The sequence below is a fragment of the Streptomyces sp. NPDC048002 genome (assembly GCF_040653275.1).
In the GTDB taxonomy this organism is placed as follows: domain Bacteria; phylum Actinomycetota; class Actinomycetes; order Streptomycetales; family Streptomycetaceae; genus Streptomyces.
Map to the genome: position 1 here is coordinate 1 of NZ_JBEZNL010000038.1, position 53,475 is coordinate 53,475.

General features: G+C 70.5%; 64 protein-coding genes (1 of these 64 only partly in view). 53 read left to right on the forward strand and 11 right to left on the reverse strand.

Annotated elements, in window-relative coordinates:
* Positions 1-3,750, forward strand: a 3,750-nt coding sequence (locus tag AB0E07_RS31960) for a DUF6531 domain-containing protein (protein WP_362259991.1), incomplete at its 5' end; no start/stop codon positions are given.
* Positions 3,750-4,262, forward strand: coding sequence for a hypothetical protein (locus tag AB0E07_RS31965; protein ID WP_362259993.1), 513 nt, complete (start codon positions 3,750-3,752; stop codon positions 4,260-4,262). The genes AB0E07_RS31960 and AB0E07_RS31965, both read left to right, overlap by 1 nt.
* A gap of 60 nt (positions 4,263-4,322) precedes the next feature.
* Here AB0E07_RS31965 and AB0E07_RS31970 read toward each other — a convergent pair whose 3' ends face one another.
* The 3 genes from AB0E07_RS31970 to AB0E07_RS31980 form a co-directional block, all read right to left on the reverse strand.
* Entirely contained in the window at positions 4,323-5,675 is a 1,353-nt protein-coding gene (locus AB0E07_RS31970; protein ID WP_362259995.1) for a carbohydrate-binding protein, read from the reverse strand.
* Positions 5,676-5,859: 184 nt separating this feature from the next.
* A complete protein-coding gene (locus AB0E07_RS31975) occupies positions 5,860-6,810 on the reverse strand; it encodes a LysR family transcriptional regulator (protein ID WP_362259997.1) in 951 nt (316 codons plus the stop codon).
* 53 nt (positions 6,811-6,863) lie between these two features.
* Positions 6,864-7,946 carry a helix-turn-helix domain-containing protein gene (locus tag AB0E07_RS31980; protein ID WP_362259999.1) on the reverse strand — a complete coding sequence of 361 codons (1,083 nt, stop codon included), beginning with the start codon at positions 7,944-7,946 and terminating at the stop codon, positions 6,864-6,866.
* 427 nt (positions 7,947-8,373) lie between these two features.
* Between AB0E07_RS31980 and AB0E07_RS31985 the strand changes: the two genes are divergently transcribed.
* The 33 genes from AB0E07_RS31985 to truA all read left to right on the forward strand — a co-directional run bounded on the left by AB0E07_RS31985 (position 8,374) and on the right by truA (position 27,483).
* Positions 8,374-9,246: a helix-turn-helix transcriptional regulator gene (locus AB0E07_RS31985; protein WP_362260001.1), complete on the forward strand. Its 873-nt coding sequence runs from the start codon at positions 8,374-8,376 to the stop codon at positions 9,244-9,246.
* Complete coding sequence (locus tag AB0E07_RS31990) at positions 9,243-9,443, forward strand: DUF397 domain-containing protein (protein WP_362260003.1); 201 nt, start codon at positions 9,243-9,245, stop codon at positions 9,441-9,443. Before AB0E07_RS31985 ends, AB0E07_RS31990 begins: the two co-directional genes overlap by 4 nt.
* A 624-nt stretch (positions 9,444-10,067) precedes the next feature.
* Complete coding sequence (gene rpsJ / locus AB0E07_RS31995) at positions 10,068-10,376, forward strand: 30S ribosomal protein S10 (protein ID WP_003948644.1); 309 nt, start codon at positions 10,068-10,070, stop codon at positions 10,374-10,376.
* A gap of 17 nt (positions 10,377-10,393) precedes the next feature.
* Entirely contained in the window at positions 10,394-11,038 is a 645-nt protein-coding gene (gene rplC, locus AB0E07_RS32000) for a 50S ribosomal protein L3 (protein WP_062706771.1), read from the forward strand.
* Positions 11,039-11,046: 8 nt separating this feature from the next.
* Positions 11,047-11,703, forward strand: coding sequence for a 50S ribosomal protein L4 (gene rplD / locus AB0E07_RS32005; protein ID WP_362260005.1), 657 nt, complete (start codon positions 11,047-11,049; stop codon positions 11,701-11,703).
* Positions 11,703-12,122 carry a 50S ribosomal protein L23 gene (gene rplW / locus AB0E07_RS32010; RefSeq protein WP_351931000.1) on the forward strand — a complete coding sequence of 140 codons (420 nt, stop codon included), beginning with the start codon at positions 11,703-11,705 and terminating at the stop codon, positions 12,120-12,122. Before rplD ends, rplW begins: the two co-directional genes overlap by 1 nt.
* Positions 12,123-12,160: 38 nt before the next feature.
* Positions 12,161-12,997 (forward strand): 50S ribosomal protein L2, encoded by an 837-nt coding sequence (gene rplB, locus AB0E07_RS32015; protein WP_028805741.1) that lies wholly within the window; start codon positions 12,161-12,163, stop codon positions 12,995-12,997.
* 12 nt (positions 12,998-13,009) lie between these two features.
* Positions 13,010-13,291 (forward strand): 30S ribosomal protein S19, encoded by a 282-nt coding sequence (rpsS, locus tag AB0E07_RS32020; RefSeq protein ID WP_003992359.1) that lies wholly within the window; start codon positions 13,010-13,012, stop codon positions 13,289-13,291.
* Between the two features lie 44 nt (positions 13,292-13,335).
* Positions 13,336-13,683 (forward strand): 50S ribosomal protein L22, encoded by a 348-nt coding sequence (gene rplV / locus AB0E07_RS32025; RefSeq protein ID WP_003974262.1) that lies wholly within the window; start codon positions 13,336-13,338, stop codon positions 13,681-13,683.
* Positions 13,683-14,504, forward strand: coding sequence for a 30S ribosomal protein S3 (rpsC, locus tag AB0E07_RS32030; RefSeq protein ID WP_015658463.1), 822 nt, complete (start codon positions 13,683-13,685; stop codon positions 14,502-14,504). The genes rplV and rpsC overlap by 1 nt, the downstream gene beginning before the upstream one ends.
* 5 nt (positions 14,505-14,509) lie before the next feature.
* A complete protein-coding gene (gene rplP, locus AB0E07_RS32035; protein WP_009327094.1) occupies positions 14,510-14,929 on the forward strand; it encodes a 50S ribosomal protein L16 in 420 nt (139 codons plus the stop codon).
* Positions 14,929-15,153, forward strand: coding sequence for a 50S ribosomal protein L29 (rpmC, locus tag AB0E07_RS32040; protein WP_007494763.1), 225 nt, complete (start codon positions 14,929-14,931; stop codon positions 15,151-15,153). The genes rplP and rpmC overlap by 1 nt, the downstream gene beginning before the upstream one ends.
* Positions 15,153-15,461 (forward strand): 30S ribosomal protein S17, encoded by a 309-nt coding sequence (gene rpsQ / locus AB0E07_RS32045; RefSeq protein ID WP_362260009.1) that lies wholly within the window; start codon positions 15,153-15,155, stop codon positions 15,459-15,461. The genes rpmC and rpsQ overlap by 1 nt, the downstream gene beginning before the upstream one ends.
* Positions 15,462-15,567: 106 nt before the next feature.
* On the forward strand, positions 15,568-15,936 hold the full coding sequence (gene rplN, locus AB0E07_RS32050; RefSeq protein WP_003998823.1) for a 50S ribosomal protein L14: 369 nt from the start codon (positions 15,568-15,570) through the stop codon (positions 15,934-15,936).
* Positions 15,937-15,938: 2 nt separating this feature from the next.
* Positions 15,939-16,262: a 50S ribosomal protein L24 gene (gene rplX / locus AB0E07_RS32055; RefSeq protein WP_053674523.1), complete on the forward strand. Its 324-nt coding sequence runs from the start codon at positions 15,939-15,941 to the stop codon at positions 16,260-16,262.
* On the forward strand, positions 16,262-16,819 hold the full coding sequence (gene rplE, locus AB0E07_RS32060) for a 50S ribosomal protein L5 (protein WP_189958138.1): 558 nt from the start codon (positions 16,262-16,264) through the stop codon (positions 16,817-16,819). The genes rplX and rplE overlap by 1 nt, the downstream gene beginning before the upstream one ends.
* 5 nt (positions 16,820-16,824) lie before the next feature.
* A complete protein-coding gene (locus AB0E07_RS32065; RefSeq protein ID WP_003948630.1) occupies positions 16,825-17,010 on the forward strand; it encodes a type Z 30S ribosomal protein S14 in 186 nt (61 codons plus the stop codon).
* A gap of 215 nt (positions 17,011-17,225) precedes the next feature.
* Complete coding sequence (gene rpsH / locus AB0E07_RS32070) at positions 17,226-17,624, forward strand: 30S ribosomal protein S8 (RefSeq protein WP_053759511.1); 399 nt, start codon at positions 17,226-17,228, stop codon at positions 17,622-17,624.
* A 24-nt stretch (positions 17,625-17,648) separates the two neighbouring features.
* Positions 17,649-18,188: a 50S ribosomal protein L6 gene (rplF, locus tag AB0E07_RS32075; protein ID WP_362260013.1), complete on the forward strand. Its 540-nt coding sequence runs from the start codon at positions 17,649-17,651 to the stop codon at positions 18,186-18,188.
* Between the two features lie 3 nt (positions 18,189-18,191).
* The gene (gene rplR, locus AB0E07_RS32080; protein ID WP_351930998.1) at positions 18,192-18,575 is read left to right on the forward strand and encodes a 50S ribosomal protein L18; all 384 of its coding nucleotides are present in this window, start codon (positions 18,192-18,194) and stop codon (positions 18,573-18,575) included.
* 38 nt (positions 18,576-18,613) lie between these two features.
* Entirely contained in the window at positions 18,614-19,219 is a 606-nt protein-coding gene (gene rpsE, locus AB0E07_RS32085; protein ID WP_009190144.1) for a 30S ribosomal protein S5, read from the forward strand.
* A 2-nt stretch (positions 19,220-19,221) separates the two neighbouring features.
* Entirely contained in the window at positions 19,222-19,404 is a 183-nt protein-coding gene (rpmD, locus tag AB0E07_RS32090; protein ID WP_003974250.1) for a 50S ribosomal protein L30, read from the forward strand.
* A gap of 2 nt (positions 19,405-19,406) precedes the next feature.
* A complete protein-coding gene (gene rplO / locus AB0E07_RS32095) occupies positions 19,407-19,862 on the forward strand; it encodes a 50S ribosomal protein L15 (RefSeq protein ID WP_351930997.1) in 456 nt (151 codons plus the stop codon).
* A gap of 234 nt (positions 19,863-20,096) precedes the next feature.
* Positions 20,097-21,410, forward strand: a complete 1,314-nt coding sequence (gene secY, locus AB0E07_RS32100; RefSeq protein WP_362260017.1) for a preprotein translocase subunit SecY — start codon at positions 20,097-20,099, stop codon at positions 21,408-21,410.
* Positions 21,410-22,072 carry an adenylate kinase gene (locus AB0E07_RS32105; protein ID WP_362260019.1) on the forward strand — a complete coding sequence of 221 codons (663 nt, stop codon included), beginning with the start codon at positions 21,410-21,412 and terminating at the stop codon, positions 22,070-22,072. Before secY ends, AB0E07_RS32105 begins: the two co-directional genes overlap by 1 nt.
* Before the next feature lie 153 nt (positions 22,073-22,225).
* Positions 22,226-23,062, forward strand: coding sequence for a type I methionyl aminopeptidase (map, locus tag AB0E07_RS32110; protein WP_362260021.1), 837 nt, complete (start codon positions 22,226-22,228; stop codon positions 23,060-23,062).
* Positions 23,063-23,203: 141 nt separating this feature from the next.
* Positions 23,204-23,425, forward strand: a complete 222-nt coding sequence (gene infA, locus AB0E07_RS32115; protein WP_003948620.1) for a translation initiation factor IF-1 — start codon at positions 23,204-23,206, stop codon at positions 23,423-23,425.
* A gap of 59 nt (positions 23,426-23,484) precedes the next feature.
* A complete protein-coding gene (rpmJ, locus tag AB0E07_RS32120; protein ID WP_003998809.1) occupies positions 23,485-23,598 on the forward strand; it encodes a 50S ribosomal protein L36 in 114 nt (37 codons plus the stop codon).
* 192 nt (positions 23,599-23,790) lie between these two features.
* Complete coding sequence (gene rpsM / locus AB0E07_RS32125; RefSeq protein ID WP_189712333.1) at positions 23,791-24,171, forward strand: 30S ribosomal protein S13; 381 nt, start codon at positions 23,791-23,793, stop codon at positions 24,169-24,171.
* A 66-nt stretch (positions 24,172-24,237) separates the two neighbouring features.
* Positions 24,238-24,642, forward strand: a complete 405-nt coding sequence (gene rpsK / locus AB0E07_RS32130; protein ID WP_003956432.1) for a 30S ribosomal protein S11 — start codon at positions 24,238-24,240, stop codon at positions 24,640-24,642.
* A gap of 115 nt (positions 24,643-24,757) precedes the next feature.
* Positions 24,758-25,780 (forward strand): DNA-directed RNA polymerase subunit alpha, encoded by a 1,023-nt coding sequence (locus tag AB0E07_RS32135; protein WP_003966937.1) that lies wholly within the window; start codon positions 24,758-24,760, stop codon positions 25,778-25,780.
* A 180-nt stretch (positions 25,781-25,960) separates the two neighbouring features.
* Complete coding sequence (rplQ, locus tag AB0E07_RS32140; protein ID WP_362260024.1) at positions 25,961-26,470, forward strand: 50S ribosomal protein L17; 510 nt, start codon at positions 25,961-25,963, stop codon at positions 26,468-26,470.
* 167 nt (positions 26,471-26,637) lie between these two features.
* Complete coding sequence (gene truA, locus AB0E07_RS32145; protein ID WP_362260026.1) at positions 26,638-27,483, forward strand: tRNA pseudouridine(38-40) synthase TruA; 846 nt, start codon at positions 26,638-26,640, stop codon at positions 27,481-27,483.
* Between the two features lie 70 nt (positions 27,484-27,553).
* Here the strand turns inward: truA and AB0E07_RS32150 are convergent, their stop codons facing one another.
* A complete protein-coding gene (locus AB0E07_RS32150) occupies positions 27,554-28,444 on the reverse strand; it encodes a hypothetical protein (RefSeq protein WP_362260028.1) in 891 nt (296 codons plus the stop codon).
* A gap of 391 nt (positions 28,445-28,835) precedes the next feature.
* On the opposite strand from AB0E07_RS32150, the gene rplM reads away from it, so the two are divergent.
* The 3 genes from rplM (at position 28,836) to glmM (ending at position 31,408) form a co-directional block, all read left to right on the forward strand.
* Positions 28,836-29,279: a 50S ribosomal protein L13 gene (rplM, locus tag AB0E07_RS32155; protein ID WP_362260030.1), complete on the forward strand. Its 444-nt coding sequence runs from the start codon at positions 28,836-28,838 to the stop codon at positions 29,277-29,279.
* A 42-nt stretch (positions 29,280-29,321) separates the two neighbouring features.
* Entirely contained in the window at positions 29,322-29,834 is a 513-nt protein-coding gene (gene rpsI / locus AB0E07_RS32160) for a 30S ribosomal protein S9 (protein WP_250071000.1), read from the forward strand.
* Positions 29,835-30,049: 215 nt separating this feature from the next.
* The gene (gene glmM, locus AB0E07_RS32165) at positions 30,050-31,408 is read left to right on the forward strand and encodes a phosphoglucosamine mutase (RefSeq protein WP_362260033.1); all 1,359 of its coding nucleotides are present in this window, start codon (positions 30,050-30,052) and stop codon (positions 31,406-31,408) included.
* 47 nt (positions 31,409-31,455) lie between these two features.
* Here glmM and AB0E07_RS32170 read toward each other — a convergent pair whose 3' ends face one another.
* Positions 31,456-32,391 (reverse strand): DUF389 domain-containing protein, encoded by a 936-nt coding sequence (locus AB0E07_RS32170; RefSeq protein WP_362260035.1) that lies wholly within the window; start codon positions 32,389-32,391, stop codon positions 31,456-31,458.
* A gap of 16 nt (positions 32,392-32,407) precedes the next feature.
* Complete coding sequence (gene coaA, locus AB0E07_RS32175) at positions 32,408-33,376, reverse strand: type I pantothenate kinase (protein ID WP_362260037.1); 969 nt, start codon at positions 33,374-33,376, stop codon at positions 32,408-32,410.
* Between the two features lie 183 nt (positions 33,377-33,559).
* On the opposite strand from coaA, the gene AB0E07_RS32180 reads away from it, so the two are divergent.
* The 3 genes from AB0E07_RS32180 to glmS all read left to right on the forward strand — a co-directional run bounded on the left by AB0E07_RS32180 (position 33,560) and on the right by glmS (position 37,324).
* A complete protein-coding gene (locus AB0E07_RS32180) occupies positions 33,560-34,573 on the forward strand; it encodes an ATP-binding cassette domain-containing protein (protein ID WP_362260039.1) in 1,014 nt (337 codons plus the stop codon).
* A complete protein-coding gene (locus AB0E07_RS32185; protein ID WP_362260041.1) occupies positions 34,570-35,388 on the forward strand; it encodes an ABC transporter permease in 819 nt (272 codons plus the stop codon). The genes AB0E07_RS32180 and AB0E07_RS32185 overlap by 4 nt, the downstream gene beginning before the upstream one ends.
* An 88-nt stretch (positions 35,389-35,476) precedes the next feature.
* Positions 35,477-37,324, forward strand: a complete 1,848-nt coding sequence (gene glmS, locus AB0E07_RS32190) for a glutamine--fructose-6-phosphate transaminase (isomerizing) (RefSeq protein ID WP_362260043.1) — start codon at positions 35,477-35,479, stop codon at positions 37,322-37,324.
* Between the two features lie 10 nt (positions 37,325-37,334).
* Here glmS and AB0E07_RS32195 read toward each other — a convergent pair whose 3' ends face one another.
* The 3 genes from AB0E07_RS32195 to AB0E07_RS32205 are packed head-to-tail and all read right to left on the reverse strand — an operon-like array spanning position 37,335 to position 39,695.
* The gene (locus AB0E07_RS32195; RefSeq protein WP_362260045.1) at positions 37,335-37,823 is read right to left on the reverse strand and encodes a hypothetical protein; all 489 of its coding nucleotides are present in this window, start codon (positions 37,821-37,823) and stop codon (positions 37,335-37,337) included.
* Between the two features lie 44 nt (positions 37,824-37,867).
* On the reverse strand, positions 37,868-39,301 hold the full coding sequence (locus AB0E07_RS32200) for an NAD(P)H-hydrate dehydratase (RefSeq protein ID WP_362260047.1): 1,434 nt from the start codon (positions 39,299-39,301) through the stop codon (positions 37,868-37,870).
* Positions 39,302-39,323: 22 nt separating this feature from the next.
* Positions 39,324-39,695 (reverse strand): holo-ACP synthase, encoded by a 372-nt coding sequence (locus AB0E07_RS32205; RefSeq protein WP_362260049.1) that lies wholly within the window; start codon positions 39,693-39,695, stop codon positions 39,324-39,326.
* Between the two features lie 104 nt (positions 39,696-39,799).
* On the opposite strand from AB0E07_RS32205, the gene AB0E07_RS32210 reads away from it, so the two are divergent.
* From AB0E07_RS32210 to AB0E07_RS32230, 5 genes are all read left to right on the forward strand, one after another.
* Positions 39,800-40,732: a L,D-transpeptidase family protein gene (locus AB0E07_RS32210; protein WP_362260051.1), complete on the forward strand. Its 933-nt coding sequence runs from the start codon at positions 39,800-39,802 to the stop codon at positions 40,730-40,732.
* Between the two features lie 304 nt (positions 40,733-41,036).
* Positions 41,037-42,215 (forward strand): alanine racemase, encoded by a 1,179-nt coding sequence (alr, locus tag AB0E07_RS32215; protein ID WP_362260053.1) that lies wholly within the window; start codon positions 41,037-41,039, stop codon positions 42,213-42,215.
* A 43-nt stretch (positions 42,216-42,258) separates the two neighbouring features.
* Positions 42,259-43,476, forward strand: coding sequence for an alpha/beta hydrolase (locus AB0E07_RS32220; protein ID WP_362260055.1), 1,218 nt, complete (start codon positions 42,259-42,261; stop codon positions 43,474-43,476).
* Positions 43,448-43,954, forward strand: coding sequence for a tRNA (adenosine(37)-N6)-threonylcarbamoyltransferase complex ATPase subunit type 1 TsaE (gene tsaE, locus AB0E07_RS32225; protein WP_362260057.1), 507 nt, complete (start codon positions 43,448-43,450; stop codon positions 43,952-43,954). Before AB0E07_RS32220 ends, tsaE begins: the two co-directional genes overlap by 29 nt.
* Positions 43,955-44,129: 175 nt before the next feature.
* Positions 44,130-44,291 (forward strand): hypothetical protein, encoded by a 162-nt coding sequence (locus tag AB0E07_RS32230; RefSeq protein ID WP_362260059.1) that lies wholly within the window; start codon positions 44,130-44,132, stop codon positions 44,289-44,291.
* A gap of 56 nt (positions 44,292-44,347) precedes the next feature.
* Here AB0E07_RS32230 and AB0E07_RS32235 read toward each other — a convergent pair whose 3' ends face one another.
* Positions 44,348-44,896, reverse strand: a complete 549-nt coding sequence (locus AB0E07_RS32235; protein WP_362260061.1) for a hypothetical protein — start codon at positions 44,894-44,896, stop codon at positions 44,348-44,350.
* 108 nt (positions 44,897-45,004) lie between these two features.
* Here AB0E07_RS32235 and tsaB point away from each other — a divergent pair, with 108 nt between their 5' ends.
* The 4 genes from tsaB to AB0E07_RS32255 are packed head-to-tail and all read left to right on the forward strand — an operon-like array spanning position 45,005 to position 47,508.
* Positions 45,005-45,661, forward strand: a complete 657-nt coding sequence (gene tsaB / locus AB0E07_RS32240) for a tRNA (adenosine(37)-N6)-threonylcarbamoyltransferase complex dimerization subunit type 1 TsaB (RefSeq protein ID WP_362260063.1) — start codon at positions 45,005-45,007, stop codon at positions 45,659-45,661.
* A 17-nt stretch (positions 45,662-45,678) separates the two neighbouring features.
* Entirely contained in the window at positions 45,679-46,176 is a 498-nt protein-coding gene (gene rimI / locus AB0E07_RS32245; protein ID WP_362260122.1) for a ribosomal protein S18-alanine N-acetyltransferase, read from the forward strand.
* The gene (gene tsaD / locus AB0E07_RS32250; RefSeq protein ID WP_362260065.1) at positions 46,169-47,254 is read left to right on the forward strand and encodes a tRNA (adenosine(37)-N6)-threonylcarbamoyltransferase complex transferase subunit TsaD; all 1,086 of its coding nucleotides are present in this window, start codon (positions 46,169-46,171) and stop codon (positions 47,252-47,254) included. The genes rimI and tsaD overlap by 8 nt, the downstream gene beginning before the upstream one ends.
* Positions 47,251-47,508: a hypothetical protein gene (locus tag AB0E07_RS32255; RefSeq protein WP_362260067.1), complete on the forward strand. Its 258-nt coding sequence runs from the start codon at positions 47,251-47,253 to the stop codon at positions 47,506-47,508. The genes tsaD and AB0E07_RS32255 overlap by 4 nt, the downstream gene beginning before the upstream one ends.
* Positions 47,509-47,557: 49 nt before the next feature.
* On the opposite strand, the gene AB0E07_RS32260 is transcribed toward AB0E07_RS32255, so the two are convergent.
* Positions 47,558-49,894, reverse strand: a complete 2,337-nt coding sequence (locus tag AB0E07_RS32260; RefSeq protein ID WP_362260069.1) for a glycoside hydrolase family 3 N-terminal domain-containing protein — start codon at positions 49,892-49,894, stop codon at positions 47,558-47,560.
* A gap of 121 nt (positions 49,895-50,015) precedes the next feature.
* Here AB0E07_RS32260 and AB0E07_RS32265 point away from each other — a divergent pair, with 121 nt between their 5' ends.
* The 3 genes from AB0E07_RS32265 to AB0E07_RS32275 form a co-directional block, all read left to right on the forward strand.
* Complete coding sequence (locus AB0E07_RS32265; protein WP_362260071.1) at positions 50,016-51,080, forward strand: LacI family DNA-binding transcriptional regulator; 1,065 nt, start codon at positions 50,016-50,018, stop codon at positions 51,078-51,080.
* Between the two features lie 90 nt (positions 51,081-51,170).
* A complete protein-coding gene (locus tag AB0E07_RS32270) occupies positions 51,171-52,511 on the forward strand; it encodes an endo-1,4-beta-xylanase (RefSeq protein ID WP_362260074.1) in 1,341 nt (446 codons plus the stop codon).
* A gap of 73 nt (positions 52,512-52,584) precedes the next feature.
* Positions 52,585-53,475, forward strand: partial view of an LCP family protein gene (locus tag AB0E07_RS32275; protein ID WP_362260076.1) — the 5' portion only. Its footprint extends 177 nt past the window's final position; 891 of the gene's 1,068 nt are visible here — the first part of the coding sequence; it begins with the start codon at positions 52,585-52,587; its stop codon lies off the right edge, out of view.

Consider the following 53,475-nt stretch of genomic DNA (forward strand, 5'->3'; position numbering starts at 1 on the left):
ATCGGTGGTCCGATTCTCGCGGCGATCGTGCTGGTGGCGGCGTTGGTGCTGCTCGCGGACACGCTCTATAAGTACTCGCAGGGCCGGGCATCGCTGTGGGACGTCGCGTTCGCCGCACTGGAGTGCATACCCGGTATGAAGGGTCTGACCACCCTCGGCGGGCTGGCCAGGGGGCTCAAGGGCCTCAAGGGTCTCAAGGGCATGGCGGCGGGTCTGCGCGGGCTGGGCAAGAGCGCCCGCGGCATGATCACCGACGGAGCGAAGGGCGCGTACAACCGGCTGAGCAAGGTCGTTCGTTCCAAGGGCAGCGACCCCGTCGACATGGCCACGGGTGCGATGTTCCTGCCGCAGCGGGACGTGGAACTGCCCGGACTGCTCCCCCTCCTCTTCACCCGCCGGGTCGCCTCCGACTACCGGTGCGGATGGTGGTTCGGGCCCACCTGGGCCTCCACCGTCGACCAGCGCCTCGAAATCGACGAGACCGGCGTCGTCTTCGTCACCGAGGACGGCCTGCTGCTCGCCTATCCCCACCCCGCGGCCCCGCACGTACCCGTGCTGCCCGTGGCCGGCCCGCGGCTGGAACTGACCCGGTTGGAGGACGGCGGCTACCGCGTCGACGACCCCGTGACCGGCTGGGTCCGCCACTTCCACCGACCCGAGGACGGCACAGCCCAGGTCGTCCGTATCACCGACCGCAACCAGCACGCGATCACCTTCGAGTACGACGACCAGGGCGCCCCGCTGGCCCTGCGCCATTCGGGCGGCTACCACCTCAAGCTCACCGTCGAGGACGGTCTCATCACCACCCTGAGCCTGGCCGGTGCCGGAGAGGACGGCACGGACACCCTCCTCCGGCGCTACGGGTACCTCGACGGCAACCTCACCGAGGTGGCCAACTTCGCCGGGCTGCCGCTGCGTCTCACCTATGACGACCGCCTGCGCGTCACTTCCTGGACCGACAGCAACGACAGCAGCTACGCCTACGCCTACGACGACCGGGACCGCTGTGTCGCGGAGGCTGGCGAGGCCGGCCACATCGCCATCACGCTCGCCTACGACGGCACAGCACCGGACTGGCCCGGCTGTCGTCTGACCACCCTGACCACCGCGGAAGGTGCGGTCAGCCGGTTTGTCGTCAACGACCTGAGCCAGGTCGTCGCGGAGATCGACCCGCTCGGTCACACCACGCGAACCGGCTATGACGAGCACCATCACGTCACCTCGCAGACCGACGCACTTGGCGCGGTCACCGCGTACGACAACGACGCACTCGGCCGTCCGCTCCGGGTCCACCAGCCCGACGGGGGCCGGATCACGGTCGCCTACGACACGACAGGCATGCCGACGGAGACGGTGATGCCCGACGGAGGTGTCTGGGCCCGGACGTACGACGAACGCGGCAACGGGCTGACGCTCACCGACCCCGCGGGCGCCACCAGCCACTTCCGCTACGACGACCGGGGACGACTCGTCGCGTTCACCGACGCGCTCGGCCGTACCACGGACATGGTCTGCGACGAGGCGGGACTCGTCACCGAAGTGGTCGACCCGCTCGACGGCCGTACCCTCATCGAACGTGACCGCTTCGGCCGCAGGGTCTCCGAGACCGATCCGCTGGGCGCGACGACCAGCTGGAGCTGGGACCCGGAAGGCCGTCTGATCCGCTTCGCCCGCCCCGACGGAGCGGTCCAGTCGTGGACGTACGACGTCGAGGGCAACTGCCTCAGCCACACCAACCCGGCAGGGGGCGCGGCGCACTACGAGTACACCCACTTCGACCTCCTCAGCGCCCGCACGGACCCGGACGGGTCCCGCACCGAGTTCACCTACGACCCCTCGCTCAGGCTGACCCGGGTGACCAACGCGCTCGGGAACACCTGGGACTACGCCTACGACCCCGCCGGGCGCCTCGCCGCGGAGTCGGACTTCGGTGGCCGCACGGTTCGCTACGCCTACGACTCGGCCGGCCGGGTGACGGAGCGCGAGACCGCCACCGGTGATGCCATCCGGTACGTCCGCGATGTCATGGGCCGGCTGATCACGAAGGAAGCCGACGGGGAGCGCCACGAGTTCACCTACGACCCGGAAGGCCGCCTGATCCGCGCGGTCTGGGCCGACGGGGAACTCACCCGCACCCACGATCCGGTCGGACGCCTGCTCTCCGAGACCGTCGACGGCCGCACCCTGCGGCTGACCTACGACGCGGTGGGCCAATGCCTCGGGCGGCGGACCCCGGCCGGCGCCCGGACCACGTACGTGTTCGACGAGCTGGGCCGACGGACCGAGGTCAGAGCGGGTGAGCGCCGGATCGCCTCGACGTACGACGGAGCGGGCCGGGAGACCGCCCGTGAGTGGGGCGCGGCCCTGCGCCTGGCGCAGCGCTGGGACGTGGCGGACAGGCCGCTGATCCGTGAGTGGAGTGGCGCGGGCCGGGCCGCGCCGGCACGGCAGAGCTACGACTGGCGGCCGGACGGAGCGCTGCTCGCGGCGGGGGACGCGCGGTACACCGTGGACCGCGCGGGTCGGGTCACCGAGGCGCACGGCCCCGACTGGTCCGAGTCCTACACGTACGACGCGCTCGGCAACCAGACGGACGCGGCCTGGTCGCCCGGTCACGCGGGCGCGGAGGCCATGGGGCCGCGCGTGTACGAGGGAGCAGACCTCGTCACCGCCGGGCAGGTCTGCTACGAGCGCGACGCGGCCGGGCGCCCCACCGTACGGCGTCGACCGCGGCTGTCCCGCAAGCCCGACGTGTGGCGGTACACCTGGAACGCCCAGGACCAGTTGACCGGGGTCACGGTCCCCGACGGCACGCACTGGACCTACCGCTACGACCCCCTCGGCCGCCGTATCGCCAAGCGACACGTCGGCCCCGACGGGACCGTGCTGGAGGAGACCGCGTTCACCTGGCACGAGGGCACGCTCGTCGAGCAGGCGGCGGTGGACCGCAAGTGGCCGGTCGCCCAGATCCAGACCTGGGAGTTCGATGAGGACGGCCTGGTGCCCCTGGCGCAGACTGACCGTTTCAAGGACCTGACCGGGGACTCGCAGCAGCGGTACGACAGCCGCTTCTACGCCATCGTCACGGACCTCGTCGGCACCCCGACGGAACTCGTCGACGAGAGCGGAGCGGTCGCCTGGCGGCGCACGGCGACGGTGTGGGGCGGCACCTCGTGGAACCAGGACGCCACCGCGTACACGCCCCTGCGTTTCCCGGGGCAGTACCACGACCTGGAGACCGGTCACCACTACAACCTGCACCGGCACTACGACCCCGAGACGGGCCGCTACCTCAGCACCGACCCCCTCGGACTGTTCCCCGCGCCCAACCCGGTCACCTACGTCGACAACCCGTTGACCGGGGCGGACCCGTTCGGTCTCTCGCCCTACGACCCGATCCGGATCAAGCCGGGCCAGCAGCTGCCCGGGGCGTACCATCTGAGCCCGGCCGAGGCGGACTTCGTGAAGCAGCTCGCGGCCAAGCGCCCCAATCTCCAGATCTACCGGACGCACGGCGAGAAGTTCCAGGGGGACTTCATGGTGGTGGATCGCTCCGATCCCAAGAACCTCGTGGCGTTCGTCGTCGACCACAAGATGGGCGGCGGCAACGCGGGGCAGCAGTTGAAGAACGCCGCGACCGCGGCCCGGCACGTCGGCATCACGGACCCGAAGCGGCTGATCACCGGGTCGGGCGACACCCCGAAGCTGCTGGATCTGATGAGTCGTGGCCGAGGAGCATGGAACAACTGATGATCATTTTGCCGAGGTTGCTCGTCCAGTTGCTCGAGAAGGTCGATGAGCGCCGGGGTGCCGAGCTGGCTCTTGATTTCGCGGAGCATGCCGTGGAGCCCCTGACCGACGGGCTCTGTTCGGTGTGCGAGGAGTATGTGGCCGCAGCCCGTCAGGCGATCCGGCTCGGCCGGGCGGACGACCGGCTGCTCCGTGCCCACGACGCCTTCGCCGAGGAGGCGTGGAGCGATCCAGGCCACTCCGACGACAGGAACCTTCTGGACTCCGCCGTACGGCTGGCCTGTCAGGACATGTTGATCGAGGCCGGGGTCTACAGCAGGGCCGGGCGGGTCAGCGTGGACGCCCCGTACATCGCCAAGACGGCCCAGTCCTTCGTAGCCCGGCGGCACTCCGAGCGGGCCGGGGACGGTGAGGATCTGCGGGAGGTGAACCGGCGGGCCCGTTGGGAGGAGGCGCGGTGGCAGGTGCGGCGGGTGATCGCGACGGAGCCGGCGCCGCCCGGGAACGGGTGAGCCCGGGCGCGCGTCAGGGCGCACCCGGGCTCGGTTCCCCCGCTTCCCCCGGTCAGGTGGTCAGGCGCGCTGCCACAGCGCGGGGACGTTCGGGGGCTCCCACCCGGCCTGCGCCTGGTGGTACTGGAGACAGCGGTAGGTGACGCCGCCGTACGTCACCGTGGCGCCGGCCTGGTAGACCGTGCCGGCCGCCCAGGTCCCGCCGCCGGGCTCCCCGGGCTCCCCGGGACCGCTCGTCGTGGTCTTCAGGGTGAGGCCGTACGCCTGGAGGATCGGGTTGAGCGGCTGGAAGTACGTGGTCCCGCCGCTGGTGCAGTTGCCCGAGCCGCCCGAGGTGACGCCCTGGGCCTGGCTGCCGGAGATGTAGGAGCCGCCCGAGTCGCCCGGCTCCGCGCACACGCTGGTCCGGGTGACCCCGGAGATGGTGCCCTCCGGGTAGGTGACGCTGGTGTTCAGCTGCTGGATCGTGCCGCAGTGCCAGCCCGTGGTGGACCCGGAGCGGCACACGGAGGAACCGACCGGGGCCTGCGTCGAACCGGCGACCTGGACGCTGGACCCGGCGACGTTCGGGGTCGCCGTCCAGCTGGAGTTCGCCGCCACCCACGCCATGTCGTTGCCGGGGAAGACCGACGCCTGGAAGGTGCCCTGCGCGACCCGGTTGAAGCCGGTGGTGCTGTTCCCGGTCCGGCCGCAGTGGCCGGCCGTGGCGAAGCCCTGCGTGGTGCCCCGCGTGACGGCGAAGCCGACGGAGCAGCGCGAGCCGCTGCCGATGTAGTACGCGTCGCCGCCGCGCAGGTCGTACAGCGGGCGCGGCTGCTCGGCCGACTTCACGAAGCGGGCGAGGGCGCCGTCCACGCGGGCGGCCTTGAGCAGCGCGCGCCCGGCGGACGGACGTACCGCCTCCACCACGAGCGCGTTGCCGCGCACGTCGACGTACCAGACGGGGGTGTCGGTGGTCGCCCGTCGCGCCGCCGTACGGTCCAGGCGGGCCTTGGCCGCGTCCAGGTCGGCGAGGGAGTGGCGTACGACGGTCGCGGTCGCGCCGGCCGCCTCGATCGCTCGTACGTCGGAGGCGTCCGTCGTCGCCACGGTCAGCGTGGCCGACTCCGCGCCGCGCACCCAGGCGCCCGCGAAGTCCTTGCCGAGTGCCAGGCGCAGCCGGCCCGCGGTCGCGCCCGCCTCGGCCTCGTTCGCGAGACGGGTCCGGGCCTGCGCGGAGTCGATGCCGAGGTCCCGTTGCATGGCGTGGAGGAGTGCGGACGGGACCTCGGCGGCCCGGGAGGTGTCCGCCGCGGTGGCGGCGGGTTCGGTGCCGGCGCTCGCGGAGCCGCTGAGCCCGGCCACGAGCAGTGCACCGGCCGCCACCGCGGCGGCGCCCGCCGCTCGGGCGGGTCTGGTGAGTCGTTGGAGCATGGGGAGGTCTCCTCGGAGTCGGTTTCGGTGGGTGGTGCGGTGGGTGCTCCGGTGGGTGGTGCGGGGAGTGGGGCAGTGCGGAGCGTGCCGAAACCGTAGGGAGGGCCGTGCGAGGGGCATAAGACGTCAGCCGACCCCCTGCCCCGGCGTTATGGAACGTGGGGCAGGGGGAGAGGGCGCCGGTTCAGGGGCGTTCGGACCGCTCGGCCAGCCAGTCCGTGTACGTCGCGCTGCGGGCCGCCGTTCCCGCGTGGGCGCTGCGGGCCTGCGCCAGGACCGTCGCCGCGGTGTCCGGCTGCTGGGTCGCCGGGTGCCAGCCCAGCAGATGGCGCCAGACCAGGGGAGTGCCGGTGAGGGGGCGGGTGGTGATGCCCGGTGTGGTGGGGAAGGAGGCCCGGCACAGGCCGACCGCCCGGCCGACCTGCACGAGGTGGACGACGGAGGAGGTGTCCGTCTCGTACATCCGGCGCGGGCTGAAGCCGGCGCGGGCGCAGGCCGCGGTGAAGCACTCGGCGAAGCAGCCGTCGCCGGGGACACAGGCCCACTCCTCGTCGGCGAGGGCGGCCAGGCCGATCTCCGGGCCGCGGGCGAGCGGGTGGCCCTCGGCGAGCATGACGAAGACCGGGTCCACGGCGATCTCCCGCCATACGAGGTGCCCGGCACCCGGCGGAGTGGCGGAGCCGCAGGTGCCGGTGAGGGCGAAGTCGAGCCGCCCTTCGGTGAGTTGCTCGGCCAGCTCCCGCTCGGACCAGGAGGCGCGGGTGGTGACGGCGGCACCGGGGGCCGCCTCGGCGAGCCGGTCCACCAGCGCTCCGAGGAGCGGTCCGTGCGTACCGCCGAGCCGTAGCCGCTCCGGCGCCTGGTGCGCCCGCGCGAACCGCGTCGCCTCCCGTTGCAGCTCGGAGACGGCGGGCAGGACGACCCGGGTCCGCTCCAGCACGAGTTCGCCGAGCGGGGTGGCGCGTACTCCGTGTCGGCCTCGCTCGAACAGGGCGCCGCCCAGGGCCCGTTCGATGCGCTTGAGCTGTGCGCTCAGGGCGGGCTGGGCGAGCCCGAGAGCGGTGGCGGCCCGGGTGAGGCTGCCCGCGTCGGCGATCGTCCGGATGGTCCTCAGATGCCGCAACTCCAGCTCCATACAGGGAGCTTGCTGGGCCGGAGGGGCGAGGGCAAGGGGCTGGTATGGACCAGTTACGGGCGCCCGGGGTGGGGGAGGCCGGCCGCGCGGCAGTCGCGGCAGTGGGCGCCCTCCACCGGTGACCGGAAGCCCCGGTCGCAGCCGTTGCAGTTGATCATCGTGCCCTTGGTGCCGGGCGCGGCGGGATCCGGGCCGGACGGCGCCGGGGGCGGGAGGAGGTCGGCCAGCCGGTGGGCGAGCAGCGCCGCCGGATTGCGGAGGGGCTGCGGCAGGTCGGCGCTCAGCGCGTGCCGTACGGCCTCGGGGCGTGCCCCGCGTTCGAGCCAGGTGGCGACGGCCGGGGCGAGGCGACGGACGGCGCGCTCGGAGAGGAGGAGGCGCGGGTCGACGTTCTGGAGGGTGGCGAGCAGGTCGGCGGCCGTGCGCTCCCGGTCGGCGTCGGGGGTCTGGGGTGCGGGGAGCTGGGGTTTGGGCACGGGCATGGACGTGGGCATGGACGTGGGCATGGGCGTGGGCATGGGCGCGGGCTTGCGCAGGGGTGTCTCCGAGGCTGTCGGCCGGGGTGGCGCCGAAGGCTTCGGCCCGGTTGCCGGTGCGGGCTCGTGGAGGGGCCCGGCCGAGGGCTCGGGGACGTGCGTACGCGGGGTGGGCGGAGGCGGAAGCCTCCTGGGTGCGGGGTCCGGAGTGTTCCCGGCCTCGGGGTGCCGGGCCTGGGCGAGGGGCTGGTTGTACGACACCGTGTGCGTGATGATCTGGCCGTTGGGGAGCCTTGTGCGCACCTGGGCCAGATAGCCATGGGCCTTCAACTCCCTCAGGGCGGAGGCGATACGAGCCTCGCCCTCGGCGAAGCGGGCGGAGAGGCTCTTGATGTCGACGAGGGTCTCCTCCGGCAGCGACTGGATGTGCAGGGCGAGGCCGATCGCGGTGAGGGAGAGCCGCTGGTGTTGCGAGAGGTGGTCACCGACGACGGTGCAGCGCGTCCGGTGCGGGGTGTTGATGTGGGTGATACCGCGCGGATTCAGCGGTCGAGCGCAGGCGGGCGCGCTAAGGTTCTGGGTGTCCATCAGGAAGTTGTTGCCTTCCTCGGTGGTCAGGCCCTCGCACTGGGATTGCCGTCCCGGCGGGGGCCGTCGCATGTCTGCGGTTGTGGTTGCCGCGAGCATATGGCAGTGAACCGGGCGGAAAACCAGCCGAGTTGGGGATCATCACCCGTCCGAGTGACCAGGGTTGATGAAGGGGATCGGTTGGGTTGGGTGGGGTCGGTATGTCCCCCGGGCCGTTGAAAAAGCTTTTGACCGCGCGTGCGGCCGTGCCCCGGGGTACCGGGACGCGGTGACCCGCGTTCCGGCGCGCCGACGCTCGGCGGCGCCCTACGAACCTCCGGAAACGGTCACCCAGCGTGACCGACTCCCCCTACTCTGAGAGCGATCACGCCGTCGCGTTGGGTGACTGTCCGGTGTCTGTCCGGTGTCTGTCCGGCGCTGTCCGGGCTTGTCGGGGCGGAGCGGGCGGGTAGGGCGGCGTTGTGGCACGACGGCACGGCGGCACGACGGAGGGGGCGCGATGACCGACGGTGAGGCGGGACGGCTCAAGGGCGAGGCGGACGAGCCGGGCTGGGAGGTGGATCCCGACGACGAGTGGGGGCTCGCGGTCCTGGCGACCGTGGGGCGGCAGCTGAGGCTGCGGAGGGAGACGGTGGGGCTGCGGGCCGGGGAGTTCGGACAGCGGGTCGGCTACGGCGAGGACATGGTCTACAAGATCGAGGGCGGGAAGCGGATTCCCCGGCCCGAGTACCTGGACCTGGCCGACGAGGTGCTGGACGCGGGCGGGCTCATCTCCGCGATGCGGGAGGACGTGGAGAAGGTCCGGTACCCGAGGAAGGTGCGGGCGCTGGGCGAGCTGGAGGCGAAGGCCGTCGAGCTCCAGCTCTACGACCCCCTGAACATCCACGGGTTGTTGCAGACGCCGGAGTACGCGCGCGGGCTGCTCCTGATGCGCCGTCCGGCGTACGGCTCGGACGAGGTGGAGCGGTTCATCGCCGCGCGCGTGGCCCGCGGGGCGGTCTTCGAGCGGGACCCGGCGCCCGAGATCAGCTTCGTGCTGGAGGAGTGGTCCCTACGGCGTCCGCTCGGCGGGCGCGCGGCACTCCGCCGTCAGCTCGAACACCTGGCGGAGGTGGCGCAGTTGCGGAACGTCGAGCTTCAGGTGATGCCGATGGACCGTGAGGAGCACGCGGGGCTGGCGGGCGGCATTGAGGTACTGAAGTTCGCCGACGGTTCGGCCGTGGGGCGGTCGCCCGTGGTGGCGCACGGCCGACCGGTCCACGAGCCCAAGCACCTCCGTATCCTTGAGCTGCGGTACGGCATCATCCGTGCCCAGGCGCTCACTCCGCGTGAGTCGCTGGCCTTCGTCGAGCATCTGCTGGGGGAGACATGACCCACGACACCGCCTCCGAGCCGGAGTGGTTCAAGAGCAGCTACAGCAGCAGCAGTGAGGGCGACTCCTGCGTCGAGGTCGCCACCACCCCCGGCACCGTCCACGTCCGTGACTCCAAGTACCGCGAGGCCGGTCCCCGCTTCGCGCTGGCCCCACGGGCGTGGGCGGAGTTCGTCGCGTACGCCTCGGGGAGCTGACCAACAAGCGCGACCGCGCCGGAGGCGACGGCCCGGCTCGGCTTCGTTCCCTCAAGGTCGGTCGACCTTGAGGGCCGGCCGTGTCCGAGCCGAACCTTGACCACGACGTGGGACCTCCCGGCGTGTGGGCCCGATCAGGACCGCGAACCGGCCCGTCCCGCGACGCGCAAGCCGGGCAATGGCGGGGAAACGCCCGACCGGGATGCTGCCCGCGTTTGACCTGCGTCACTCCCGGGGTATTCTCTCCGGCTCGATTGGCGGAGCACCTGCCCCATATGGCAGACTGTCCGAGTTGCTCGGTCGAGTGTTGATGCTGCGCGCCTCCCGCCGGGAGGACCGGAAGCGAGTCCCACAGTACTCGTCGCCCTAACTGCCTGCGGGCAGCACTGGGGCGGACGTACGGGAATCTTCCGGGAAGTGTCAGTGCGGCACCGGCCAGGCACCCGGTGGGCCTCCTAGCCCCCGGCCTGCGGTTCGCGAGGGCCGTGTTTCCGGACGAGGGATGTTCGAACAAGGGACATCTGTGTCAGCGGGAGCGCGACACGCCCGACCGCGTGGGTCGGCGGATGGGGATCAGGACACCAGGTTCCAGAGCGTAAGAAGAGACAGGACTACTGAGTAGCCATGGCGGGACAGAAGATCCGCATCCGGCTCAAGGCCTACGACCACGAGGTCATCGACTCCTCGGCGAAGAAGATCGTCGAGACGGTGACCCGCACTGGTGCGTCGGTCGCGGGCCCGGTGCCGCTGCCCACTGAGAAGAACGTGTACTGCGTCATCAAGTCGCCGCACAAGTACAAGGACTCGCGCGAGCACTTCGAGATGCGCACGCACAAGCGCCTGATCGACATCCTCGACCCGACGCCCAAGACCGTTGACTCCCTGATGCGACTCGACCTCCCGGCCGGTGTCGACATCGAGATCAAGCTCTGAGGGTCGGTGATCTGAGAATGGCTAAGCAGATCAAGGGCATCCTGGGCGAGAAGCTCGGCATGACGCAGGTGTGGGACGAGAACAACCGTGTTGTTCCGGTCACCGTCGTCAAGGCCGGCCCCAACGTCGTCACCCAGGTCCGCACGAACGACGTCGACGGCTACGAGTCCGTCCAGATCGCGTTCGGCGAGATCGACCCGCGCAAGGTGAACAAGCCCCTCAAGGGCCACTTCGCCAAGGCCGATGTCACCCCCCGTCGCCACCTCGTCGAGATCCGTACGGCCGACGCCTCCGAGTACACGCTCGGTCAGGAAGTCACCGCCGAGGTCTTCGAGGCCGGCGTCAAGGTCGACGTGACCGGCAAGAGCAAGGGCAAGGGCTTCGCCGGTGTCATGAAGCGTCACAACTTCAAGGGACTCGGCGCCGGGCACGGCACCCAGCGCAAGCACCGCTCTCCCGGTTCCATCGGTGGCTGCGCCACCCCGGGCCGTGTGTTCAAGGGCCTCCGCATGGCGGGTCGCATGGGCAACGAGCGGGTCACCACCCAGAACCTGACCGTCCACGCCGTTGACGCGGAGAAGGGTCTGCTGCTCATCAAGGGCGCGGTTCCCGGTCCGAACGGCGGCCTCGTCCTGGTCCGCACCGCGGCCAAGGGGGCCTGAGGTAACCGATGAGCACTGTTGACATCCTTTCGCCGGCGGGCGACAAGGCCGGTACCGTCGAGCTCCCCGCGGAGATCTTCGACGTAGAGAAGATCAGCGTTCCGCTGCTTCACCAGGTCGTCGTCGCGCAGCTGGCCGCTGCCCGTCAGGGCACGCACAAGACCAAGACCCGCGGCGAAGTCCGTGGTGGTGGCAAGAAGCCTTACCGCCAGAAGGGCACCGGCCGCGCCCGTCAGGGTTCGACCCGCGCTCCGCAGTTCGCCGGTGGTGGCGTCGTGCACGGTCCCGTGCCGCGTGACTACTCGCAGCGGACCCCGAAGAAGATGAAGGCCGCGGCCCTGCGCCACGCCCTCACCGACCGGGCCCGCAACAACCGCATCCACGTCGTCTCCGGCGTCATCGAGGGTGACAACCCCTCGACGAAGGCCGCGAAGTCGCTGTTCGGCAAGATCTCGGAGCGCAAGAACCTGCTCCTGGTCGTCGAGCGTGCCGACGAGGCCGCGTGGCTGTCCGCCCGCAACCTGCCCCAGGTCCACATCCTGGAGCCGGGCCAGCTGAACACGTACGACGTTCTCGTCTCGGACGACGTGGTCTTCACCCAGGCCGCTCTCGAGTCCTTCGTGTCCGGCCCGAAGGCCAATGACACCGAAGGGAGCGAGGCCTGATGGCTATCCGTCACCCCGCCATTGCCTCCAAGGCCGCCAAGGCCGCCAAGGCCGCCCGCGTCGCCAAGGCGCGTCGCCACGCCGCGGAGGGCAAGAACACCGTCGAGACCCCGCTGAGCAAGTCGTTCACGGACCCCCGTGACATCCTGCTCAAGCCGGTCGTCTCCGAGAAGAGCTACGCGCTTCTCGACGAGGGCAAGTACACGTTCGTCGTGGACCCGAGCGCCAACAAGACCCAGATCAAGCAGGCCGTCCAGGCGGTCTTCTCGGTCAAGGTCACCGGGGTCAACACGATCAACCGCCAGGGCAAGCGCAAGCGGACCCGCACGGGCTTCGGCAAGCGCGCCGACAGCAAGCGCGCGATCGTGACCCTTGCCGAGGGCGACCGTATCGACATCTTCGGCGGTCCGACCGCGTAAGCGGGTCGGATCGTCCGATATCGGACGAGGACTGAGAAATGGGAATCCGCAAGTACAAGCCGACTACGCCGGGCCGTCGTGGTTCCAGCGTCGCCGACTTCGTCGAGGTCACGCGGTCCACGCCGGAGAAGTCGCTGGTCCGCCCCCTGCACAGCAAGGGCGGCCGTAACAACGCCGGTCGTGTGACCGTTCGCCACCAGGGTGGCGGACACAAGCGCGCCTACCGCGTGATCGACTTCCGTCGTCACGACAAGGACGGCGTGCCGGCGAAGGTCGCGCACATCGAGTACGACCCCAACCGCACCGCGCGCATCGCGCTGCTGCACTACGCGGACGGCGAGAAGCGCTACATCCTCGCCCCGCGCAACCTGTCGCAGGGTGACCGCGTCGAGAACGGTCCCGGGGCCGACATCAAGCCGGGCAACAACCTGGCGCTCCGCAACATCCCGGTCGGTACCACGATCCACGCGATCGAGCTCCGTCCCGGTGGCGGCGCCAAGTTCGCCCGCTCCGCCGGTGCCTCCGTGCAGCTGCTCGCGAAGGAGGGCCAGATGGCCCACCTCCGCATGCCTTCCGGTGAGATCCGCCTGGTCGACGTGCGCTGCCGCGCCACCGTCGGCGAGGTCGGCAACGCCGAGCAGAGCAACATCAACTGGGGCAAGGCCGGCCGCAAGCGCTGGCTGGGCGTCCGCCCGACCGTTCGCGGTGTGGCGATGAACCCGGTTGACCACCCGCACGGTGGTGGTGAGGGCAAGACCTCCGGTGGTCGCCACCCGGTCTCCCCGTGGGGTCAGAAGGAGGGTCGTACTCGTTCGCCGAAGAAGGCTTCGAACAAGTACATCGTCCGCCGCCGCAAGACGAACAAGAAGCGCTAGGAGCGGGTTTAGATGCCGCGCAGTCTCAAGAAGGGGCCCTTCGTCGACGACCACCTGATCAAGAAGGTGGACGCCCAGAACGAAGCCGGCACCAAGAACGTCATCAAGACCTGGTCCCGTCGCTCCATGATCGTGCCGGCCATGCTCGGCCACACGCTCGCGGTGCACAACGGCAAGACCCACATCCCGGTGTTCGTCACCGAGTCGATGGTCGGCCACAAGCTCGGCGAGTTCTCGCCGACGCGCACCTTCCGGGGTCACGTCAAGGACGACCGGAAGTCGAAGCGCCGCTAACAGCGGATCGCATTCAGACACGTAAGTAACTGAGAGGGACAACCATGGAAGCCAGGGCCCAGGCGCGGTACATCCGCGTCACGCCCATGAAGGCCCGCCGCGTGGTGGACCTGATCCGTGGCATGGACGCCACGGAGGCTCAGGCGGTCCTGCGATTCGCTCCGCAGGCCGCCTCCGTGCCCGTCGGCAAGGTGCTTGACAGCGCCATCGCCAACGCCGCGCACAACTACGACCACACCGACGCCGACAGCCTCTTCATCTCCGAGGCGTACGTCGACGAGGGTCCGACCCTGAAGCGGTTCCGTCCGCGCGCCCAGGGCCGTGCCTACCGGATCCGCAAGCGGACCAGCCACATCACCGTGGTCGTCAGCAGCAAGGAAGGAACCCGGTAATGGGCCAGAAGGTAAACCCGCATGGGTTCCGGCTCGGTGTCACGACCGACTTCAAGTCGCGTTGGTACGCCGACAAGCTGTACAAGGACTACGTCAAGGAAGACGTCGCCATCCGTCGGATGATGACGTCCGGCATGGAGCGCGCCGGCATCTCGAAGGTTGAGATCGAGCGCACCCGTGACCGTGTCCGCGTGGACATCCACACCGCGCGTCCCGGCATCGTCATCGGCCGCCGCGGCGCCGAGGCCGACCGCATCCGCGGTGACCTGGAGAAGCTGACCGGCAAGCAGGTCCAGCTGAACATCCTCGAGGTCAAGAACCCGGAGACCGACGCTCAGCTGGTGGCCCAGGCCGTCGCCGAGCAGCTCTCCTCCCGCGTCTCCTTCCGTCGGGCCATGCGCAAGAGCATGCAGTCCGCCATGAAGGCCGGCGCCAAGGGCATCAAGATCCAGTGCGGTGGCCGCCTCGGTGGCGCCGAGATGTCCCGCTCGGAGTTCTACCGCGAGGGCCGCGTGCCCCTGCACACGCTCCGCGCGAACGTGGACTACGGCTTCTTCGAGGCCAAGACGACCTTCGGCCGCATCGGCGTGAAGGTCTGGATCTACAAGGGCGACGTGAAGAACATCGCCGAGGTCCGCGCCGAGAACGCTGCGGCCCGTGCGGGTAACCGCCCGGCCCGTGGCGGTGCCGACCGCCCGGCCCGTGGTGGCCGTGGTGGCGAGCGGCGCGGTCGCAAGCCGCAGCAGGCTGCCGGTTCCGAGGCCCCCAAGGCCGAGGCTCCCGCCGCCGCTCCGGCTGAGAGCACCGGAACGGAGGCCTGACCGACATGCTGATCCCCCGTAGGGTCAAGCACCGCAAGCAGCACCACCCGAAGCGCTCCGGCGCTGCCAAGGGCGGCACGCAGGTTGCGTTCGGCGAGTACGGCATCCAGGCGCTGACCCCGGCCTACGTGACGAACCGCCAGATCGAGGCGGCTCGTATCGCGATGACCCGCCACATCAAGCGTGGCGGCAAGGTCTGGATCAACATCTACCCGGACCGTCCCCTCACCAAGAAGCCTGCCGAGACCCGCATGGGTTCCGGTAAGGGTTCGCCGGAGTGGTGGATCGCCAACGTCAAGCCCGGACGCGTCATGTTCGAGCTGTCGTACCCCAACGAGAAGATCGCCCGTGAGGCCCTGACTCGCGCCGCCCACAAGCTGCCGATGAAGTGCCGGATCGTCAAGCGCGAGGCAGGTGAAGCGTGATGTCGGCCGGTACCAAGGCGTCCGAGCTGCGCGAGCTGGGCAACGAGGAGCTTCTGGCGAAGCTCCGCGAGGCCAAGGAAGAGCTGTTCAACCTCCGCTTCCAGGCGGCGACCGGACAGCTTGAGAACCATGGCCGTCTGAAGGCGGTCCGCAAGGACATCGCGCGGATCTACACCCTGATGCGCGAGCGTGAGCTGGGCATCGAAACGGTGGAGAACGCCTGATGAGCGAGAACAACGTGACTGCAGCAGACAACAGCGGCTCCGCCGCGGGCGCAGAGGCGCGCGGCTTCCGCAAGACCCGCGAGGGTCTCGTCGTCAGCGACAAGATGGACAAGACCGTCGTCGTCGCCGTCGAGGACCGCGTCAAGCACGCACTGTACGGCAAGGTCATCCGCCGTACGAACAAGCTCAAGGCGCACGACGAGCAGAACGCCGCCGGCGTCGGCGACCGTGTCCTCCTCGCGGAGACCCGGCCGCTGTCCGCCACCAAGCGGTGGCGCGTCGTCGAGATCCTCGAGAAGGCCAAGTAATTTCCTGCGGGGGTAATCCCGCAGGTCAGTTCCGCCAGGCTCGGCAGGGGCTCTCCTCGCAAGAGGCGGCCCCTGCCGGGAACCGGCAGACAAACAGGAGATAGACGTGATCCAGCAGGAGTCGCGACTGCGTGTCGCCGACAACACTGGTGCGAAGGAGATCCTTTGCATCCGTGTGCTCGGTGGCTCCGGTCGCCGCTACGCGGGCATCGGTGACGTCATCGTCGCCACCGTCAAGGACGCGATCCCCGGTGGCAACGTGAAGAAGGGTGACGTCGTCAAGGCGGTCATCGTTCGCACCGTCAAGGAGCGCCGCCGTCCCGACGGCTCGTACATCCGCTTCGACGAGAACGCCGCCGTCATTCTGAAGAACGACGGCGACCCTCGCGGCACCCGCATCTTCGGCCCGGTCGGCCGTGAGCTGCGCGAGAAGAAGTTCATGAAGATCATCTCGCTCGCGCCGGAGGTGCTGTAAGCATGAAGATCAAGAAGGGCGACCTGGTCCAGGTCATCACCGGTAAGGACAAGGGCAAGCAGGGCAAGGTCATTGCCGCTTACCCGCGCGACGAGCGTGTCCTGGTCGAGGGTGTCAACCGGGTCAAGAAGCACACCAAGGCCGGTCCGACCGCTCGCGGTTCCCAGGCCGGCGGCATCGTCACGACCGAGGCGCCGATCCACGTCTCCAACGTCCAGCTGGTCGTTGAGAAGGACGGCAACAAGGTCGTCACGCGTGTCGGTTACCGCTTCGACGACGAAGGCAACAAGATCCGCGTTGCCAAGCGGACGGGTGAGGACATCTGATGGCTACCACCACCACTCCGCGTCTGAAGACGAAGTACCGCGAGGAGATCGCGGGCAAGCTGCGTGACGAGTTCAAGTACGAGAACGTCATGCAGATCCCCGGCCTCGTCAAGATCGTGGTCAACATGGGTGTGGGCGACGCCGCCCGCGACTCCAAGCTGATCGAGGGCGCCATCCGCGACCTCACCACGATCACCGGCCAGAAGCCGCAGGTCACCAAGGCCCGCAAGTCCATCGCGCAGTTCAAGCTGCGTGAGGGTCAGCCGATCGGTGCCCACGTCACGCTCCGTGGCGACCGCATGTGGGAGTTCCTGGACCGCACCCTGTCGCTCGCGCTGCCGCGCATCCGCGACTTCCGCGGCCTGTCCCCCAAGCAGTTCGACGGCCGTGGCAACTACACCTTCGGTCTCACGGAGCAGGTCATGTTCCACGAGATCGACCAGGACAAGATCGACCGTACCCGGGGTATGGACATCACCGTGGTGACCACGGCGACCAACGACGCTGAGGGCCGTGCGCTCCTTCGTCACCTCGGCTTCCCGTTCAAGGAGGCGTGAGCGAGATGGCGAAGAAGGCTCTGATTGCCAAGGCTGCTCGCAAGCCCAAGTTCGGTGTGCGTGGCTACACCCGCTGCCAGCGCTGTGGCCGTCCGCACTCCGTGTACCGCAAGTTCGGCCTGTGCCGCGTCTGCCTTCGTGAGATGGCTCACCGTGGCGAGCTGCCGGGCGTGACCAAGAGCTCCTGGTAATCCCCGCATTTAGGGATTCCTGAAGCTCTCGGTAAGCATCGGGCTCGGTCGGATGCCCATCCCTTCATGGCTTAGGCTTGGAGGGTTGGGCGTCTGACTGCCGCCCATACGACTTACTACGCCGTAGGTCCACCGCGCCGCACCCGTCCCGTCTCGGATCGGGGAGAGGGATGGCGCATCGGGAAACCCCGGCGAGAGAGGCCGAAGGCCAATTCATGACCATGACTGATCCGATCGCAGACATGCTCACGCGTCTGCGGAACGCGAACTCGGCATACCACGACACCGTGGCGATGCCGCACTCGAAGATCAAGTCGCACATCGCGGAGATCCTCCAGCAGGAGGGCTTCATCACGGGCTGGAAGGTCGAGGACGCCGAGGTCGGCAAGTCCCTCGTCCTGGAGCTGAAGTTCGGCCCCAACCGTGAGCGCTCCATCGCGGGCATCAAGCGGATCTCCAAGCCCGGTCTCCGGGTGTACGCGAAGTCCACCAACCTGCCCAAGGTCCTCGGTGGCCTCGGCGTGGCGATCATCTCCACGTCGCACGGTCTCCTGACCGACAAGCAGGCCGGCAAGAAGGGCGTGGGTGGGGAAGTCCTCGCCTACGTCTGGTAGCGGAAGGGAACGGAGGAAACAGCTATGTCGCGTATTGGCAAGCTCCCCATCACGGTTCCCGCCGGCGTGGACGTCACCATCGACGGCCGTACGGTCTCGGTCAAGGGCCCCAAGGGCTCGCTGACCCACACCGTTGCCGCGCCGATCGACATCGCCAAGGGTGAGGACGGCGTTCTGAACGTCACCCGCCCCAACGACGAGCGTCAGAACAAGGCCCTGCACGGCCTGTCCCGCACGCTGGTGGCGAACATGATCACCGGCGTGACCCAGGGTTACGTGAAGAAGCTCGAGATCAGCGGTGTCGGTTACCGCGTGACCGCCAAGGGTTCGAACCTCGAGTTCGCGCTCGGTTACAGCCACCCGATCCTCGTCGAGGCCCCCGAGGGCATCACCTTCAAGGTCGAGGCTCCGACCCGTTTCTCGGTCGAGGGCATCGACAAGCAGAAGGTCGGCGAGGTTGCGGCCAACATCCGCAAGCTGCGCAAGCCCGACCCGTACAAGGCCAAGGGCGTCAAGTACGAGGGCGAAGTCATCCGCCGCAAGGTCGGAAAGGCGGGTAAGTAAGCCATGGCATACGGACAGAAGATCCTGAAGGGCGACGCCTACAAGCGCGCCGCGATCAAGCGCCGTCACATCCGGATCCGCAAGCGGATCGCCGGTACGGCGGAGCGTCCCCGTCTGGTCGTTACCCGCTCGAACCGCCACATCGTGGCCCAGGTGATCGACGACATCAAGGGTCACACCCTGGCGTCGGCGTCCACCCTGGACACCTCGGTGCGTGGTGGCGAGGGCGACAAGTCCTCGCAGGCCAAGCAGGTCGGCGCCCTGGTCGCCGAGCGTGCCAAGGCCGCCGGTGTCGAGGCCGTCGTGTTCGACCGTGGTGGCAACCAGTACGCCGGGCGCATCGCCGCCCTGGCGGACGCCGCCCGCGAAGCCGGCTTGAAGTTCTGAGCCGTTCGTAGCTAGCGGAAAAGAGAGAGGTAAATCCAATGGCTGGACCCCAGCGCCGCGGTGGCGGTGCCGGTGGCGGCGAGCGGCGGGACCGGAAGGGCCGTGACGGCGGCGCAGCTGCCGCCGAGAAGACCGCGTACGTTGAGCGCGTTGTCGCGATCAACCGCGTCGCCAAGGTTGTGAAGGGTGGTCGTCGCTTCAGCTTCACTGCGCTCGTCGTAGTGGGCGATGGCGATGGCACCGTGGGTGTCGGTTACGGCAAGGCCAAGGAGGTGCCGGCCGCCATCGCCAAGGGTGTTGAGGAGGCCAAGAAGCACTTCTTCAAGGTCCCCCGTATCCAGGGCACCATCCCCCACCCCATCCAGGGTGAGAAGGCTGCCGGCGTCGTCCTGCTCAAGCCTGCGTCCCCCGGTACCGGTGTTATCGCCGGTGGCCCGGTGCGTGCCGTGCTCGAGTGCGCCGGTATCCACGACGTGCTGTCGAAGTCGCTCGGCTCCGACAACGCGATCAACATCGTGCACGCGACCGTGGAGGCCCTGAAGGGTCTGCAGCGTCCCGAGGAGATCGCGGCCCGCCGCGGTCTGCCCCTTGAGGACGTCGCTCCCGCGGCTCTTCTCCGTGCGCGTGCCGGGGCGGGTGCGTAATCATGGCGCAGCTCAAGATTACGCAGGTCAAGTCCTACATCGGCAGCAAGCAGAACCACCGTGACACCCTGCGCTCCCTTGGTCTCAAGGGCATCAACACGCAGGTCGTCAAGGAGGACCGCCCCGAGTTCCGCGGCATGGTGCACACCGTCCGCCACCTCGTGACGGTCGAGGAGGTCGACTGATCATGGCGGAGCAGAACCCGCTCAAGATCCACAACCTCCGTCCCGCCCCCGGCGCCAAGACCGCCAAGACCCGTGTCGGTCGTGGTGAGGCGTCGAAGGGTAAGACGGCCGGTCGTGGTACCAAGGGCACGAAGGCCCGTTACCAGGTTCCGGAGCGCTTCGAGGGTGGCCAGATGCCCCTCCACATGCGTCTCCCGAAGCTGAAGGGCTTCAAGAACCCGTTCAAGACCGAGTTCCAGGTCGTGAACCTCGACAAGCTGGCCGCGCTCTACCCCGAGGGTGGCGAGGTCACCGTCGAGGGTCTGGTGGCCAAGGGTGCCGTTCGCAAGAACAGCCTCGTCAAGGTCCTCGGCCAGGGCGAGATCACCGTGGCGCTGCAGGTGACGGTGGACGCCGTCTCCGGCTCCGCCAAGGAGAAGATCACCGCCGCCGGCGGTACCGTCACCGAGCTCGTCTGAACACAGCAGGCGTCTCGATGACTTGAGCGATCCCGACCGGGGATACCCCACAAATGGGGTATCCCCGGTTGGTCGTTCCTAGGGTGGCAGTCTCGCGGGTAAGGTGGCCTGCACTGCCAACTTTTAACGTGTGCCTCACATGGGGCACTCAGGGCGGCAGTTGGCCGTTACTCAATCGTCGAACCTCAAGACCGTCACCCTTGACGCAGTAGCGCGGGGGTCGCAGGAGGCACCGTGCTCACCGCGTTCGCCCGGGCGTTCAAGACGCCCGACCTGCGCAAGAAGCTGCTCTTCACGCTCGGCATCATCGTGGTCTACCGGGTCGGTACCCACGTACCGATTCCCGGCGTCGACTACACGTCCGTCCAGCAGTGCGTGGACGAGGCGTCCGGCAACCAGGGCCTCTTCGGTCTGGTCAACATGTTCAGCGGCGGCGCGCTGCTGCAGATCACGGTCTTCGCGCTGGGCATCATGCCGTACATCACGGCGAGCATCATCCTCCAGCTGCTGACCGTGGTGATCCCGCGTCTGGAGGCCCTCAAGAAGGAGGGCCAGTCCGGCACGGCGAAGATCACGCAGTACACCCGTTACCTGACGGTGGCGCTCGCCATCCTCCAGGGCACCGGCCTCGTCGCCACCGCTCGCAGCGGCGCCCTCTTCTCGGGTTGCACGGTCGCCGGGCAGATCGTCCCGGACCGCTCGATCTTCGTGACCATCACCATGGTCATCACCATGACCGCCGGTACGGCCGTCGTCATGTGGCTCGGTGAGCTGATCACCGACCGCGGTGTCGGCAACGGCATGTCGATCCTGATGTTCATCTCGATCGCCGCGACCTTCCCGTCCGCGCTGTGGGCCATCAAGACCCAGGGCACCCTGGCCGACGGCTGGATCGAGTTCGGCACCGTGATGCTGGTCGGCTTCGTCATGGTCGGCCTGGTGGTCTTCGTCGAGCAGGCCCAGCGCCGCATCCCGGTCCAGTACGCGAAGCGGATGATCGGCCGGCGTTCCTACGGCGGTACGTCCACTTACATCCCGTTGAAGGTGAACCAGGCAGGTGTGATTCCTGTCATCTTCGCCTCGTCGCTGCTCTACATCCCGGCTCTGGTCGCGCAGTTCTCAAGTGGTAATTCCGGCTGGAAGTCCTGGATCGAGGCCAACCTCGTCAAGGGCGACCACCCGATTTACATCACTATGTACTTCTTGCTCATCGTTTTCTTCGCGTTCTTCTACGTGGCGATCACCTTCAACCCCGAAGAAGTCGCCGACAACATGAAGAAGTATGGTGGCTTCATCCCGGGCATCCGGGCTGGCCGACCGACCGCTGAGTACCTGAGCTACGTGCTCAACCGGATCACCTGGCCGGGTTCGCTGTATCTGGGTCTGATCGCTCTCGTCCCGACGATTGCGTTGGCCGGTTTCGGCGCCAACCAGAACTTCCCGTTCGGTGGCACCAGCATCCTGATCATCGTGGGTGTCGGACTCGAGACCGTGAAGCAGATCGAGAGCCAGCTCCAGCAGCGCAATTACGAAGGGTTCCTCCGCTGATGCGAATCGTCCTCGTCGGGCCGCCTGGCGCCGGTAAGGGAACGCAAGCCACGCGCCTTGCCGAGAAGCTGAACATCCCGCACATCTCCACGGGTGACCTGTTCCGCGCCAACATCAGCCAGCAGACGGAGCTCGGGAAACTCGCGAAGTCCTACATGGACGCGGGGAACCTCGTGCCCGACGAGGTCACCATCGCGATGGCCAAGGACCGCATGGAGCAGCCCGACGCCGAGGGCGGCTTCCTGCTGGACGGCTTCCCGCGCAATGTCTCGCAGGCCGAGGCCCTGGACGAACTGCTCACCACCGAGGCCATCAAGCTGGACGCGGTGCTGGACCTGGAGGCCCCGGAGGAGGAGGTCGTCAAGCGGATCGCCGGCCGGCGCATCTGCCGCAACGACTCCGCGCACGTCTTCCACGTCTCGTACAAGAAGCCCGCCGAGGAAGGCGTCTGCGACGTCTGCGGCGGTGAGCTGTACCAGCGTGACGACGACTCCGAGGACACCGTCCGCACGCGGCTGGAGGTCTACCACACGCAGACCGAGCCGATCATCGACTACTACAAGGCCCAGGGTCTGGTCGTCACGATCGAGGCCATGGGTCCGGTGGACGAGGTCACGGCCCGTGCGCTCGCCGCGCTCAAGCGCGAGGGCGACGAGAAGTAGGTCCCCGATACGTCGCGGTAGCCGCGGTTCCTGTCCTGGAGCCGCGGCTGCTGTATGCCGTGGGGCGGTCCGGGCGGCGGGACCACCCGCGGGCCGCGCACGTATGGTGGTGACGTAGCCCTTACTCCCGGTTCCAGAAAGGCCCTCTCCGTCATGGTGCAGATCAAGAGCCCCGAGCAGATCGCCAAGATGCGCGAGGCGGGGCTGGTCGTCGCTGCGATCCACGCGGCGACCCGGGAGGCCGCTGTACCGGGGGTCACCACCAAGGATCTGGACGAGGTCGCCCGCAAGGTGATCGCCGAGCACGGGGCGAAGTCGAACTTCCTCGGCTACGGCGGGTTCCCGGCCACCATCTGCACCTCCGTGAACGAGGTCGTCGTCCACGGCATCCCCTCCGACGAGGTCGTCCTCAAGGACGGGGACATCATCTCCATCGACGCCGGCGCGATCGTGGACGGCTGGCACGGCGACGCCGCCTACACCGCCTTCGTGGGCTCCGGTCACGCTCCGGAACTGATCGAACTCTCCCGGGTGACCGAGGAGTCGATGTGGGCCGGCATCGCGGCCATGAAGCAGGGCAACCGGCTCGTCGACGTCTCCCGCGCGATCGAGACCTACATCCGCCGCCAGCCCAAGGCGGGCGGCGGCCGGTACGGGATCATCGAGGACTACGGCGGCCACGGCATCGGCACCGAGATGCACATGGACCCGCATCTGCTGAACTACGTGGAGCGCCGCCGGGGCAAGGGCCCCAAGCTGGTGCCCGGGTTCTGCCTCGCGATCGAGCCGATGGTCTCGCTGGGCACGCCCCGGACCGAGGTGCTCCAGGACGACTGGACCGTCATCACCACCGACGGCACCTGGTCCTCGCACTGGGAGCACTCCGTCGCGCTGACCGAGCAGGGGCCGCTGGTGCTGACCGCCCCCGACGGCGGCAAGGCCAAGCTGGCGGAGCTGGGCGTCGTTGCCGCTCCGGACCCTCTTGCGTAATGATCTTCCCAGTGGGGCAGACTTCACCGATTCGTCTTTCCGGGTGCGCTGACGTAGACTGACTCGTCGGCTCTTGTGTACCCGCATGTCTGCATGCGCTCACACTGAGTCGATCAAGGTAGTCGATTCGAAGGGCGAAGCGTGGCCAAGAAGCAAGGTGCCATCGAGATCGAGGGCACTGTCGTCGAGTCTCTGCCGAACGCCATGTTCAAGGTCGAGCTCCAGAACGGCCACCAGGTCCTGGCACACATCAGCGGCAAGATGCGTATGCACTACATCCGCATCCTCCCTGACGACCGGGTCGTGGTGGAGCTGTCTCCGTACGACCTGACGCGTGGCCGGATCGTCTACCGGTACAAGTAGATCTTGCCCGCACCCCGGCCTTGTCGGGGTGGTGGCACTGACCCGGAGAACCTCAACCAATGAAGGTCAAGCCGAGCGTCAAGAAGATCTGCGACAAGTGCAGGGTGATCCGCCGTCACGGTCGGGTCATGGTCATTTGCGAGAACCCGCGCCACAAGCAGCGCCAGGGCTGACGCACGACCTTTCCCTCTGCATCTCTATCGCAGAGTCTTCGCGCGACGCGAGCTGAATTGTTCATACGCAGGACCCGGACGCCGAGGCGTCCGATACCCCCGGTTCGGAGGCCGGGGACCCAGTTCGTACCTGGTACGGCGGCTGGGAGCCGGTTCTGCAGAAGACCTCCGAAGATCACCAGGAGCCATTGAATGGCACGCGTTTCCGGTGTTGACATCCCGCGCGACAAGCGCGTGGAGGTCGCCCTCACCTACGTGTTCGGCATTGGCCGGACCCTTTCGCAGGAGACGCTGGCTGCGACCGGCGTCGACCCGAACACCCGCGTTCGCGACCTCTCCGAGGAGCAGCTCGTCGCGATCCGCGAGTACGTGGACGCCAACATCAAGACCGAGGGTGACCTCCGTCGCGAGATCCAGGCCGACATCCGCCGCAAGGTCGAGATCGGTTGCTACCAGGGTCTCCGTCACCGTCGTGGTCTGCCCGTCCGCGGTCAGCGCACCAGCACGAACGCTCGTACCCGCAAGGGCCCGCGTCGCGCCATCGCCGGCAAGAAGAAGCCGGGCAAGAAGTAGTCCACAGCGGACTTCGCCGTCCAGCGGTCTTCGCTGTAGGACCGACCACCTCCCGTAGGAGTACAGATGCCCCCCAAGGGTCGTCAGGGCGCTGCCAAGAAGGTGCGCCGCAAGGAAAAGAAGAACGTCGCTCACGGCCACGCGCACATCAAGAGCACGTTCAACAACACGATCGTCTCGATCACGGACCCGTCCGGCAACGTGATCTCCTGGGCCTCCGCCGGCCACGTCGGCTTCAAGGGCTCCCGGAAGTCCACGCCGTTCGCCGCGCAGATGGCCGCCGAGTCGGCTGCCCGCCGCGCCCAGGAGCACGGCATGCGCAAGGTCGACGTGTTCGTGAAGGGTCCGGGTTCCGGTCGTGAGACCGCGATCCGTTCGCTCCAGGCCACGGGCCTCGAGGTCGGCTCCATCCAGGACGTCACCCCGACCCCGCACAACGGCTGCCGTCCGCCGAAGCGTCGTCGCGTCTGACCTCGCTTCTCAGGGCTTCTCGGGCGGTACGGCTCCTTCGGGTCGTGCCGCCCGTACCCTTGAAGTACCTCAGGGCATCAAATAGTGGGTGCCCCTGAACTGAAGGAATCACTTCATGCTGATCGCTCAGCGTCCCTCGTTGACCGAAGAGGTCGTCGACGAGTTCCGCTCCCGGTTCGTGATCGAGCCGCTGGAGCCGGGCTTCGGCTACACCCTCGGCAACTCCCTGCGCCGTACCCTCCTGTCGTCGATCCCCGGCGCTGCTGTCACCAGCATCCGCATCGACGGCGTCCTGCACGAGTTCACCACCGTGCCGGGCGTCAAGGAGGACGTCACCGACCTGATCCTCAACATCAAGCAGCTGGTCGTCTCCTCGGAGCACGACGAGCCGGTCGTGATGTACCTGCGCAAGCAGGGCCCGGGTCTGGTCACCGCCGCCGACATCGCGCCCCCGGCCGGTGTCGAGGTGCACAACCCCGACCTCGTCCTCGCCACGCTCAACGGCAAGGGCAAGCTGGAGATGGAGCTGACGGTCGAGCGCGGCCGCGGTTACGTCTCCGCCGTGCAGAACAAGCAGGTGGGCCAGGAGATCGGCCGTATCCCGGTCGACTCCATCTACTCGCCGGTGCTGAAGGTCACGTACAAGGTCGAGGCGACCCGTGTCGAGCAGCGCACCGACTTCGACAAGCTGATCGTCGACGTCGAGACCAAGCAGGCGATGCGTCCGCGTGACGCCATGGCCTCCGCCGGTAAGACCCTGGTCGAGCTGTTCGGTCTCGCCCGCGAGCTGAACATCGACGCCGAGGGCATCGACATGGGCCCGTCCCCCACGGACGCCGCCCTTGCCGCCGATCTGGCGCTGCCGATCGAGGAGCTGGAGCTCACGGTCCGCTCCTACAACTGCCTCAAGCGCGAGGGCATCCACTCCGTGGGTGAGCTCGTGGCTCGTTCCGAGGCCGACCTGCTGGACATCCGCAACTTCGGTGCGAAGTCCATCGACGAGGTCAAGGCGAAGCTGGCCGGCATGGGCCTGGCCCTCAAGGACAGCCCGCCCGGATTCGACCCGACCGCCGCGGCCGATGCCTTTGGCGCGGACGACGACGCGGATGCGGGCTTCGTCGAGACCGAGCAGTACTAAGAGCTCGGGCCTTCGGGTTCGTACGTGGGTGCGGGTGCGCTGTGCCTTGTCGCGCAGTTCCCCGCGCCCCTTCCGGGAGCGTCCCTTAGGGATACCTCCCGGATCTCCGACAGGTAACCGCCTGCTCGGATACTGACCCCGGTACCTCATACGGCCGGGGCAGACACACAGGAGATTGACATGCCGAAGCCCACCAAGGGTGCCCGTCTGGGCGGCAGCGCCGCGCACGAGAAGCTGCTCCTCGCCAACCTGGCGAAGAGCCTCTTCGAGCACGGCAAGATCACGACGACCGAGGCCAAGGCCCGTCGTCTGCGCCCGTACGCGGAGCGTCTGGTCACCAAGGCGAAGAAGGGCGACCTTCACAACCGCCGTCAGGTGCTCCAGGTGATCACGGACAAGAGCATCGTGCACACGCTCTTCACCGAGATCGGCCCGCGCTACGAGAACCGTCCGGGTGGCTACACCCGGATCACCAAGATCGGTAACCGCCGTGGCGACAACGCGCCCATGGCTGTCATCGAGCTGGTCGAGGCGCTGACGGTCGCGCAGGAGGCCACGGGTGAGGCCGAGGCCGCCACCAAGCGTGCCGCCAAGGACGCCGAGGTTGCCGAGACCAAGGTCGACACGACCAAGGCCGACGACGCGGTTGAGGCCGACGAGGCTGCGGCCGAGGAGTCCAAGGACGCGTAAGCGTTCTGCCGGGGGCTGTGCGGTTCGCGGCTGCGGCGCCGTCGTGGCCGTTCGCGCCCACGCGGTGGCAACCGCAAGTTGATGCAGTCCCGCGCCCCTAGGGGTGTTGGCGGGTCCGTTCCTTTCGAGGGGCGGGCCCGCTTTCGTGTTCCTGAGAGGATCTCTGTGTGAGTGAAGTAGCTGCGCCTGGGTTCGTGCGTGTTCGGCTCGACCTCTCTTATGACGGCAGTGAGTTCCACGGCTGGGCCAAGCAGGCCGGGGGGCGGCGGACCGTGCAGGGGGAGGTCGAGGAGGCGCTGCGGACCGTGACGCGGTCGGGCGCGACGACGTACGACCTGACCGTCGCAGGGCGGACCGACGCCGGAGTGCACGCGCGGGGGCAGGTGGCCCATGTCGATCTGCCCGCGGAACTGTGGGAGGAGCACCGGGAGAAGCTGCTGAAGCGGCTCGCCGGGCGGCTGCCCAAGGACGTGCGCGTGTGGGCGCTCAGTGAGGCGCCGGAGGGCTTCAACGCGCGGTTCGCCGCGCTGTGGCGGCGTTACGTCTACCGGGTCGGCGACCGGCCGGGCGGGGTGGATCCGCTGCTGCGCAGTCATGTGCACTGGCACGACTGGGAGTTGGACGTGGCCGTGATGGACGCGGCCGCCAAGTCCCTCGTCGGGGAGCACGACTTCGCCGCCTACGCGAAGAAGCGCGAGGGTGCCTCCACGGTCCGCGAGATCTTCGACTTCGACGTGCGCCGCACGGCCGGCGGAGTCGTCGAGATCGAGGTCCGCGCCGACGCCTTCTGCCACAACCAAGTGCGTTCCATGGTGGGCGCGTTGCTGTTCGTGGGGGACGGGCACCGCGGTGTGGAGTGGCCGCGGAAGGTGCTGGACGCGCGGGTGCGCGACAGCGCCGTCCATGTCGTACGGCCGCACGGGCTGACCCTGGAGGAGGTCGCCTACCCGCCCGCCGACCAACTGGCGGAGCGGCAGCGGCAGGCTCGGCGGGTGCGGGGGCAGGTGCACTGAGAGAGGGGCTCCGGGAACCCCGGAGCCCCTCTCTCGCGCTTCTGGGGACCCCGCGGGCCCGGAGCCCTGCCTAGCCCGCCTGGGCCGCCGCCGAGGCCTGGGCCTGGCCTCGGCGTTGGATCTGGCGGAAGGTGAACTCCTGGAGGTCGTCGCCGGTCGTGAAGACCTTGCTGTCCTTGGTCGTGACGTCCTTGCCGTTGGTGAAGCCGGCGACCGTGAAGTAGGCGTAGCGGCCGTAGGAGTTACGGGTGGAGCGGCAGACGGCGGCGTTGCAGAAGGGCTTCACGCCCTTGCCGGACAGTGCCTTGACGATGCTCTTGTCGTCGGACTCGCCCTTGGCCTTGGTCGCCTGCGCCTCGGTGTCGAAGACGGCCACGCCGACGGTGACCGCGACGCCGTCCTTGACATAGGTGACCCGCATCAGGCGGGTGCAGCCGTTGGCGTCGAGGATCTTCGGCAGGGTCTTCAGGACGGCCGAGGAGCAGTCCTCGGTGTCGGCCGTCGGCCCCTTCTTGTAGACGGTCTCGCCCATCGTCAGCTGGGTGCCCGGGAAGAGGGTCTCGGGGCCGAGCGGGGCGGTGTCCTTCTTCGCGCTGGCGACGAAGTCGTCGGGGTCCAGCGGGGGCGGCGCGCTCGTCGGCTCGAACGAGGGGGCCGGACCCGTGGACCCGCTCGGTATGTCCGCGGTCGCGGGGAGCTGGGAGGTCGGCTTGTTGGATGCCTCGTTCCCGCCGTTCGCGGACACCACGGCCACGGCGACGGCGGCGGCCACGCCGACGGTCGCCAGCGCGCCACCGCCGATGAACAGCAGCCGGCGCCGCTTGTTACGGGACTCGGACGCCTCGGCGAGCGCGGCCCAGTCCGGGGTCCGGCCGTCGTCGCCGCTGTTCCACGGCTGCTGGGATTGCGGTTTCCAGGGGTCCCACTGAGGCTGGGATCCCCCCTGCTGCCCAAAGCTCATGGGGCGCATCTTAGACGGGGGCCGGGGGGTGCCGTTCCGCATCGAGAACCCTTGGGGCGCCTGGGATCGCGGCACCCGGCGAGGGCAAAACCGACATCTCCGGGTGGTTGGTACGAGCCGCGCTCCGGCGTCCCCGCGCGCCGGGCGGGGGTAAAATGGGCTCTCGCAACGGCAGTGACCTCGTTTTGACCCGTCCGGGGAAGCGAAGGTATTCTGCCTGTTCGTTGTGTATTGGCTTGCTCATTCTCACGGGACGGGCCCTTACACCGGTCCACCGGGCCGATGACCAGCGACCAGCGCGCGGTATGCGTCACCGCAGTGCGGTCAGGGCTGTCGTGATCGTTTCGGTGACCTGTTCAGGACCATTCACTCGAAGCGAAGGCTACGAACCGTGCGTACGTACAGCCCCAAGCCCGGCGATGTGACGCGCCAGTGGCACGTCATCGACGCTCAGGACGTTGTCCTGGGTCGTCTCGCCACCACCGCCGCCTCCATCCTGCGGGGCAAGCACAAGCCGATCTACGCGCCCCACGTCGACACCGGTGACTTCGTCATCATCATCAACGCGGACAAGGTGCACCTGTCCGGCAACAAGCGGACCCAGAAGATGGCGTACCGCCACTCCGGCTACCCGGGTGGTCTGCGCTCCGTCCGCTACGACGAGCTGCTGGCGAAGAACCCCGAGAAGGCCATCGAGAAGGCCGTCAAGGGCATGCTCCCCAAGAACACCCTGGGCCGTCAGATGCTCTCCAAGCTGAAGGTCTACTCGGGCGACCAGCACCCGCACGCTGCCCAGCAGCCGGTGCCGTTCGAGATCACCCAGGTCGCGCAGTAATTCCGGCCACCCCCTAAGACCGAAGAGAATCTGAGGAGCATCGTGGCCGAGACCACTGCCGAGCAGCCGCTCGAAGAGCTTGACATCGACAGCTACACCACCGAGTCCGAGGTCCCCGTGGAGGGTGAGTACACCTCCGAGTCCATGGCCTCGCGTTTCGGTGAGCCCCAGCCGGCCGCCGGCCTGGGCCGTCGCAAGAACGCCATCGCCCGCGTCCGGATCGTCCCGGGCACCGGCAAGTGGAAGATCAACGGTCGCACCCTTGAGGACTACTTCCCCAACAAGGTGCACCAGCAGGAAGTCAACGAGCCCTTCAAGGTGCTCGAGCTCGAGGGCCGCTACGACGTCATCGCCCGCATCGCGGGTGGCGGTGTCTCCGGTCAGGCCGGTGCGCTCCGTCTCGGTGTCGCCCGCGCGCTGAACGAGGCCGACGTGGACAACAACCGCGGCGCCCTCAAGAAGGCCGGCTTCCTCAAGCGCGACGACCGTGCGGTCGAGCGCAAGAAGGCCGGTCTGAAGAAGGCCCGCAAGGCTCCGCAGTACAGCAAGCGCTAAGCTTCGCTGCCTGCAGCTCGTACTGGCGCTACAGCAGTACGTCCGAACGCCCCGGCGGCACGCCACAGTGCCGCCGGGGCGTTCGTTTTCTCACTGCTGTGGGCGTATAACGGCACAAGACGTTCAAAGGCTTGTGTGATCGGGTGATCCGGGACGATCGCCCGAGGTGATCTCCGCGGGTGATCCCCGAAAGTGACGCTTCATCAGGAGGACAAGTGGGACGACTCTTCGGCACGGACGGCGTGCGCGGTGTCGCCAACGCGGATCTGACCGCCGAGATGGCGCTCGGTCTGTCGGTCGCGGCGGCCCACGTGCTCGCCGAGGCGGGCACCTTCGAGGGTCACCGCGCGACGGCGGTGGTCGGACGGGACCCGCGTGCGTCCGGGGAGTTCCTGGAGGCCGCCGTGGTCGCCGGACTGGCGAGCGCGGGTGTCGACGTGCTGCGGGTCGGCGTGCTGCCGACGCCCGCCGTGGCCCACCTCACCGGCGCGCTCGGCGCCGACCTCGGCGTCATGCTCTCCGCCAGCCACAACGCCATGCCGGACAACGGCATCAAGTTCTTCGCCCGCGGCGGCCACAAGCTCGCCGACGAGCTGGAGGACCGCATCGAGTCCGTCTACGAGTCGCACCGCCACGGCGAGCCCTGGGAGCGTCCCACCGGCGCGGGCGTCGGCCGGGTCCGCGACTACGACGAGGGCCTCGACCAGTACGTCGCCCATCTCATCGGAGTCCTCCCGAACCGGCTCGACGGGCTGAAGATCGTCCTCGACGAGGCGCACGGTGCCGCCGCCCGGGTCTCGCCGGAGGCGTTCGCGCGGGCCGGCGCCGAGGTGATCACCATCGGCGCGGAGCCCGACGGGCTCAACATCAACGACGGCTGCGGCTCCACCCACCTCGGTCTGCTCAAGGCCGCCGTCGTCGAGCACGGCGCCGCCCTCGGCATCGCCCACGACGGCGACGCCGACCGCTGCCTCGCCGTCGACCACACCGGTGAGGAGGTGGACGGCGACCAGATCCTGGCCGTACTCGCGCTGGCGATGCGGGAGCGTTCCGCACTGCGCTCCGGCACCGTTGTCGCGACGGTCATGTCCAACCTCGGCTTCAAGCTGGCGCTGGAGCGGGAGGGCCTGAACCTCGTCCAGACCGCCGTCGGCGACCGGTACGTGCTGGAGGAGATGAAGCAGCACGGCTACGCCCTCGGCGGCGAGCAGTCCGGGCACGTGATCATCCTCGACCACGCGACCACCGGTGACGGCACGCTGACCGGCCTGATGCTCGCGGCCCGGATCACCGAGACCGGGCGTTCGCTCCGGGACCTGGCCGCCGTGATGGAGCGGCTGCCGCAGGTACTGGTCAACGTGCCCGACGTCGACAGGTCCCGGGTGAGGACCTCCGCGGAACTGGCCGCCGCGGTCACCGAGGCGGAGCGGGAGCTGGGCACGACCGGGCGGGTGCTGCTGCGGCCCTCCGGGACCGAGCCGCTGGTCCGGGTGATGGTCGAGGCCGCCGACATCGACCAGGCGCGCAGCGTCGCCGGGCGACTGGCCGACGTGGTGAAGTCGGCGCTGGGCTAGCGGACACCCCTGGTCCGGGGACCCGCGTCCCCGGACCGGCAGGCGCGCTAGGCGTGCAGCCGCTGTCGCTGTCGGTTCCAGAAGAACTTCTGGGCCAGCATCGTCAGCGTGCCCGCGAGGACGATCGCCAGCAGGTTCAGCAGGAGCTGTTCGGTGGAGCCCACCGTCTGCTTGGTGTCCCCGTAGCTCAGGGCGATCGCCGCGTTCGCGGCCGCCGGAACCGTCGTGACCGAGATCGCCACGCCCACCAGGGCGCCCGACTTCGCCGAGGTCAGTGAGAGGGTGCCGGCCGCGCCGGCCAGGACCGCGACGATGAACGAGAACCGGTCCGGCGCGTAGACGAAGCCGGTCTGCGGGCGGTCGCCCTCCAGCTGTTCCTCGCTGAACAGGTCGATGGCGTCCATGAAGAAGCTGAAGCCGACCGTGACCGCCATGGCCACGGCGAAGCCGACCAGCAGCGCGATCAGGGAGCGCAGCGCCAGCCGCGGGGCGCGCTGCACCAGCGCCGTGCTGATCCCCGCGAGCGGGCCGAACTCGGGGCCGACGGCCATGGCGCCCACGATCAGGATCGCGTTGTCGAGCACCACACCGCAGGCCGCGATCATCGTGGCGAGGGTGAGGAACGCGAGGTAGGTGACGGAGAGCGTCGACTCCTCGTGCGTCTCCTCCGTCAGGTGCTCCCACAGGACCGCGTCCGCTGCCTCGCCGGGGGCGTCCTTCTCCGCCTGGTCCGCGCGCTTGGACAGCGAGAGGTCGATGTTCTCCACGGCGATGGAGCCGCAGTCCTCGATGTCCAACTCCTGGAGCCGGCTGAGGAGTTCGTCGCCCGCCTCGCGGGCCACGTCGCACATGACGACATCGCCGGCCGGATCTCGGGCGGCGCCGGGCAGGACGACGAGATGGGTGGTGCCGACCGTGTCCTCGATCAGCCGGACGGCCGCCTCGGTCCGGTCGGCCGGTGTGATCAGTCGCAGGTGCAGCATGGCGGCAGCGTAGCCGTCACAGCTTGCGCAGCCGCAGGCGCTGCACCTTGTGATCGGGACCCTTGCGCACGATCAGGGTGGCGCGGCCGCGGGTGGGCGCCACGTTCTCCACGAGGTTGGGCTTGTTGATGGTCCGCCAGGTGGTCCGCGCGTAGTCCAGCGCCTCCTCCTCGGAGACCTGGGTGTACTTGCGGAAGTACGAGGACGGGTTCTGGAAGGCCGTCGCGCGCAGCTTCTTGAAGCGGTTGAGGTACCAGTGCTCGATGTCCTCGGTGCGCGCGTCGACGTAGACGCTGAAGTCGAAGTAGTCGGCGAGGCCGACGCGGGTGCGGCCGTCCTTGCCGGGCAGTGCGGGCTGGAGCACGTTCAGGCCCTCGACGATCAGGATGTCCGGGCGGCGGACCGTGAGCTTCCGGTCGGGGACGATGTCGTAGATGAGATGCGAGTAGACCGGGGCCGAGACCTCGTCCTTGCCCGCCTTGATGTCGGCGACGAACCGGGTCAGGGCGCGGCGGTCGTAGGACTCCGGGAAGCCCTTCCTCGACATCAGGCCGCGGGCCTGGAGTTCGCGCGTCGGCAGCAGGAAGCCGTCCGTGGTGACCAGTTCCACGCGCGGGTGCTCGGGCCAGCGGGAGAGCAGGGCCTGGAGCAGTCGGGCGACCGTGGACTTGCCGACGGCGACCGAGCCGGCGACCCCTATGACGAAGGGGGTGCCCGACTGGGAGCCCTGCTCGCCGAGGAAGGTGTTGAGCGCGCCGCGCAGACCGTCCGTGGCGCCGACGTAGAGGTTGAGCAGCCGGGAGAGCGGGAGGTAGATGTCCCGCACCTCGTCGAGGTCGATGACGTCGCCGAGACCGCGCAGCTTCTCGACCTCCTCGGCGGAGAGGGGCAGCGGCGTCTTGTCGCGCAGCGCGCTCCACTCGGCTCGGGTGAGGTCGACGTAGGGAGTCGCCTCCGGCCTGTGCCGGTGGGCGCTCCGGGGCATCGGGGAGACCGGAGAGATCACAGTCCATTGTTACGGGCGTACGAACGGACGGTGAGGTGGGATCCGTCACCCGGCTTCGCAGAAGCTCCATAACGGCACAAAAGGGGGAATGTCAGTGGTGTGCGTCACAGTTGTGGGAGAGGTGGGCCCAGCCCGGGCTCCACCGACCCCGAGGGGTGACCCATGACGTACGCGATTGAGGCGGAAGGCCTGGTCAAGCGGTTCAAGGAGACCGAGGCGCTGGCCGGGGTCGACCTGGGGGCCCGCCGGGGCACGGTGCTCGGGCTGCTGGGCCCCAACGGCGCGGGGAAGACCACCGCGGTGCGGATCTTCGCGACGCTGCTCCGGCCGGACGGCGGCCGGGCCCGGGTGGCCGGGTACGACGTCGTGCGGGACGCGGCCACGGTCCGCTCGCTGGTCGGGCTGACCGGGCAGTACGCGGCGGTGGACGAGAACCTGACCGGCACCGAGAACCTGCTGCTCATCGGCCGGCTGCTCGGCCTGTCGCGGCGGCGGGCCCGGGAGCGGGCGCGGGAACTGCTGGAGCGCTTCCAGCTGACGGACGCGGCCGGACGGGCCGTGAAGACGTACTCCGGCGGCATGCGACGGCGCCTCGACCTCGCCGCGAGCCTCGTGGGACGCCCCAGCATCCTCTTCCTCGACGAGCCCACGACCGGCCTGGACCCGCACAGCCGAGGGGAGCTGTGGGATCTGCTGAGGGGCCTGGTCGCGGACGGCGCCACGGCCCTGCTGACCACGCAGTACCTGAATGAGGCCGATGTGCTCGCCGACGACATCGTGGTGATCGACAAGGGCCGGGTGATCGCCGAGGGCACGCCGGACCAGCTGAAGTCGCAGGTCGGCGGGCAGGTGCTGGAGGTGCGGCCCCTGGTCGCGGAGGAGCTGACGCGGGTGCACGCGCTGGTGGCGCGGGCGGCCGGCGCCCAGACCCAGATCGAGGGCGACGCGGTCACCGCGCCCGTGAAGGACCCCGAGCTGATGCCGGCCGTGGTGCGCTCCCTGGACCGGGAGGGGATCGCCGTGGGCGAGCTGGCGCTGCGCCGCTCCTCGCTCGACGAGGTGTTCCTGGTCCTGACCGGCCACCGCGCGGAGCCCGCCGGTGAGGCGGAGGACGACGGGGAGGCGGCCGTCCGAGAGGGCGAAGCCGAGCGGCCGAAGGAGGTGAGCCGGACGTGACCGCCACCACGCTCACCGCTCCGGGCACCCCCGGCGCCCGGTCCGGACGCGTAGGGCCGCTCGCCGGACTCCGGCAGACCTTCACCATGGCCTGGCGGAGCCTGGTCGCGGTCAAGCACAACCCGCTGGAACTGGTCGACTACAGCATCACGCCGATCATGTTCGTGTTCCTGTTCACCTATGTCCTGGGCGGCCAGATGGCCGGCTCGCCCGAGGCGTACCTGAAGTACGCGCTGCCCGGGATCATCGTGCAGAACACCCTGTTCATGACGATGTACACGGCGATGGCGCTCAACACCGACCTCACCAAGGGTGTCTTCGACCGGCTGCGGAGCCTGCCGATAGCCCGCTCCGCGCCGCTGATCGGCCGGATCACCGCGGACCTCGCCAAGCACCTGTGGGCGCTGCTGCTGATGATCGGACTCGGGCTGCTGCTCGGCTTCCGGATCACGGGCGGCCTCGACGGCTTCCTGCTCGGCACGCTGCTGGTGATCGTGTTCGCGGCGGCGGTGTCGTGGAGCGCCGTGCTGATCGGGATGCTGGCCGGGGACGCGGAGAAGGTGCAGGCGTTCGCGTTCACCCTCATCTTCCCGATCACCTTCACCAGCAGTGCCTTCGTCATGGTCGACACGATGCCGGGCTGGCTGCAGGCGTGGAGCGACGTCAATCCGGTGACCCACCTCTCCGACGCGTTCCGCGGGCTGCTGCTCGGCGGGCCGGTGGCGGAGCCGGTGCTCTGGTCGCTGGTGTGGGCGGCCGGGATAGCGCTCGTGTTCTACCCGCTGGCGATGCGCGCGTACCGGGCCAAGACCTGAGCGCGACCGGAGGATCGGGCCCAGGAATTTCCGAAATCGGGCACGATGTGCCCGGTTCGGTGGCGGATTCGATCGTAGGCTGCCGCTCATGTGCGGAATCGTGGGATACGTGGGGTCGCAGTCGGCGCTCGATGTCGTGATGGCCGGGCTGAAGCGGCTGGAGTACCGGGGGTACGACTCGGCGGGCGTGGCCGTGCTCGCGGACGGCGGGCTCGCCGCGGCGAAGCGGGCCGGGAAGCTCGTCAATCTGGAGAAGCGGCTGGTCGAGTCTCTGCTGCCGAGCGGGTCCACCGGAATCGGGCACACCCGGTGGGCGACCCACGGCGGGCCCACCGACGCCAACGCCCATCCGCACCTGGACAACGCGGGCCGGGTGGCCGTCGTGCACAACGGCATCATCGAGAACTTCGCCGCGCTCCGGGCGGAGCTGGCCGAGCGCGGGCACGACCTCGCCTCGGAGACCGACACCGAGGTCGTCGCCCACCTCCTCGCCGAGGAGTTCTCCTCCTGCGCGGACCTCGCCGCGGCCATGCGGCAGGTGTGCCGGCGCCTCCAGGGCGCGTTCACCCTGGTCGCCGTGCACGCCGACGAGCCCGACGTGGTCGTCGGCGCCCGCCGCAACTCCCCGCTGGTGGTGGGCGTCGGCGAGGGCGAGGCGTTCCTCGCCTCGGACGTCGCCGCCTTCATCGCGCACACCCGCACCGCGATCGAACTCGGCCAGGACCAGGTGGTCGAGCTGCGCCGGGACGGTGTGACGGTGACCGGCTTCGACGGCAGCCCCGCCGGGGTCCGCACCTACCGGGTCGACTGGGACGCCTCGGCGGCCGAGAAGGGCGGCTACGACTACTTCATGCTCAAGGAGATCGCCGAGCAGCCCAAGGCGGTCGCCGACACCCTGCTCGGCCGTATCGACGCCTCCGGCTCGCTCACCCTGGACGAGGTGCGCATCCCGGCGCCGGAACTGCGCGAGATCCACAAGGTCGTCGTCGTGGCCTGCGGGACCGCCTTCCACGCCGGGCTGATCGCCAAGTACGCCATCGAGCACTGGACGCGGATTCCCTGCGAGGTGGAGCTGGCCAGCGAGTTCCGCTACCGGGACCCCATCCTCGACGCGCGGACCCTGGTCATCGCGATCTCCCAGTCCGGGGAGACCATGGACACGCTGATGGCGGTGCGGCACGCCCGTGAGCAGGGCTCCCGGGTGCTGGCCGTCTGCAACACCAACGGCTCCACCATCCCCCGGGAGTCGGACGCGGTGCTCTACACGCACGCGGGCCCCGAGGTGGCCGTCGCCTCCACCAAGGCGTTCCTGACCCAGCTCGTGGCCTGCTACCTCGTGGCGCTCTACCTCGGCCAGGTGCGCGGCACCAAGTGGGGCGACGAGATCCGGGCGGTCGTGCGGGACCTCGCGGAGATCTCCGGCGAGGTGGAGCGCGTCCTGGAGACGATGGAACCCGTGCGGGAGCTGGCCCGCTCGCTCGCCGACAAGAAGACGGTGCTGTTCCTGGGCCGGCACGTCGGCTATCCGGTGGCGCTGGAGGGCGCGCTGAAGCTGAAGGAACTCGCCTACATGCACGCCGAGGGCTTCGCGGCGGGCGAGCTGAAGCACGGGCCGATCGCACTGATCGAGGAGGACCTGCCGGTCGTGGTGGTCGTCCCGTCGCCCAAGGGCCGGTCCGTCCTGCACGACAAGATCGTCTCCAACATCCAGGAGATCCGGGCCCGCGGGGCGCGGACGATCGTGATCGCGGAGGAGGGCGACGAGGCGGTCGTCCCGTACGCGGACCATCTGATCCGCATCCCGGCGACCCCCACCCTGCTGCAACCCCTGGTGTCCACCGTGCCCTTGCAGGTCTTCGCCTGCGAACTGGCCACGGCCCGCGGCAACGAGGTCGACCAGCCGCGGAACCTGGCGAAGTCGGTGACGGTGGAGTAGTGCCCACCCCTCACCAGGTCAGGGTGAGCGACCCTCCCACCGGCAGCGCGTGCCAGCGCTCGGCGTACGCGTCGAGCCGGGCCACGATCCGGTCGACCACCGGCGGCATCTCCCGGACCGTCACATAGGCCGGGAGGGCCGCCGCGTGGCCGTTGCGGACCTCCCACACCGGTACGGCGAGCCCGGCCAGCTCCTCCGACCTGGCCATGTCGGCCTGCGCGGCGGGGGACGGCCTGGGGCGCTTGGACTTGCGGTGCCGGGCGGCCCGGGCGCGTTCCGCAGGGTCCGCCGGCCAGAACAGACCGTTGTCACCGGCGGCGAGCCGGCCGTAGACCCCGAGCGCGATGCCCGCCTCCGCCTCGACCAGGAAGTGCACCAGGTCGTGCGGGAGGTAGGGGTGACCGCCGGGGCCGTTGCGCGGCGCGAGCGCGGCGCCCGTGTCCCGGTGCACGGCGATGTCGTAGCTCGTCCCCGGACCCTTGGTGAAGACCACACGCATACGCCCGACGGTAGGCGGCCGTCCCCGCGCAACGCACCCGGTTTTCAGTCCCGGACGTCCCGCCACGCCGGAGTGATCCCCGCCGCCACCTCCTGCGCCGACACCGGCGCGCCGTCCGCCGCGTACCGTCCCGCCAGCCCGTGCAGATAGGCCGCCACGCTCCCCGCGTCCCGCGCCGGGAGCCCCGCGGCCAGCAGCGACCCGGCGAGGCCCGACAGCACGTCACCGCTGCCCGCGGTGGCCAGCCAAGACGTGCCCGTCGCGTTCACCCGCACCGCGGTCCCGGCCCCCGGGTCCGCCACCAGCGTGGTCGACCCCTTCAGCAGCACCGTCGCCCCGTACCGCGCCGCCAGCTCCCGTACCGCCGTCAGCCGGGCGCCCTCGACCTCCGCGCGCTCCACCCCGAGCAGCGCCGCCGCCTCCCCGGCGTGCGGGGTCATCAGGGTGGGGGCCGTCCGGGCCCGTACCGTCTCCCGGTCCGCCAGCCGCAGCCCGTCCGCGTCGAGCAGCACCGGTACGTCCGCCGCGAGCGCCTCCGCCACCGGCGCCGCGTCGTCCCCGGCGCCCGGTCCGGTGACCCAGGCCTGCACCCGGCCCGCCTTCGCCGGACCCGCGTCCGACACCAGCGTCTCCGGGAAGCGGGCCAGCACCGCGTCCCCCGCCGGACCGACGTACCGCACCGCCCCCGCGCCGCCGTGCAGCGCGCCCGCGACCGCCAGCACCGCCGCCCCGGGGTAGCGCGCCGAACCGGCCGCGACGCCGACCACGCCACGCCGGTACTTGTCGCTCGCCGCGCCCGGCACCGGCAGCAGCCGCGCCACGTCCGGGTGCTGCAAGGCCTCCAGGTCGGCCGTTTCCGGCAGCTCCAGGCCGATGTCGACGAGCCGGACCGTACCGGCGTACTCCCGGGCCGGGTCGATCAGCAGCCCCGGCTTGTGGGTGCCGAAGGTGACCGTCAGATCGGCGCGCACCGCGGCGCCCGGCACCCGGCCGGTGTCGGCGTCCACCCCGCTCGGCAGGTCCACCGCGACCACGGCCGCCCGGGACCGCCCGGCGGCCTCGGCGAGCCGTACCGCCTCCGGGCGCAGCCCGCCCGTGCCGCCGATGCCGACGATGCCGTCGAGCACCAGGTCGGCCCGTTCGATCAGCTCCTCCGCGGTGTCGGGCCCCGCCGCGCGGCCGCCCGCCCGGCGCAGCGCCGCGAGCCCGCCGGGGTGCGCGCGCCCGGGGCTGAGAAGCACCGCCGTCACCCCGGCGCCCCGGCGGGCGAGGCGGGCGCCGGCGTACAGCGCGTCGCCGCCGTTGTCGCCGCTGCCGACCAGCAGCACGACCCGGGTGCCGTACACCCGGCCGAGGAGGTCCGCGCAGGCCGCCGCCAGTCCGGCGGCCGCCCGCTGCATCAGCGTGCCCTCCGGCAGCCGTGCCATCAGTTCCCGCTCGACCGCCCTGACCGTCCCCACGCTGTACGCAGTACGCATGGGCCCGAGTCTCTCGCGCCTCTCAGCCTTCCGCGACCACCACCGCGGAGGCCACGCCCGCGTCATGACTGAGCGACACGTGCCAGGAGACGACGCCGAGTTCGGCGGCCCGCGCGGCCACCGTCCCCGTCACCCGCAGCCGCGGCCGCCCGCTGTCCTCGACGAAGACCTCCGCGTCCGTCCAGTACAGGCCCGCGGGCGCGCCCAGCGCCTTGGCCAGCGCCTCCTTCGCCGCGAACCGCGCGGCCAGCGAGGCGACACCCCGCCGCTCCCCGCCGGGCAGCAGCAACTCGCTCGGCAGGAACAGGCGTTGCGCCAGACCCGGAGTGCGCTCCAGGGACGCCGCGAAACGGTCGATCTCCGCCACGTCGATACCGACCCCGATGATGCTCATGCCGAGCACCCTACGGCCGACGGAACCCCCCGCCTGCGTACGTCCGGGTGACCCCGCCGCGCGGCACGCCCGCGGCGCCCCCGGTGCCGCGCTTCGCTGATCGCATGATCAGCACGCGTATCGCCGGCCGGGGTGTCGCGGTCCTGATGGCGGCGGCCTTCGCCCTGCCGCCGGGGACCGCGCTCGCCGTGCCGGGACCGCCGGGGACCGCGCTCGTCGTGCCGGGACCGCCGGGGACCGCGCTCGCCGTGCCGGGACCGCCGGTCGCCGAGGAGCACCTGGTCCCCGGCGCGCCGCTCCGCTCCCGGGTGCTCGACACGCCCGACCAGGCGCTGGCGCCCCGGGTGTACACGCCCGGCGCGGGCGAGGAGGCCGTCGAACCGCGCGGCGCGGTCGAGGGTGCCTACGAACCGGTGGAGTACGTGCCGCTCGGGGACGCCGTCACCCGGGTCTCCTGCACCAAGCAGACCGGGCCCTACCAGCGGCAGGTCGAACGGTGGCTGAAGCTGAAGGCGGACGGGAAGCAGTCGGCAGCCGACTGCCGGGCCATCCGCGCGTTCCAGGTCAAGCAGAAGATCAAGCCCGCCATCGGGTTCGCGGGACCCGTCACCTGGGCCAGGATGCAGCTCCTCGGTGCGAGGAAGAACCCGAACGCCGCCGGGAAGTGCCCGGTGCGGTCCTACCGCGTCGCCTGCGTCGACCTCGGCCGGCAGCTGACCTGGGTGCAGAAGGGCAAAAAGGTCCTGCTCGGCCCGATGCCCATGCGCAGCGGACGGGCCGGGTACCGGACCAGGACCGGAACGCACAAGATCTACTGGAAGCACAAGAACCATGTGTCGACGCTGTACGGCCAGCCCATGCCCTACGCGCAGTTCTTCAGCGGCGGACAGGCGTTCCACGCCGTCTACGGGACGATCTACACCACCGTCGGCTCCATGGGCTGCGTCAACCTCCGCCTCGGCGACGCCCGCAAGCTGTGGGACGTGCTGAGGAACGGTGACCGCGTCCACGTCTGGGGCCGCCGTCCCGGCACCTAGGCCGTGTCTGACAATTCCCGTCTGCTCCGCGGCGCCATGCACGCTCCCCCAGAGGGGGCACCCCCACTCGCCGCACCGGGCACAGACCCACGGACAACCAAGTCCGAGGGCCCGCGCCCGGCACGCCGAGAGCACGCTCCCCCAGTCTCGGCTGCGCTCGACCGGGAGGTACCCCCACGACCCCGCGGAGCCGCCCTCCGGGCGACGACGGGAATTGTCAGACACGGCCTAGGGCCGGTTCCGGGGTTCCCACCCGGGCGCACTCGACCGGGGGTTCGGCCCCCTCTGAGACACTGGGGGCGCCATGACTGAAACAGCAGCCCTGCGGACCGCGCCCCTGCGGGCCCGCGCCGAGATCGACCTCGCCGCCGTGCGGGCCAACGTGCGGACCCTGCGCGCCCGCGCGCCGCACGCGGCCCTGATGGCCGTCGTGAAGTCCGACGCGTACGGCCACGGCGCGCTGCCCTGCGCCCGCGCGGCCGTCGAGGCGGGGGCGACCTGGCTGGGCACCGCCACCCCCGAGGAGGCGCTCGCGCTGCGGGCCGACGGGCGGCTGCCGGACGACGTGCGGGTCATGTGCTGGCTGTGGACGCCGGGCGGGCCCTGGCGGGAGGCGATCGAGGCCCGGATCGACGTGTCGGTGAGCGACCTGTGGGCCCTTCGGGAGGTCACCGCCGCCGCACGCGAGGCGGGACGCCCGGCGCGCGTGCAGCTCAAGGCGGACACCGGCCTCGGGCGCGGCGGCTGCCAGCCCGGCGAGGACTGGGCGGAACTGGTCGGCGAGGCGCTGGCCGCCGAGCGGGCCGGACTGCTCCGTGTGACCGGGCTCTGGTCCCACTTCGCCTGCGCCGACGAACCCGGCCACCCCTCGATCGACGCCCAGCTCGACCGGTTCCGGGAGATGACCGGGTACGCGCAGGACCGGGGCGTGCGCCCCGAGGTGCGGCACATCGCCAACTCCCCGGCCACGCTGACCCGCCCGGACAGCCACTTCGACCTGGTGCGCACCGGGATCGCCGTCTACGGCGTGTCGCCCAGCCCCGAACTGGGCTCGCCCGCCGACCTCGGACTGCGGCCGGCGATGACCCTGTCGGCCTCCGTGGCCCTGGTCAAGCACGTGCCCGGCGGACACGGCGTCAGCTACGGCCACCACTACGTCACCCCGGGTGAGACGACCCTGGGGCTCATCCCGGTCGGGTACGCGGACGGGGTGCCCCGGCACGCCTCCTCCGCCGGTCCGGTGCTGGTCGGCGGCAAGTGGCGGACGGTCGCCGGCCGGGTGGCGATGGACCAGTTCGTGGTGGACCTGGGCGGCGACGAGCCCGAGCCGGGGGAGCGCGCGGTCCTCTTCGGGCCCGGTGACGGCGGCGAACCCACCGCCGAGGACTGGGCGCAGGCGGCGGGCACCATCGCGTACGAGATCGTCACCCGGATCGGAACGCGTGTTCCCCGCGTCCATGTGAACGAGCGACAGACTGGTTGATCGCACCGGCGGTGCGTGGCAGCGAGGCGAGGAGGAGCGGTACGTGAGCGAGAGCAGTGCGGAGGCCGTCGCGGCGGTCGCCTCCGCCGGCACCTGGCGCCGGGCGACCGGTTTCGCCGGGGCCGCGATAGGCGTCGTCGCCGCGGGAGCGGCGGCCGGCGTCGCCCTGGAGCGGCTCACCGTGGGCCGGGGCATGCGCCAGAAGGCCCGTCTCGTGCTGGACTCCTCGGGCCCGTACGGCTCGCTGCGCGGGATGCCCGGCAAGGCGTACGCCGACGACGGCACCGAGCTGTACTACGAGGTCGACGACGTCGAGCCCGAGGGCGGCTCCGCCCCGCGCCGGCGGCGGCTCTTCGGCCGCAAGGCCCCGGCTCCGGTCACCGTCGTCTTCAGCCACGGCTACTGCCTCAGCCAGGACTCCTGGCACTTCCAGCGCGCCGCGCTGCGGGGTGTCGTGCGGACCGTGCACTGGGACCAGCGCAGCCACGGGCGGTCCGCGCGGGGTGTGGCGCAGGCCGAGAACGGTGTGCCGGTCGACATCGACCAGCTGGGCCGGGACCTCAAGGCCGTCATCGACGCGGCGGCGCCGGAGGGCCCGATCGTGCTCGTCGGGCACTCCATGGGCGGGATGACCGTCATGGCGTTCGCCGACCAGTACCCCGAGCTGATCCGTGAGCGGGCCGTCGCGGTCGCGCTGGTGGGCACCTCCTCGGGGCGGCTCGGCGAGGTCAACTTCGGGCTGCCCGTCGCCGGCGTCAACGCGGTGCGGCGGGTCCTGCCGGGGGTGCTGAAGGCGCTCGGGCAGCGGGCCGAGCTGGTGGAGCGGGGGCGCCGGGCGACCGCCGACCTGTTCGCGGGGGTCATCAAGCGGTACTCGTTCGCCTCCCGGGACGTCGACCCGGCGGTGGCGCGGTTCGCCGAGCGGATGATCGAGTCCACCCCCATCGACGTCGTCGCCGAGTACTACCCGGCCTTCGCCGACCACGACAAGACCGAGGCGCTCGCCCACTTCGCCGACCTCCCGGTGCTGGTGCTGGCCGGGGTCAAGGACCTGGTCACCCCGAGCGAGCACAGCGAGGCCATCGCCGACCTGCTGCCGGGGGTCGAGCTGGTGCTGGTCCCGGACGCCGGGCACCTGGTGATGCTGGAGCACCCCGAGGTGGTCACCGACCGCCTCGCCGACCTGCTCACCCGCGCGGGCGCGGTCCCGGCAGGGGCTACCGTGGGTGGCTATGGAAGCAGCACCGCACAACCAGGCTGAGACCGAGCTGACCGTCACCTCCCCCGAGCAGATGCGGGAGCTGGGCCGCCGTCTCGCCGACCTGCTGCGCGCCGGTGACCTCGTGATGCTCAACGGGGAACTCGGCGCGGGCAAGACGACGCTGACCCGCGGGCTCGGCGAGGGGCTCGGGGTCCGGGGCGCCGTCACCTCGCCGACCTTCGTCATCGCGCGGGTGCACCCGTCCCTGGGGGACGGCCCGCCCCTCGTCCACGTCGACGCCTACCGGCTCGGCGGCGGGCTGGACGAGATGGAGGACCTCGACCTCGACGTCTCGCTGACCGACTCGGTGATCGTCGTGGAGTGGGGCGAGGGCAAGGTCGAGGAGCTGACCGACGACCGGCTCCGGATCGTCATCCACCGTGCCGTGGGCGACACCACCGACGAGGTCCGGCACGTGACGGTGACCGGGCTCGGGGAGCGCTGGGCCGGAGGGGCCCTGTCGGCGCTGTCCGCCTGAGCCGCGGCCTCGGCGTGGCCTGAGCGCCGCCTCGGTGCCGCCTCAGAGGTCGATGAACATTCCGACAAGACGTCGGCAAGATATTGCGTTGGACGTCCCGGGCGTGGTCACATGGTACCCAGCCCGTAGTTAGGTGTACCTAACTTCGTCCGCCCCCGGCTCCCAGGAGGCGTCCATGCCGGTCACGGAGAGCGACGCGCGTCAGCCGCGTCCGCGCCCCCTGTCCATGCGCGAACTGCTGGCGTCGTGCGCCGCGGCGAGCGCCGTGTCGACACCGCCGCGCGCCCCCGAACCGCAGACCGCCGCGGAACCCGAGCGGGACCGCAGAGCGGCCTGAGGGAACCCGCCGTCCGGGCCGTCCGGGCCGTCCGGGCCGTACACGCCGCCCGGGATTCAGCGGATCACGACGACCTTGTGGCCGATCGTCGCGAACCTCCACATCGCGTCGCCGTCCGCCCGGGACTCGCGGATGCCGCCGGTCGCCCCCGTCCGGGACGGGTCGGGCTCGGTGTCGTCCACGGCCGCGCTGAAACCGACGGCCACGCCCGCGACATCGGCGAAGCGCACCACGTGCTCGACGGGGACCCCGTCCGAGCCGGTGATGGCGTTGGAGCGGGAGGTCACGGCGTAGACGCCCGGCGCCGGGTCGACGCTGCCCGGGGTCACCTCGAAGGTGCGCCTCACCTTGCCGTCGTCGCCCACCAGCCACACCCGGTCGTCGTCCACCGAGTACACGACCCGTTCACCCTTGCCCGAACCCTCGGGCAGGGCCGACGGGTGCGCCTTGTCGCGGGGGGCCTTGGAGGCCGCCGCGACCGTGCCGGAGCTCGCCGGGCCGAGGTCGGCCGGGACGTTCGCCGAGGCCTGGTAGGCGAGAACACCGACGGTCACCAGGGCCGCCGCGGTGAGCCCGGTCACCAGTCCGGAGCTGCTGATTGCCACCGTCGCCCACCTCTTCGTCGTACGTCGCGCGTCCCGGCGACGGTAGCAGTCGGTGACGGCTCCTCCCGGGCGGCCGTGCTCCGGCGCGGGGAGCCGTAGGCTGTTTGCGTGCTCTTGCTCGCTCTGGATACCGCCACCCCCGCCGTCACCGTCGCCCTGCACGACGGAACCGACGTAGTCGCCTCATCGAGTCAGGTGGACGCTCGCCGGCACGGCGAGCTGCTGCTGCCGGCCGTCGACCGGGTGCTCACCGAGGCCGGGCTCAAGCTCGACGCCGTCACCGGGATCGTCGTGGGGACCGGGCCCGGTCCCTACACCGGGCTGCGGGTCGGCCTGATGACCGCCGACACCTTCGGGCTGGCGCTCGGCGTCCCCGTGTACGGGGTCTGCACCCTCGACGGCCTCGCCTACGCGGCCGACATCGACCGCGGCCCCTTCGTCGTGGCGACCGACGCCCGGCGCAAGGAGGTCTACTGGGCGACCTACGCCGACTCCCGCACCCGGCTGACCGGCCCGGCCGTCGACCGGCCCGCCGACATCGCCGAGCGGGTCGCGGGACTGCCCGCGGTCGGCGCGGGCGCGCTGCTCTACCCGGACACCTTCCCCAAGGCGCACGAGCCCGAGCACGTCTCGGCGGCGGCGCTGGCCTCCCTCGCCGCCGAGCGGCTGGCCGCCGGGGAGGAACTGCCCGAGCCCCGGCCGCTGTACCTGCGCCGGCCCGACGCCCAGGTCCCCAAGAACTACAAGGTGGTCACCCCCAAGTGACAGCGGTGCTGCGCGAGATGCGCTGGTGGGACATCGATGCCGTGCTGGAGCTGGAGAAGGCCCTCTTCCCGGAGGACGCCTGGTCGCGCGGGATGTTCTGGTCCGAGCTGGCCCACGCCCGGGGTGCCGGGGCGACCCGGCGGTACGTGGTCGCCGCGGACGGCGACCGGATCGTCGGGTACGCGGGGCTCGCGGCCTCCGGGGACCTGGCCGACATCCAGACCATCGCCGCCGCCCGCGACCACTGGGGCACCGGCCTCGGCGGCCGGCTGCTGACCGAACTGCTGCGGGCGGCCACCGCCTTCGAGTGCGCCGAAGTGATGCTGGAGTGCCGCATCGACAACGTCCGCGCCCAGAAGCTCTACGAGCGCCACGGCTTCGAGGCCATCGGGTTCCGCCGCGGCTACTACCAGCCGGGCAATGTGGACGCCCTCGTGATGCGCCTGACCACCGGTACCGACGGCGGCCCCGCCGCGGGTCCCACCTCCGAACAAGGAACAGAGATCCATGGCTGACGAACCCCTGGTCCTGGGGATCGAGACCTCCTGCGACGAGACCGGCGTCGGCATCGTGCGCGGTACGACCCTGCTGGCCGACGCCATCGCCTCCAGCGTCGACGAGCACGCCCGCTTCGGCGGGGTCGTCCCGGAGGTGGCCTCCCGGGCCCATCTGGAGGCGATGGTCCCGACCATCGACCGCGCGCTGAAGGAGGCCGGGATCACCGCCCGCGACCTGGACGGGATCGCGGTGACCGCGGGTCCCGGTCTGGCCGGCGCGCTGCTCGTCGGCGTCTCGGCGGCCAAGGCGTACGCCTACGCGCTCGGCAAGCCCCTCTACGGCGTCAACCACCTCGCCTCGCACATCTGCGTGGACCAGCTGGAGCACGGCGCGCTGCCGGAGCCGACCATGGCGCTGCTGGTCAGCGGCGGCCACTCCTCGCTGCTGCTCTCCACCGACATCACCTCCGACGTCCGCCCGATGGGCGCCACCATCGACGACGCGGCCGGCGAGGCCTTCGACAAGATCGCCCGCGTGCTCGACCTGGGCTTCCCCGGCGGTCCCGTCATCGACCGCTACGCGCGCGAGGGCGACCCCGCCGCCATCAAGTTCCCGCGCGGGCTCTCCGGCCCCCGGGACCCCGCGTACGACTTCTCCTTCTCCGGTCTGAAGACGGCCGTGGCCCGCTGGATCGAGGCCAAGCGGGCCGCGGGCGAGGAGGTGCCGGTGCGCGACGTTGCGGCCTCCTTCCAGGAGGCGGTCGTGGACGTACTGACCCGCAAGGCCGTCCGCGCCTGCAAGGACGAGGGCGTCGACCACCTGATGATCGGCGGCGGCGTGGCCGCCAACTCGCGGCTGCGGGCGCTCGCCCAGGAGCGCTGCGAGGCGGCCGGGATCCGGCTGCGGGTGCCGCGTCCGAAGCTGTGCACGGACAACGGCGCGATGGTCGCCGCGCTGGGCGCGGAGATGGTCGCGCGCGACCGGCCCGCCTCCGGCTGGGACCTGTCGGCGGACTCCTCGCTGCCGGTGACCGAGCCGCACGTCCCGGGCCACGACCATGTGCACGAGGTCAGCAAGGAGAACCTGTACTCGTGACGGTCGCCCTGATGTGGGAGGCGCGGGCCGTGGCGGGCCGCGGCGAGGAGCTGCTGGCCTGGGCCGGGCGCCAGCGGCTCGCCGGGGACCCGCTGCGCCGGGAGACCCTCCGCGCCCCGCAGGACCGGGTCCTGGTGATCACCTGGTGGGACGCCGCCTACGACGCCGAACTGCCCGAACTGCCCGAGCCCGGACCCGAACTGGTCACCCGGGCCGTGCACCGTTGGCGCTTCGAGTCGCTGAACGTGTCCTGACCCCTGGCCTGACCGTGGTTTGACCCTGGCCTGACCGGCCGGGAAGCGCTCAGGACACCGCCGTCTCGCAGACGAGCCGCCGGTCCGGGCCGAGTTCGCGGACCGGGCCGGTGAGGGTCAGTCGGGCCGTGTGCCGTGCCTCCGCGCTGGACGGTCCCAACCGCAGTTCCAGCGTGCCGGGTTCGACCACCCGCCGCCCCGAGCGGTCGGTGAACGCCGCGAGGTCGGCGTGGAAGCGGAAGGCCACGCGGCGGCTCTCGCCGGGGGCGAGTTCCACCCGCCGGTAGCCGATCAGCCGGACGTCGGGGCGGGTCACCGAGGCCACCGGGTCGTGCAGGTACAGCTGCACCACCTCGGCGCCCGCGCGGTCCCCGGTGTTGCGGACGGTCACCGCCACCTCGTGGCCGCCGTCCGTGCCGATCTCCGCCTCCGCCTCCGCCTCCGCCTCCGCCTCCGTCGGCGTGGCGTCCGGCGTCGCGTCCGGTTCCCAGGCGAAGCGGGTGTACGAACGCCCGTGCCCGAAGGGGTACAGCGGGGTGGGGTCCAGGTTGCTGACCTCGCCCGCCAGACCCAGCGGCGGCTGGAGGTACGTCCACGGCTGGCCCCCGGGTTCCCTGGGCACGCTCACCGGCAGCCGTCCCGAGGGGTTCACCCGGCCCGACAGCACCCCCGCGACCGCCGGACCACCCTCCTCGCCGGGGAAGAACGCCTGGACGACCGCCCCGAGGCGCCCCTGCCAGCGGCCGAGCGCGTAGGGGCGGCCGGTCAGCAGCACCAGGACCACCGGGACCCCGGTGGCGACCAGGGCGTCGAGCAACTCGCCCTGCGCGCCGGGCAGACGGAGGTCCGTCACGTCGCAGCCCTCGCCGGAGGTGCCGCGCCCGAAGAGGCCCGCCCGGTCGCCCAGCACCGCCAGGCACACGTCGGCCTCGGCGGCCCGTGCCACCGCCTCCTCGAACCCCGAGGTGTCCGGGTCGGACACCCCGCACCCTTCCGCGAACGTCACCTTGGCGTCCGGGAGTTCGGTGCGCAGCGCGTCCAGCACGGTCGGGATGTCGATGCCCGTCGGCACGTCCGGGTGGTGGGTGAGGACATGGGACGGGAAGGAGTAGCAGCCCAGCATCGCCAACGCGTCGGCGGCGCGCGGGCCCACCACCGCGATCCGGGTGTCCGGCGCCAGCGGCAGCACCCCGTCGGGGTTGTCGAGCAGCACCACCGACTCCTCCGCCAGCCGCCGGGCCAGGGCGCGGCCCGCGGCGGAGTCGAGGTCGACGCGCTCCTTCGGCTCGGGGTCCCAGTCCTCGTCCAGCAGGCCCAGTTCGCACTTCTGGAGCAGCACCCGGCGGACCGCCCGGTCCACCAGTTCCTCGGGGACCTCGCCGGCCCGGACCGCCTCCAGCAGCGGCCTGCCGTAGCACTTCAGGGTCGGCAGCTCCACGTCGATCCCCGCCCGCAGGGCCGCGTGCGCCGCCTCCGCGTCGCTGCCCGCCACCCGGTGCAGGGTCTTCAGGAAGCCGATGCCGAAGTAGTCCGCGACGACCGTCCCGGTGAACCCCCATTCCTCCCTGAGGAGTTCGGTGAGCAGCCCGGGGTCCGCCGAGGCGGGGACGCCGTCCGTCTCGGTGTACGCGGCCATCACACTGCGCGCCCCGCCCTCGCGCAGCGCCATCTCGAACGGCGGCAGCGTCACGTCGGCGAACTCGCGCACCCCAGCCCGCACCGGCGCGAGGTTGCGGGCGCCCGCCGAGGAGGCGTACCCCGCGAAGTGCTTGAGCGTCGCGATCACCCCGGCGGACTCCAGGCCCCGCACATAGGCGCTCCCGATGGTGCCGGTCAGGTACGGGTCCTCGCCGATGGTCTCCTCCACCCGCCCCCAGCGCGGGTCGCGCACCACGTCCAGGACGGGCGCGAGCCCCTGGTGGACGCCGACCGAGCGCAGGTCCTGCCCGATCCGCCGGGCCATCTCCTCCACCAGCGGCGGGTCGAAGGCGGCTCCCCAGGCCAGCGGCACCGGATAGGCGGTGGCCCGCCAGGTGGTGAACCCCGCCAGGCACTCCTCGTGGGCGAGGGCGGGGATGCCGAAGCGTCCGGCCGCCGCGATCCGGCGCTGTGCGCGGGCCAGCGCCCGCGCGCCCAGTTCCGGGTCCACGGGGGCGGTGCCGAAGGGGCGGGTGAGCTGGCCGAGGCCGTGGGTGATCAGCTCGTCCCAGTCGTGGTCGGCGGTCATCTCCCGTTGCAGCGGGGCGACTCCGTCGCCGTCCGTGCTGGCGCCCACCCACACGCCGTACAGCTGGGCGATCCGCTCCTGAAGGGTCATCCGGGAGAGCAGGTCGTCGACACGGGCGGAGGCGGGCAGAGCGGGGTCGCGCCAGGGGGCGGTGGTCATGAAACTCCTGTCGGGGCGGATGCCTCTCGCGAATGTTTCGTAATTCACCTCGAATGTTCCGGGAACCTAGGCGTCGTGCGAAGGGTTCGTCAAGAGGGGGTGCAGGGATACGATCGCCGCCATGACACCCTCCGAGCCCGCTGAAACCCGGACGCCGGCCCGCGCGACAGGTCGGTCCGCGCAGACCGCGACGCTCGCCGAGATCGCCCGCGAGGCCGGCGTCTCGGCGCCGACTGTTTCGAAGGTCCTCAACGGCAGAGCCGACGTCGCCCCCGCCACCCGCAGCCGCGTCGAGGGGCTGCTGCGGGACCACGGCTACCGGCGCCGGCGCGCCGAGGCGAGCCGATCGCCCCTGATCGACCTGGTCTTCCACGAGCTGGAGAGCGCCTGGGCGATGGAGGTCATCCGGGGAGTGGAGAACGTCGCCCGGGACGCCGGTCTGAGCGTGGTGCTCAGCGAGAGCGCGGGCCGGCTGACCCCCGGGCGGACCTGGGCCGACCAGGTCGCCGCCCGCCGCCCGCACGGGGTGATCCTGGTGCTCTCCGGTCTCGACGACTCCCAGCGCGCGCTGCTCACCAGCCGCTCCATCCCGTTCGTGGTGATGGACCCGGCCGGCGACCCGGGCGCGGACGTGCCCTCCATCGGGGCCACCAACTGGCAGGGCGGGCTGGCCGCCACCCGGCACCTGGTCGAGCTGGGGCACACCCGGATCGGCGCGCTCACCGGCCCCTCGCGGATGATGTGCAGCCGCGCCCGGATCGACGGCTACCGGGCCGCCCTGGAGACCGCCGGGCTGCCGGTCGACCCGGCGCTGATCCGCTCCGGCGACTTCCACCACGAGACCGGCTACCGCGAGGGCCTGCGGCTGCTGCGCGGCCCGGACCGGCCCACCGCCGTCTTCGCCGGCAACGACCTCCAGGCGCTCGGCCTGTACGAGGCCGCCCGCGAACTGGGCCTGCGCATCCCGGAGGACCTCAGCGTGGTCGGCTTCGACGACCTGCCCGTCGCACGCTGGGTGGGCCCGCCGCTGACCACCGTGCGCCAGCCGCTGACCGAGATGGCGGAGGCGGCGGCCCGGCTGGTGCTGGACCTCGCCCGGGAGGACGCGGACCCGGTGGCGACCCGGGTGGAACTGGCCACGAGCCTGGTGGTGCGCAGCAGTACGGCCGCGCCGCCCGGGGTTTGAGGGGTCGCTGTATTGACGGGCGTCCGGGGGCGCCCCAAACTGCTCCGAAGCCAATCGGTTGCACAACCGAAACTTTCGGAGGCACCCGCAATGAGATCTCTGAGAACCGGCTTATCCCTGGCATCCCTCGTCACCGGCCTCGCGCTGCTCCTCGGCGCGCCCCCGGCGCAGGCCGCCGACCTCCCGCTGCGCGATCTCGCCGACGCCAAGAACAAGGTCATCGGCACCGCCGTGGCCGGCTCCAAACTGACCGGCACCTACGCGGAGATCGCCGCCCGCGAGTTCAACGCGGTGACCCCGGAGAACGCCATGAAGTGGGGCTCGGTCGAACCGACCCGGGGCACCTACAACTGGGCCGAGGCGGACCGGATCGTCGACTTCGCCGAGGCCAACGGCCAGCAGGTGCGCGGCCACACGCTGGTCTGGCACAGCCAGAACCCGAGCTGGCTGGCGAACGGCGCCTGGACCGCGGCCGAGCTGCGCCAGCTGATGAACAGCCACATCGCCACCACGATGGGCCGCTACCAAGGGCGGCTGGCCACCTGGGACGTGGTGAACGAGGCCTTCAACGAGGACGGCACCTACCGCCAGTCCCTCTGGTACAACGGCCTCGGCACCGACTACATCGCCGAGGCCCTCACGGCGGCCCGCGCGGCCGACCCGAGCGCCAAGCTGTACATCAACGACTACAACGTCGAGGGCGTCAACGCCAAGAGCACCGCGATGTACAACCTGGTCAGGTCCCTCAAGGAGCGCGGCGTCCCGATCGACGGCGTCGGACTCCAGGCCCACCTGATCCTCGGCCAGGTCCCGGCCACCCTCCAGCAGAACATCCAGCGCTTCGCCGACCTCGGGGTCGACGTGGCCATCACCGAGCTGGACATCCGGATGACGCTCCCGGCGGACAGCGCCAAACTCGCCCAGCAGGCCGCCGACTACAGACAGGTGCTGAACGCGTGCGTGGCCGTGCCCCGGTGCGTGGGCGCCACGGTCTGGGGCTTCGGCGACGCCGACTCCTGGGTCCCGTCCACCTTCCCCGGGCAGGGCGCGGCGACACCGTACGACGAGGGCTACGCGCCGAAACCGGCGTACCACGCCATCGCCGAGGCCCTCGGCGGGACGACCACCCCGCCGACGGGGGCCTGCACGGCGACGTACAGCGTCGTCAACCAGTGGAACTCCGGGTTCACCGGGCAGGTGCGGATCGCCTGCGACGGGGCCTCGCTCTCCTCCTGGAAGGCGAACTGGACGTACGGCGCCGGACAGCAGGTCACCCAGGCCTGGAACGCGACCTGCACGCAGTCGGGGACGGCCGTCAGCTGCTCCAACGCCTCCTACAACGGGACCGTGCCGGACGGTGGTTCGGTGACCTTCGGGTTCAACGCGTCCTGGACCGGTAGCAATCCGGTGCCGACGGTGACCCTGGGCTGAGAAGTCTGAGAAATCACGAAGAAAGCGGTCCCGCGTGTCCTCGTTGCAATAATTCGGACTTACGTTCCTCTCCGTGAGCGGAGACGAGCGCGGAGACGAGACGAACGGGGACGAGGGCAGAAGAGTGGGCCGGCGGTCGAGAGCGCTGAAGATCGTCGGCCTCACTCTCGCCGGAAGCCTGGTGCTGGCCGCGGCCGCGGCGGGCTGGGCGTACTGGCGGCTCAACGACAACATCAAGAGCGTCGACATCAACAGCGCGCTCGGCGACAACCGGCCGGCGAAGGCGACCCCGTCGCCCACCGCCTCCGCGAGCGCCTCCGCGGAGGAACTGCCCACCGAGGCCCTGAACATCCTGGTGCTGGGCTCCGACTCGCGCAGCGGCGCGGAGAACCAGGCACTCGGCGGCGGCGACAGCGGGGGAGCGCGCTCCGACACGGCGATGGTGGTGCACCTGGACGCGGGCCGCTCCGAGGCGACCGTGGTGAGCATCCCCCGGGACACCCTCGTCACCCGCCCGTCCTGTCCGCTGGAGGACGGCGGGAACACCGCCGTCGCCTACGGGGCGATGTTCAACAGCGCCTACGCGGTGGGCGGTCCGGTCTGCGCGGTCAAGACGGTCGAGTCGCTCACCGACGTCCGCATGGACCACTACGTCGAGATCGACTTCGCGGGCTTCGCGAAGCTGGTCGACGCGCTCGGCGGGGTCACCGTCACCACCGAGGAGGACATCGACGACGAGGACAGCCACCTCACTCTGGACGCCGGCACCCACCGGCTCGACGGCGAGCAGGCCCTCGCCCTCGCCCGCACCCGGCACGGCATAGGCGACGGCAGCGACCTGGGCCGGATAGAACTCCAGCAGCAGCTGGTGAAGGCACTGCTGGAGCAGATCTCCTCGGCCGGCCTGCTCACCGACCCCGCCCAGCTGTACCGGGTCGCCGACGCCGTCACCGGCAGCCTCACC

Bases quoted from the DNA above. Each gene is read 5' to 3' on its own strand.
- AB0E07_RS31965 (WP_362259993.1), top strand. From the start codon at position 3,750: ATGATCATTTTGCCGAGGTTGCTCGTCCAGTTGCTCGAGAAGGTCGAT.
- AB0E07_RS31970 (WP_362259995.1), bottom strand. From the start codon at position 5,675: ATGCTCCAACGACTCACCAGACCCGCCCGAGCGGCGGGCGCCGCCGCG.
- AB0E07_RS31975 (WP_362259997.1), bottom strand. From the start codon at position 6,810: ATGGAGCTGGAGTTGCGGCATCTGAGGACCATCCGGACGATCGCCGAC.
- AB0E07_RS31980 (WP_362259999.1), bottom strand. From the start codon at position 7,946: ATGCGACGGCCCCCGCCGGGACGGCAATCCCAGTGCGAGGGCCTGACC.
- AB0E07_RS31985 (WP_362260001.1), top strand. From the start codon at position 8,374: ATGACCGACGGTGAGGCGGGACGGCTCAAGGGCGAGGCGGACGAGCCG.
- AB0E07_RS31990 (WP_362260003.1), top strand. From the start codon at position 9,243: ATGACCCACGACACCGCCTCCGAGCCGGAGTGGTTCAAGAGCAGCTAC.
- rpsJ (WP_003948644.1), top strand. From the start codon at position 10,068: ATGGCGGGACAGAAGATCCGCATCCGGCTCAAGGCCTACGACCACGAG.
- rplC (WP_062706771.1), top strand. From the start codon at position 10,394: ATGGCTAAGCAGATCAAGGGCATCCTGGGCGAGAAGCTCGGCATGACG.
- rplD (WP_362260005.1), top strand. From the start codon at position 11,047: ATGAGCACTGTTGACATCCTTTCGCCGGCGGGCGACAAGGCCGGTACC.
- rplW (WP_351931000.1), top strand. From the start codon at position 11,703: ATGGCTATCCGTCACCCCGCCATTGCCTCCAAGGCCGCCAAGGCCGCC.
- rplB (WP_028805741.1), top strand. From the start codon at position 12,161: ATGGGAATCCGCAAGTACAAGCCGACTACGCCGGGCCGTCGTGGTTCC.
- rpsS (WP_003992359.1), top strand. From the start codon at position 13,010: ATGCCGCGCAGTCTCAAGAAGGGGCCCTTCGTCGACGACCACCTGATC.
- rplV (WP_003974262.1), top strand. From the start codon at position 13,336: ATGGAAGCCAGGGCCCAGGCGCGGTACATCCGCGTCACGCCCATGAAG.
- rpsC (WP_015658463.1), top strand. From the start codon at position 13,683: ATGGGCCAGAAGGTAAACCCGCATGGGTTCCGGCTCGGTGTCACGACC.
- rplP (WP_009327094.1), top strand. From the start codon at position 14,510: ATGCTGATCCCCCGTAGGGTCAAGCACCGCAAGCAGCACCACCCGAAG.
- rpmC (WP_007494763.1), top strand. From the start codon at position 14,929: ATGTCGGCCGGTACCAAGGCGTCCGAGCTGCGCGAGCTGGGCAACGAG.
- rpsQ (WP_362260009.1), top strand. From the start codon at position 15,153: ATGAGCGAGAACAACGTGACTGCAGCAGACAACAGCGGCTCCGCCGCG.
- rplX (WP_053674523.1), top strand. From the start codon at position 15,939: ATGAAGATCAAGAAGGGCGACCTGGTCCAGGTCATCACCGGTAAGGAC.
- rplE (WP_189958138.1), top strand. From the start codon at position 16,262: ATGGCTACCACCACCACTCCGCGTCTGAAGACGAAGTACCGCGAGGAG.
- AB0E07_RS32065 (WP_003948630.1), top strand. From the start codon at position 16,825: ATGGCGAAGAAGGCTCTGATTGCCAAGGCTGCTCGCAAGCCCAAGTTC.
- rpsH (WP_053759511.1), top strand. From the start codon at position 17,226: ATGACCATGACTGATCCGATCGCAGACATGCTCACGCGTCTGCGGAAC.
- rplF (WP_362260013.1), top strand. From the start codon at position 17,649: ATGTCGCGTATTGGCAAGCTCCCCATCACGGTTCCCGCCGGCGTGGAC.
- rplR (WP_351930998.1), top strand. From the start codon at position 18,192: ATGGCATACGGACAGAAGATCCTGAAGGGCGACGCCTACAAGCGCGCC.
- rpsE (WP_009190144.1), top strand. From the start codon at position 18,614: ATGGCTGGACCCCAGCGCCGCGGTGGCGGTGCCGGTGGCGGCGAGCGG.
- rpmD (WP_003974250.1), top strand. From the start codon at position 19,222: ATGGCGCAGCTCAAGATTACGCAGGTCAAGTCCTACATCGGCAGCAAG.
- rplO (WP_351930997.1), top strand. From the start codon at position 19,407: ATGGCGGAGCAGAACCCGCTCAAGATCCACAACCTCCGTCCCGCCCCC.
- AB0E07_RS32105 (WP_362260019.1), top strand. From the start codon at position 21,410: ATGCGAATCGTCCTCGTCGGGCCGCCTGGCGCCGGTAAGGGAACGCAA.
- map (WP_362260021.1), top strand. From the start codon at position 22,226: ATGGTGCAGATCAAGAGCCCCGAGCAGATCGCCAAGATGCGCGAGGCG.
- rpmJ (WP_003998809.1), top strand. From the start codon at position 23,485: ATGAAGGTCAAGCCGAGCGTCAAGAAGATCTGCGACAAGTGCAGGGTG.
- rpsM (WP_189712333.1), top strand. From the start codon at position 23,791: ATGGCACGCGTTTCCGGTGTTGACATCCCGCGCGACAAGCGCGTGGAG.
- rpsK (WP_003956432.1), top strand. From the start codon at position 24,238: ATGCCCCCCAAGGGTCGTCAGGGCGCTGCCAAGAAGGTGCGCCGCAAG.
- AB0E07_RS32135 (WP_003966937.1), top strand. From the start codon at position 24,758: ATGCTGATCGCTCAGCGTCCCTCGTTGACCGAAGAGGTCGTCGACGAG.
- rplQ (WP_362260024.1), top strand. From the start codon at position 25,961: ATGCCGAAGCCCACCAAGGGTGCCCGTCTGGGCGGCAGCGCCGCGCAC.
- AB0E07_RS32150 (WP_362260028.1), bottom strand. From the start codon at position 28,444: ATGAGCTTTGGGCAGCAGGGGGGATCCCAGCCTCAGTGGGACCCCTGG.
- AB0E07_RS32170 (WP_362260035.1), bottom strand. From the start codon at position 32,391: ATGCTGCACCTGCGACTGATCACACCGGCCGACCGGACCGAGGCGGCC.
- coaA (WP_362260037.1), bottom strand. From the start codon at position 33,376: ATGCCCCGGAGCGCCCACCGGCACAGGCCGGAGGCGACTCCCTACGTC.
- AB0E07_RS32180 (WP_362260039.1), top strand. From the start codon at position 33,560: ATGACGTACGCGATTGAGGCGGAAGGCCTGGTCAAGCGGTTCAAGGAG.
- glmS (WP_362260043.1), top strand. From the start codon at position 35,477: ATGTGCGGAATCGTGGGATACGTGGGGTCGCAGTCGGCGCTCGATGTC.
- AB0E07_RS32195 (WP_362260045.1), bottom strand. From the start codon at position 37,823: ATGCGTGTGGTCTTCACCAAGGGTCCGGGGACGAGCTACGACATCGCC.
- AB0E07_RS32200 (WP_362260047.1), bottom strand. From the start codon at position 39,301: ATGCGTACTGCGTACAGCGTGGGGACGGTCAGGGCGGTCGAGCGGGAA.
- AB0E07_RS32205 (WP_362260049.1), bottom strand. From the start codon at position 39,695: ATGAGCATCATCGGGGTCGGTATCGACGTGGCGGAGATCGACCGTTTC.
- AB0E07_RS32210 (WP_362260051.1), top strand. From the start codon at position 39,800: ATGATCAGCACGCGTATCGCCGGCCGGGGTGTCGCGGTCCTGATGGCG.
- alr (WP_362260053.1), top strand. From the start codon at position 41,037: ATGACTGAAACAGCAGCCCTGCGGACCGCGCCCCTGCGGGCCCGCGCC.
- tsaE (WP_362260057.1), top strand. From the start codon at position 43,448: ATGGAAGCAGCACCGCACAACCAGGCTGAGACCGAGCTGACCGTCACC.
- AB0E07_RS32230 (WP_362260059.1), top strand. From the start codon at position 44,130: ATGCCGGTCACGGAGAGCGACGCGCGTCAGCCGCGTCCGCGCCCCCTG.
- rimI (WP_362260122.1), top strand. From the start codon at position 45,679: ATGCGCTGGTGGGACATCGATGCCGTGCTGGAGCTGGAGAAGGCCCTC.
- tsaD (WP_362260065.1), top strand. From the start codon at position 46,169: ATGGCTGACGAACCCCTGGTCCTGGGGATCGAGACCTCCTGCGACGAG.
- AB0E07_RS32260 (WP_362260069.1), bottom strand. From the start codon at position 49,894: ATGACCACCGCCCCCTGGCGCGACCCCGCTCTGCCCGCCTCCGCCCGT.
- AB0E07_RS32265 (WP_362260071.1), top strand. From the start codon at position 50,016: ATGACACCCTCCGAGCCCGCTGAAACCCGGACGCCGGCCCGCGCGACA.
- AB0E07_RS32270 (WP_362260074.1), top strand. From the start codon at position 51,171: ATGAGATCTCTGAGAACCGGCTTATCCCTGGCATCCCTCGTCACCGGC.